Raw genomic sequence first — 54993 nt, forward strand, 5'->3', positions numbered from 1 at the left:
TCACGCCGCGGCCTTCGCGCAGTGCATCCAGTGCATGTTCAACACGTTCAATAGAAGTGCCAAAAGAGGAAAGTAGCGTCTGATTCATGGTAAAAAAACCTCATTAACATTATGGTTACCAGAATCAGGGCAGTCTTAGGAGCGCCGTATAAGCGGCAAAAAGATAACGTGAGCGGGCCAGGCCCGACTTGATCGTTACTCTCTCCCATCCGGACTCTAACCGTCGGCCCCGGAATTACACCGGATCTGCTGTCCTTTGAGTAGTGACCCAAAGCGCTCGCGGGCTTTCAGCGTTACGCTGATTTACCGCCGGTGGGGAATTTCGCCCCGCCCTGAGAATAAGCGAGATAACTATAACGCGATTGATTACCCTGGGCAATGCGCAGACATAAAATCTCCTTTATCCTGGGGCATGACGCGCTACAATGTTCATTAACACCGTCTTATCAAGGGAAGCCACAATGATTGACCCGAAGAAAATTGAGCAAATTGCGCGTCAGGTTCATGAGTCTATGCCAAAAGGTATTCGTGAGTTTGGGGATGACGTAGAGAAGAAAATCCGCCAGACGCTGCAGGCGCAGTTGGTTCGCCTTGATTTAGTCAGCCGCGAAGAGTTTGACGTGCAGACGCAGGTTCTGCTGCGTACCCGCGAGAAGCTGGCCCTGCTGGAGCAGCGTCTGAACGAGCTGGAAAACCGCAATACGCCAGCGGAAGTAAAACCGGCTCCGGCCATTCCACCGGTTGATGAAGCAGAATAACAGCCGCGTATAACGGGCTGTTTGCGAAGATACCCCCTCCTGCAAAGAGAGGGTGAAAAAAACGGGCCAGATGGCCCGTTTTTTATTTGCTGACTTTATTTGCTGTCTTTCTGGATCTTCTTGATGATGTTGGTGGTTGAGCACCCGTCCTCAAAGTTGAGCACCATCACTTCACCGCCATTAGCCCAGACCTCTTCGCTGCCCGCGATTTGATCCGGTTTGTAATCGCCGCCTTTCACCAGCAGATCCGGCAAAATACCGGCAATCAGGCGCTGCGGGGTATCTTCTTCAAACGACACCACCCAGTCCACCGCTTCCAGCGCACCCAGCACGATCATGCGCTGCTCCAGCGGGTTCACCGGACGCGTTTCACCTTTAAGACGTTTCGTCGACGCATCGCTGTTCACCGCCACAATCAGACGGTCGCCCAGCTTACGCGCATTGGCCAGATAAGAGACATGACCGGCATGCAGGATGTCGAACACGCCGTTGGTCATCACCACTTTTTCACCGCGTTTACGGGCGGCGGCAACGGCCACTTTCAGCTCATCTTCGCTCATCACGCCAAAACCGGTATCGGCACGACCACGCACCGCGTTTTCCAGTTCGATCGGCGAAACGGTGGAAGTCCCCAGCTTGCCGACGACCACGCCTGCCGCAGCATTAGCGAAGTAGCACGCTTCTTCCAGAGAGTTCCCTGCCGCCAGCGTCGCCGCCAGAACGCCAATGACCGTGTCGCCGGCACCGGTCACGTCATACACTTCCTGCGCCTGGGTCGGCATATGCAGCGGCGCTTTGCCAGGCTGCAGCAGCGTCATCCCCTGCTCGGAGCGGGTCACCAGCAGCGCGGAGAGTTCGAAGTCAGCAATGATCTTCATGCCGCGCTCAACGAGCTCTTCTTCCGTCTTACATTTGCCCGCCACCGCTTCAAACTCAGAGAGGTTTGGCGTCAGCAGCGTTGCGCCACGATAGCGCTCAAAGTCAGTACCTTTCGGGTCGATCAGCACGGGCACATTGGCTTTACGCGCGAGCTGGATCATCTGCTGTACGCTTGCCAGCGCACCTTTGGCGTAGTCGGACAGCACCAGCGCGCCGATAGTGCTCAGCGCCTGGTTAATGCGCTCGTGCAGCGGCTCAGGATCAACGCCCTCAAAGCCTTCCTCGAAGTCGAGGCGGATCAGCTGCTGGTTACGCGACAGAACGCGCAGTTTGGTGATCGTCGGGTGTGTCGGAACCGAAACGAAATCGCACTTCACGTTCACGTCCGCCAGCGACTTGCTCAGCGCACGCGCCGCATCGTCAATGCCGGTTAAGCCAACCAGACGCGACTGCGCGCCCAAAGAGGCAATGTTCATCGCCACGTTTGCCGCGCCGCCAGGACGCTCTTCAATGGTGTCGACCTTAACTACCGGTACCGGTGCTTCCGGAGAGATGCGGCTGGTCGGCCCGTACCAGTAGCGATCCAGCATGACATCCCCGACAACCATAACTCCAGCACGTTCAAACTCTGGCAGTGTTACTTTCATTCCTGACTCCAGAAAGATTCACAATTTGCGCGCGATAATATCACACTTGTTTTGTTACGCACGGTTCCACCAGCCACTTCTGCCAGCTGGCGGTGACCTGCGCGCGTTCAGTGGCGAAACAGTCCAGCGCGACGTGGCCAGGCTGCTCCTGTAAGGCCAGGTGGTGCAGCTCGTCGCGCAGCGTGGTATAGGCGCGCGTTAAGGCCTGCGCCTCCTGCTCATCCATAATGTCGTTTTGCGCCAGCAGCTCCAGAATACGCACATTATCAGACCAGCGGGTCAGCTTCGGTTTAGCGTGCGCATGGCGTAGCACCAGATATTGCGTAATAAATTCAATATCGGTAATGCCGCCCTCATCCGCTTTAATATCAAAGCGATCGCGATGCTTATTGCCCAGGTGCGCGCGCATTTTCTCGCGCATCTCACGCACCTCGGTCTGCAGCGTGCTGCCGTCACGCGGGGTTGTCATAATTTCCCGACGAATGGCATCAAACTGCGTTTTCAGCGACGGATCGCCGTACACCACGCGGGCACGCACCAGCGCCTGATGTTCCCACGTCCAGGCTTCATTCTTCTGGTACTCAGCGAAGGACTCCGTTGAGGTCACCAGCATGCCGGCCGCGCCGGAAGGACGCAGACGCGCATCCACTTCATATAAAATGCCGGATGACGTGCGGGTGCTGAACAGATGCATAATGCGCTGGGCCAGACGCAGGTAGAACTGACGCCCGTCGATTTCACGCTCGCCGTCGGTCATGACGTCTGCCGGGCAGTCATGCAGGAAGATTAAATCGAGATCCGAGCTGTACCCCAGTTCCCATCCGCCGAGCTTACCGTAACCCACAACGGCAAAACCGCGGCCTTCGCGGTCAGCAAGGTGTTTCGGCTGGCCGTAGCGCGCCACCATCTGAATCCATGCCTGATGCACCACCGCATCAATGATCGCTTCTGCAAGCCAGGTTAAGTGATCGCTCACTTTCATCACTGGCAGCGTTCCGGCGATATCTGCCGCCGCCACGCGCAGCATTTGCGCCTGCTTAAATTGACGCAGCGCCTCCAGCTGTTGCTCTTCGTCCTCTTCCGGTACGCGCAGCAGATACTGACGCAGCTCGTCACGGTAGGCGTCCGTTGCCGTCGGCTGGTAGAGCGTATTGGGATCGAGCAGCTCATCCAGCAGCAGCGGATACCGCGCCAGCTTGTTGGCCACCATCGGCGAGGCGGCGCAAAGCGTAATCAGATGCTTGAGCGCGCCCGGGAACTCGCTCAGCAACTCAAGATAGGTCGTACGGGTGATGATGCTGCTCAGCAGCGGCATCATGCGCGACAGCGGTACCGGCGCATCCGCACGCGAGCAGACGTTGCTCAGCAGGTGCGGCATCAGATGATCCAGCACCTGACGACCGCGCGGACCAATGGCCCGTTTATTCAGTTCGAGACGGAAATCAGCAATTAACGCCACCACACGATGGCGATCGTCGTCGCTCAGGTGCGCCAGCACCGGCGTGGTGTCATCTTCCTGCAGCGCGTCCTGCCACAATTCGCGCCAGTGTTCAGAGAGCGTATCGTCCTGCGATTCACTTTCATCGTCACCAATCAGCGCGTTAAAGACACGGCGCACGCCGGCCATATGCGCATCCAGTTGCCCGGTCAACGTTGACCAGTCGTCGACGTGCATTCCCCAGGCCAGCCGCGCCCGGTTCAGGTCATCGCCTGGCAAAGTCTGGGTCTGCTCGTCATTGATGCTTTGCAGCAGGTTTTCCAGGCGGCGCAGGAACAGATAGGCCTCACGCAGGATCTGCGCGTCGCCTTCCGGCAGCAGATGCAGTTGCTCTATGGCTGACAGCGTCGGCAGCAGCGAACGGGATTGCAGTGAAGGCTCACGTCCGCCGCGGATCAGCTGGAAGACCTGAACGATAAATTCGATTTCGCGAATGCCGCCCGCGCCGAGCTTGATGTTGTCCTTCAGGCCCCGACGGCGCACTTCACGGGCGATCATTCCTTTCATGTTGCGCAGCGACTGAATAACGCTGAAGTCGATATAGCGACGGAACACGAACGGGCGCAGCATGGCGCGCAGCTCGTTGGCGTAGGCATCGTCGCTGTCTCCCATGATCCGCGCTTTGACCATCGCGTAACGCTCCCAGTCGCGCCCCTGCTCCTGGTAATAATCTTCCAGTGCCGCAAAGCTCAGCACCAGCGGACCGCTGTCGCCAAACGGGCGCAGGCGCATATCCACGCGATAGACAAAACCATCCTGGGTAGGTTGATCCAGCGCTTTAATCAGACGTTGCCCGAGACGGGTAAAGAACTGCGCATTGTCCAGTTCACGGCGGCCCCCACGTGTGGAGCCGTTCTCCGGCCAGGCAAAAATCAGGTCGATATCCGAGGAGAAATTCAGTTCGCAGCCCCCGAGCTTGCCCATGCCCAGAATCAAGAGTGGCTGAGGAACCCCATCCTCATTGCACGGCGTGCCCCACTCTTTACAGCAGGCGGCATAGAGCCAGTCCCGTGCGGCAACAATCAGCGTCTGTGCCAGCTCGCTCAGCTGCTGCAGGGTACTTTCTTCGCTGACCAGTTCCAGCGCCTGAGCCCAGGCAATACGCACCATCACCCGGCGGCGGAACTGGCGCAGGACGCGCATCAGTGTCGCTTCATCCGCGACCTCTTCAAGTGCGGTTTGCAACCAGCCCGCATAATGCCGCCACTCGTCTGCCTGCGGCGGGGTGCGCTCAAGCGCCTCCAGCCAGCCCGGGTAAGCGGTGATACTTTCCTGCACAAAATCACTGAAGGTGAGCACGCTCCTGGCCTGCTCGCTTAACGATGACGCCGGTAATGACTCAGGCAGACGTTCGCAAACGGTCTGCCACTGCTGCTGTAACTGCGAAGAAAGCGGCATTATAGGGTTCCTTGCCAGAGTTAACGTTTTCCGCTGTGCAGCCAGAACGGCTCCTGCGAAATGGCTTCATTGCGGAAATGCTCAATCTCAATGTGCTGACGGGTTTCGATAGCATGTTTCAGCCCCTGCCAGTTCTCCAGCCAGGCCTGCGCTTTAGGGCCGTCATAGGCACCCGACAGCAGCAGCATGCTGTCGATATTGCGCGACAGGCGGATCAGCTGATCGCCATACTGGTCTCCCAGCGGATACGCAAAGGTGGTTTTAAGCTCCGCCGCGTGGCGTGAAAGATGGATATCCGCGAAACGTTTGAAGTTATCTTCAATTTTGGCCTGCGCTTTTGCATCCAGGAAGGCACGCCAGCTGCGCGTCACCAGAAACTCGGTCAGCGCCAGCCTGGCGGCGGCGTTTTGCGGGCTGTAGAGTGCCGTTTGTGCGGATACGTCAGAGAGCAGCAGCGCTTCGGTCTGGGTCAGCAGGTCACGTAAGTGAGCGCTCGCTTTACGAGGTACGATGCCGCCGAACAGCGCCAGGGTATGACGCACAAGGCTCATCGCCGCTAACACGTGCGCTTTTGCGTTTTTCACATTACGCACCCACAGCTCTTCATGATAAAGCCACTGTGAGAGCGCCAGCTCCAGTGCCGCCTCCATGCCCTGCTCAACGCTGGCTTTCGGTGGCACGTGCAAAATAGTCGTCTCTTTCAGCAGGCGCGGCGCATTCCCGGCGGCCAGATGATACCCCCGCGCCGCTTTGCTCAGGCTGCCCTGACGCAGGCCCGGCTGGCTTACCAGCTTACGCGCCAGCTTCAGTACGTCCTGGACTTCACCCTCCAGCAGTTCGAGCTCCAGCTCGCAAATCGGCTCCTGAAGCTCACCCGCTTTTACCTCACCCTGATCGAGGGCGATTTCAATGCGGCTTTTCCCTTCCGTTACCAGCCATTTTTCACGCCAGAAATCGGTGCTAAACAGCGGTTTCACCTCGGCGGATAAGGTTTCTGGCAGCACGCCGTCCGGCCAGACTTCTGCCGGGAAACGATCCAGCTCAAGTTCTGGCTGATTGATGTCGATATTGTATTCTGGGCGCTGATGCAAACCGCCGACCACGCGGCCAGCGATTTTCATCGTCATCTCGTAGCGCCCGTTCGCGCCACGGATGCGCAACCCCATATCATGGCGGCGCAGCCAGTTGTCTGGCGTTTCGTAATAGATATTAAGCAGTTGTACCGGTTCATGGTGTTCGCCGGAAAGGGTCTGCAGATGCTGACGGAGTGCGTCAACGCTGTCTTTTTCGACGATAAATTTTAATTCGATTTCTTGAGCCATAGCCTTGTACTTTTGCAGGCGTCACAGACGCGTCAATGAGGGCGAACTTCCTCGCCATTTGTTTGTCAGTACATAGTATTTTGCGCCAAATTGCCACGCAATGAGCAATTTGACGGGCGTAAATGTTTAGGGTCGTGACACAGATGATTCTGATTGCTGACGAATGCTTTGCGTAGAGACACTGTTGCCACTACTATCGTTCCACTATTTATGAAAATAACGACTAATGATGCTTAAATTACGCCTGATTGGACTTACTTTCCTCGCTTTTAGCGCCGCAACCGCCGTGCACGCTGAAGAGAAGCGTTACGTTTCTGACGAACTGAACACCTGGGTACGCAGTGGCCCTGGAGATAATTATCGCCTCGTGGGTACGGTCAATGCCGGCGAGGAAGTGACGCTGTTACAGACCAACGCGGAGACCAATTATGGTCAGGTTCGCGACAGTACCGGCCGCACGTCCTGGATCCCACTGAAAGAGCTGAGCGCGGTGCCAAGCCTGCGTACCCGCGTGCCGGATCTGGAAAATCAGGTGAAAACGCTGACCGACAAGCTGAACAATATCGACGGTACCTGGAACCAGCGTACCGCGGAAATGCAGCAGAAAGTGGCCCAGAGCGACAGCGTGATTAACGGTCTGAAAGACGAAAATCAGAAACTGAAAAACGAGCTGATTGTCGCGCAGAAGAAGGTGAACGCCGCCAATCTGCAACTTGATGACAAACAACGTACCATCATCATGCAGTGGTTTATGTACGGTGGCGGTGTGCTGGGCGTTGGCCTGGTGCTGGGTCTGGTGCTTCCTCACCTGATCCCAAGCCGTAAGCGTAAAGACCGCTGGATGAACTAATTCGTCTTCTCTGCCAGACTTACGTATTATCTTGCGAAAAGAGAAAACGGGAGTACAGGGCGTGAAGAGTTATCTGGTCGGTGGTGCGGTACGTGATGCGTTGTTAGGTCTGCCGGTCAAAGATAAAGACTGGGTGGTGGTGGGAGCCACACCTGAAGAGATGCTTAACGCGGGCTACCAGCAGGTAGGCCGCGATTTTCCCGTGTTTCTGCACCCGCAAAGCCGTGAGGAGTACGCCCTGGCGCGTACCGAACGGAAATCCGGTTCGGGTTATACCGGCTTCACCTGCTATGCCGCACCGGACGTCACGCTGGAGCAAGATCTCCTGCGTCGCGATCTCACCATCAACGCGCTGGCGCAGGACGAAGACGGCCAGATCATTGACGCGTATGGCGGTCAGGACGATCTGCGTAATCGACTGCTGCGTCACGTCTCCCCGGCGTTTTCTGAAGATCCGCTCCGCGTGCTGCGCGTGGCGCGCTTTGCGGCGCGTTACGCGCATCTGAGCTTCCGCATTGCCGATGAGACCCTGGCACTGATGACCGCCATGACCGAGGCGGGCGAACTGGCCCACCTCACGCCAGAGCGCGTCTGGAAAGAGACGGAAAACGCCCTTACTACCCGCAACCCGCAGGTCTTTTTCCAGGTGCTGCGTGACTGTGGCGCCCTGAAAGTGCTGTTCCCGGAAATTGACGCGCTGTTCGGCGTGCCCGCCCCGGCGAAATGGCACCCGGAAATCGATACCGGCGTGCATACCCTGATGACCCTGAGTATGGCTGCCATGCTCAGCCCCGAGGTGGATGTGCGTTTTTCAACGCTGTGCCACGATCTCGGCAAAGGATTAACGCCAAAAGCCATGTGGCCGCGCCACCATGGCCACGGTCCTGCCGGGGTGAAGCTGGTCGAAGGGCTTTGCCAGCGCCTGCGGGTACCCAACGAGATCCGCGATCTCGCCAGACTGGTGGCGGAATTTCACGACCTGATCCACACCTTCCCGATCCTCAAACCGGCCACCATCGTTAAGCTGTTTGATAACATCGACGCATGGCGCAAACCCCAGCGCGTCGAGCAGATCGCGTTGACCAGCGAAGCCGACGTACGTGGCCGCACCGGTTTTGAAGCCTGCGATTATCCGCAGGGGCGGCTGTTACGCGCAGCGTGGGACGTGGCAAAAGCGGTACCGACTAAAGCGGTTGTCGAGGCGGGCTTCAAGGGACCGGAAATCCGGGAAGAGCTGACGAAACGTCGAATTCAGGCGGTGACGGACTGGAAGGAAAAGCATTGCCCTCAGCCTAAAGACTGAGGGCCGTCGGTCAGAAGAAGACCACGTAAACCGCAGCCGCCACGATAAAGCGATAGATCGCGAACGGAATAAACGAGATACGCTTAATCAACTGCAGGAAGGTTTTGATGGCGATCAGCGCCACGATAAAGGCAGTGACAAAGCCCACGGCGAACATCGGAATGTCACCCGTGGTGAGGAAGCCAATGCTTTTATAGACGTCGAGTGCGGTCGCGCCCATCATCATCGGCACCGCCAGCAGGAACGAGAACTCCGACGCAGCATAACGGCTAACGCCCATCAGCATCCCGCCAGAGATGGTCGCGCCTGAGCGTGAAAAGCCCGGCCACAGCGCCAGACACTGGAAACAACCGATGATAAACGCCTGACGGTAGGTCATGTCATCCAGACCTTCCGCGCGTGGCGTTTTCGGCTTCAGCAGTTCTGCCGCGATCAGCAGGAAACCGCCGACAACCAGCGCATACATGACGTTAATCGGGTTAAACAGCGATTTAATGGTGTCGTGGAAAACCAGGCCCAGAACCACTGCCGGAACCATGCCAAGCAGAATATGGATAAGCGTCAGGCGACCTTTGCTTTCACCCTCACGCTGAGGAAGACGGCCAAAGTGGATACCGATAAGCCCGAACAGACGACGCCAGAACATTACAACGACCGCCAGAATAGACCCCAACTGAATGACAACTTCAAACGTCTTTGCGGTATCGCCTTCAAAGCCCAGCAGATGGCCAACGATAATCATATGGCCCGTACTGGAAACCGGCAAAAACTCCGTCAATCCTTCGACCACACCCAGTATTGCCGCCACCAGCAGCGAGTGCATATCGCTCATCTATAAACCCCTAAAAAGATATAAAAAAAACGGTGTCCCACGCGGACAACCGTGAAAGATACAGCTTTAAGACCGGTATAACCTAAAATGGTTTAGCTATTATGACGTTAAATCTTCCCTTTCAGATTTGTGCCACGCTCAATGATCACGCCGACGTTAGCGGCACGCGCCACGGCGCCCGGTTTGCTCAACTTGATGCGTACCCACGGTGCGTTGAACTTGCTCAGCAGCAGCTCAGCCACCTCTTCTGCCACACGCTCCACCAGCGCAAAACGTTGCCCTTCGACGTGGCCCACGACCGTTTCACTGATATCGGCGTAGCTCAGACAGTCATTCACGTCGTCGCTTTTTGCTGACTTGCGGTTATCCCAGCCCATTTCGATATCGAACACGAGTTTCTGTTCAATGGTCTGTTCCCAGTCGTAAACACCAATAGTGGTGATTACCGAAAGTTGCTCTATAAATACAATATCCATCACGACCTGCCTGCTTTTTGGCTAAACCGGATACCACTTCCGGCGAATTATGCGTATTATCCACAGATGCTGAGAATACAGATACATTTTCAAAACGGAACAGCGTTATGAGTGCAATCGCGCCTGGAATGATCCTCCTCGCCTACCTTTGCGGCTCAATCTCCAGCGCCATTCTGGTCTGCCGCATTGCCGGGTTACCTGACCCGCGCGAAAGTGGTTCCGGGAATCCGGGGGCGACCAATGTACTACGAATTGGCGGCAAGGGAGCAGCCGTAGCGGTATTGATTTTTGATGTTCTGAAAGGAATGTTACCCGTCTGGGGAGCGTATGCGCTGGGCGTAACGCCGTTCTGGCTGGGGCTCATTGCTATCGCCGCCTGTGTCGGCCATATCTGGCCTGTATTCTTTGGTTTTAAAGGCGGTAAAGGCGTCGCCACCGCCTTTGGTGCTATTGCCCCAATCGGCTGGGACTTAACCGGCGTGATGGCCGGCACCTGGCTACTGACCATTCTTCTGAGCGGTTACTCGTCACTGGGCGCCATCGTCAGCGCGCTGATTGCGCCATTCTATGTCTGGTGGTTCAAACCGCAGTTCACCTTCCCGGTGTCAATGCTCTCCTGCCTCATCCTGCTGCGTCATCACGATAATATTCAGCGCCTGTGGCGTCGCCAGGAGACCAAAATCTGGTCGAAGCTCAAGAGAAAGAAAAAAGACGCCCCGTAAGGGGTTAGTTATGCCTTATAACCAAATGTGATTTTGGTCACCCTCTGCCTGTGGTAACTGTTAATGACACAACACAACCACACAAAACGAAAATGGCAGACATTACAGACACAACTCCCCTTTCAACAGCAGGACATTCGCCTGATGGCGACATCAAGTGGGTACGTAACGCCTCTGACGTTTCACGTCTGGTCAACGACGGTTCTCAGGGTCGGGCCAACGCCCGCATCGTAGTCGGTATCGCGCTGGGCGGTATTTTCCTCGATGCGTACGACCTTGGTGCGCTGGCGTTCGGCATCAAAGACATCACCCGCGAATTTAATCTCACCCCTGCCGGTACCGGCATGGTGGCCTCGGCCATTACCTTTGGTGCGATTGTCGGGGCGCTACTGGGTGGCTATCTCACGGACAAGATCGGACGCTACCGCGTCTTTATGGCCGACATGCTGTTCTTCGTGGTAGCGGCCATCGCCTGTGCACTGGCACCGAACGAATATGCGCTGGCGGGCGCACGCTTTGTGATGGGCCTCGGCGTGGGGATCGATCTGCCGGTGGCGATGGCGTTTCTTAGCGAGTTCGCCAGGCTCAAAGGCCCCGGAAACAAGGCCTCCAGCGTCGCAATGTGGTGTCCAACCTGGTATGCCGCAATCAGCATCTCTTACCTGTTGGTGTTATTCTTCTACGCCGTACTGCCAGAAAGTCACAGCGACTGGCTGTGGCGCTTAATCCTGGGGTTTGGCGCGGTGCCTGCGCTGGTGATTATCGCCATTCGTAGCCGCTACATGAGCGAGTCCCCGGTCTGGGCGGCGAATCAGGGCAACCTGAAAGAGGCGGCCGCTATCTTGCGGCAATCGTATAACATCAACGCCCACGTGCCGCAGGATGCGCTTAACCAACCGGCACCGGTGGTCAACAAGGCGAAGTGGGCAAACTATCTGCACCTGTTCCGTGGCGTCTATCTGCGACGTACCACGCTCGCTACCCTGCTCTCGGTGGTATCGTCTTTCGCCTATAACGCCGTCGCATTTGGTCTGCCGGTCATTATCTCCAGCTTCTTTGTGCAGTCGATGCTGACCACTATTCTGATCTCACTGGTGCTAAACCTGCTGTTTGCCTTCGTCGGCGGATTGCTGGCAGTACGCTATGTTCCGCGCTTCGGCGCGTGGCGGATGTCGCTGGCGGGCTACGCCTGTCAGCTTGTTGCTCTGCTGGGGCTGGCGCTGATTGGTCGTCCGGAAGGCGTATCGGAAGGCGTTATCGCCGTCGCGATGCTGGCGCTGTTCCTGTTCGGTCAGGGATTTGGGCCCGGTGCCCATACCATGACGTTTGCGTCCCTGAGCTATCCCACCTCTCTGCGCGGCGTGGGTGTGGGCCTTAACCAGACGCTAATGCGCAGCAGTTCCACGCTCTCCCTGTTTCTGTTCCCGCTGCTGGTGGCCTCTCTTGATACCGCCGTGTTCTGGGTGATCGCCCTGGCACCGTTTATCGGGCTGGCTTCGCTGCTGGCGATCCGCTGGGAGCCGTCCGGCTATGATGTGGATGCAGAGGATTATCGATAACCTTCTCAACCGGCTCCTTGAGCCGGTTTTTTTATCCATAAGCGACTCATATGACAGCCTTCATTTCTGCCAGGGCATACTGAAACGTCTCCCGATGATGAGCAGATGGATGCAGCATGTTAGCAGCTCAGGTCACTGATAATTCTTACAAAGGCTGGCAGGCATCGCTTGCCCTGCAGTTTTGTTACACCCCTGAGAAAACCCTCCTGCACGCTGCTCATCACATCGGGCCCCTCACCGTACAGCGGCCTTTTTATCCCGAAGGCGACACCTGCCACCTGTATTTGCTGCACCCGCCAGGCGGGATAGTCGGCGGCGATACGCTGGATATTTCGGTGCATCTGGACGCGAAAAGCCATGCGCTGATCACCATGCCCGGCGCGAGCAAGTTCTATCGCAGCAGCGGCCCGCAGGCCTGTCTCAATCAGCACTTCTGGCTCGACGATGAGGCTACGCTGGAGTGGCTGCCGCAGGACACCATTATCTTTCCCGGTGCGAATGCCGCCCTGCGTTCCGTTTTTCATCTGAAGGCTTCCAGTACGCTGCTGGCGTGGGAATTGTACTGTCTGGGTCGCCCGGTGATCGGCGAAACCTTCAGCCACGGCACGCTGGAAAGCCGCCTTGAGATCTGGGTCGACGATGAGCCACGGCTGATTGAACGTCAGCACCTCAGCAATGGCGATCTCACGCCCGTTGCAGGTCTCCCGTGGGTCGGCACGCTGCTGTTCTTTCCGGCCAGGGAAGCGCACCTCGAAACGGTGCGCGAGCTGCTGACGCCGCTGAGCCACTTTGCCGGGGCAACGCTCACAGACGATCTGCTGTCGGTGCGTTTTCTCTCCCACGACAACCTGATTTGCCAGCGGGTGATGCGCGATATCTGGCAGTCGCTTCGCCCGCTTTTAACCCCCAAAACCGCCTGTTCGCCGCGTATCTGGCAGACATAAGAGAAACGTTATGGAACTGACCCCCAGAGAAAAAGACAAGCTGTTGCTGTTTACCGCTGCGCTGGTTGCCGAACGCCGCCTTGCGCGCGGGGTAAAACTGAATTACCCGGAATCAGTCGCGCTGATCAGCGCGTTTATTATGGAAGGCGCCCGCGATGGCGAAACCGTCGCCTCACTGATGGAAGCGGGCCGTCACGTCCTGACGCGCGACCAGGTGATGGAAGGCGTACCGGAGATGATCCCCGACATTCAGGTGGAAGCGACGTTCCCGGACGGATCAAAGCTCGTCACCGTCCATAACCCGATCGTATAAGGAGCGCGTGATGATCCCAGGCGAATACCAGATCCAATCCGGAAACATTGCGATCAACGTTGGGCGAGACACGCAAAACGTGATCGTCGAAAACCATGGCGACAGGCCAATCCAGGTGGGATCGCACTACCACTTTTATGAGATTAACCCGGCGCTGAAATTCGACCGGGAAGCCACCAAAGGCTATCGGCTGAATATTCCGGCAGGCACCGCCGTGCGTTTCGAACCCGGACAGAAGCGCGAGGTGACGCTGGTTCAGGTCAGCGGCGCGCAGCGTATTTTCGGCTTTCGCGGCGAGGTGATGGGAGAGGTGAAAAATGGCTGAAATTTCACGCCAGGCCTACGCCGATATGTTCGGCCCCACCACTGGCGATAAAGTGCGTCTGGCCGACAGCGAGCTGTGGGTTGAAGTGGAAAACGATCTCACGGTCTACGGCGAAGAGGTCAAATTCGGCGGCGGGAAGGTGATCCGCGACGGTATGGGCCAGGGGCAGATGACATCCGACGGCTGCGTGGATCTGGTGCTGACCAACGCGTTGATTATCGATCACTGGGGGATCGTTAAAGCCGATATTGGCGTAAAAAACGGCCGGATCTTTGCCGTGGGTAAAGCCGGTAACCCGGATATACAGCCCGGGGTCACGATCCCGATTGGCGCAGCGACAGAAGTGATCGCCGCCGAAGGGAAAATTGTCACCGCCGGCGGGATCGACACGCACATCCACTGGATCTGCCCGCAGCAGGCGGAAGAGGCGCTGGTCTCTGGCGTCACCACCATGATTGGCGGGGGTACGGGCCCTGCGGCAGGCACCAACGCCACGACCTGTACGCCGGGGCCCTGGTATATCGCGCGAATGTTGCAGGCGGCCGATACACTACCGGTGAATATCGGCCTGCTTGGCAAAGGTAACGGTTCCAACCCTGATGCCCTGCGCGAGCAGATCGCAGCGGGTGCCATCGGGCTGAAGATCCACGAAGACTGGGGCGCGACGCCGGCCGCCATCAACTGCTCACTGGCGGTGGCGGAGGAGATGGATATTCAGGTGGCGCTGCACAGCGACACGCTGAACGAATCCGGGTTTGTTGAGGACACGCTGGCGGCTATCGGCGGACGGACCATTCACACCTTCCATACGGAAGGGGCGGGCGGCGGACATGCACCGGATATTATTACTGCCTGCGCGCACCCGAATATTCTGCCCTCCTCCACTAACCCGACGCTGCCCTACACGGTGAATACCATCGACGAGCATCTCGACATGCTGATGGTGTGTCACCACCTCGACCCGGATATCGCCGAGGACGTGGCCTTTGCTGAATCACGCATTCGCCGGGAGACCATCGCCGCGGAAGATGTCCTTCACGATATCGGTGCCTTCTCGCTGACCTCGTCCGACTCCCAGGCAATGGGTCGCGTCGGCGAAGTGATTATTCGTACCTGGCAGGTGGCGCACCGTATGAAGGTTCAGCGCGGCGCACTGCCGGAAGAGACCGGGAACAACGATAACTACCGCGTGAAACGCTATATCGCCAAATACACCATTAACCCGGCGCTGACCCACGGGATTGCCCATGAAGTGGGCTCGATTGAGGCCGGGAAACTGGCGGATTTAGTGGTCTGGTCCCCCGCGTTCTTTGGCGTCAAACCCGCCACCATTGTGAAAGGCGGGATGATCGCCTGCGCGCCGATGGGGGATATCAACGCCTCTATCCCAACGCCGCAACCGGTCCATTACCGTCCGATGTTTGGCTCGCTGGGTGCCGCACGCCATGCAACACGGCTGACGTTTGTCTCCCAGGCTGCCGATGCGAAGGGCATTTCGCACCAGCTCAGCCTGCAGAGCGGCATAGCCGTCGTAAAAGGCTGCCGCACGGTGAAAAAGGCCGACATGATCCACAACAGCCTGCAGCCCAACATCACCGTTGACGCACAAACTTACGAGGTTCGCGTTGATGGCGAGCTCATTACCAGCGAGCCGGCAGACGTTCTGCCGATGGCCCAACGCTATTTCCTGTTTTAAGGAGTGACGATGATCTACCTGACCCAACGCCTTGACCATGCCCATCCGATAACCGCCAGCGTCACGCTGCCGATTGATGTCCGGGTGAAAAGCCGTGCCCGCGTGGCGCTGAATGACGGTCGCGAAGCCGGGCTGATGCTGCCGCGCGGCCTGCTGCTGCGCGGGGGGGATCTGCTGACCACTGACGACGGCAGCGAGGTGATCGAGGTGATCGCCGCGCCGGAATCGGTCTCCGTCGTGCGCTGCGACGATCCGTTCCTGCTCGCCCGCGCCTGCTACCACCTCGGCAACCGCCACGTGCCGTTGCAGATCATGCCCGGCGAGCTGCGCTACCACCACGATCATGTGCTCGATGACATGCTGCGCCAGTTCGGGCTCGAGGTGACATTTGCCACCCTCCCGTTTGAACCGGAAGCAGGGGCGTATACCAGCGATGCCCACAGCCATAGTCATAGCCATAGTCACTCTCACGCTCATTCACATTAAGGATTCATCATGCGTACGTTTTTACCTCTGTTACTGCTGGCCTTTTCTCTTCCTGTCCTGGCGCATCCCGGACACGGCACAGACAGCTTTCAGGCCGGTTTTTTCCATCCGCTGACGGGTCTTGATCATCTGCTGATGCTAACCGGTGCGGGCGTACTTTCGGCCCTGAGCGGGCGCAAGCTGCTGCTGCCTCTTGCCACTCTCGGCATGATGCTGGCCGGGGCCGTTGCAGGCAGCCAGCTTGGCGGCTTTAGCGGCATGGAAATGCTGATTATCGCCTCGCTGGCGGTCTGCGGCGCGATGATGTTTAAAACCGAAAATCGCCTGCTGTTGGCCGTGCCGGCGCTGGCAATGTTCCACGGCTGGGCGCACGGGGTAGAGATGTCTGGCCACAACTTCTGGCTCTTCACCAGCGGCTTTATGTTTGCCAGTGCCACGGTGCTGTGCGCCAGCTTCGCCGCCGGGTTACTGCTGCGCCGTCACGACGGGTTGCGTAAAACCTTTGGTGGCGGGCTGATTGTCTCTGCGCTGCTGGCGCTGATGGGCTGATGGAGCACGTCCGCCAGCGGCTGCGCCTGATGCAGCTCTCCAGCAGCAGCCTTCCGGTCGGGTCATTCACCTGGTCGCAGGGGCTGGAGTGGGCCGTAGAAGCAGGCTGGGTCCCCGATGCTGAGGCGTTCAAAAACTGGCAGATCCTGCAGATGGAGCAGAGCTTGTTCTGTGTCGATCTGCCGCTGTTTTCCCGACTTTATCAGGCGTGCGAGCAAAACGATTTGGCGACGGCAACACGCTGGACGGCCTACCTTCTCGCCTGCCGGGAAACGCGTGAACTGCGTGAAGAGGAACGCAACCGCGGGGCGGCCTTTACGCGCCTGCTCAAAAGCTGGGAGCCGGACTGTCCGGCAGAGTGGCAGACGCTGTTTATGCAAAGCCAGCTCAGCGGCATGGCGTGGCTCGGAGTACGCTGGGGCATTAGCGCCCATGAGCTGGCCCTGAGCCTGGGCTACAGCTGGATTGAGAGCGCGGTCATGGCGGGCGTCAAGCTGGTGCCGTTCGGGCAACAGGCGGCGCAGCAGCTGATTATCGACCTGAGCGACCACTTTGCCGCTGGGCTTGAACCGGCTTTTTTGCGTGGCGACGACGCGCTGGGTGCGGCAACGCCGCTGTCGGCCATCGCCTCTGCGCGCCACGAAACACAATATTCACGATTATTCCGTTCCTGAGGAGACAACATGGCTGATTACAAACATCCCCTGCGCGTGGGCGTGGGCGGCCCGGTGGGGTCGGGTAAAACCGCGTTACTGGAAGCACTCTGCAAAGCAATGCGCGACACCTATCACCTGGCAGTGGTGACTAACGATATCTACACCAAAGAGGACCAGCGCATTCTCACCGAAGCGGGTGCCCTTGAGCCAGAGCGCATCGTGGGCGTGGAGACGGGCGGTTGCCCGCATACCGCAATCCGCGAAGATGCCTCAATGAACCTGGCGGCAGTGGAAGCGTTAAGCGAAAAGTTCGGCAATCTGGACCTGATCTTCGTTGAAAGCGGCGGTGACAACCTGAGCGCCACCTTCAGCCCGGAGCTGGCTGACCTGACGATCTATGTGATTGATGTCGCTGAAGGGGAGAAGATCCCGCGTAAGGGCGGCCCAGGGATTACCAAATCCGATTTTCTGGTGATCAACAAAACCGACCTGGCACCCTATGTGGGGGCCTCACTGGAAGTGATGGAGCGTGACACCAACCGCATGCGCGGCGAGCGCCCGTGGACCTTCACCAATCTGAAGGCGGGCGACGGACTGGCGACGATCGTGACATTTCTGGAAGAGAAAGGGATGTTGCGGGTGTAACCGTATAAATCCCCTCTCCCTGGCGGGAGAGGGCCAGGCATTACGCCTCCGGCAACTCCGCCAGCGGCCAGCGTGGACGTACAGAGACGCTCAGATCGGCGGTCGCGCCAGCGTTCAGACGCACCATGCCCGCGTAGGCGATCATCGCCCCGTTATCGGTACAGAATTCCGGACGGGCATAAAATACTTCCCCACCACGCTTTTGCATCATCTGGGCGAGTTTTGCACGCAGCGTGCGGTTGGCGCTGACGCCCCCGGCCATCACCAGACGCTTAAAGCCGGTCTTTTCCAGGGCGCGTTTGCATTTGATCATCAGGGTATCGACCACCGCGTCTTCGAACGCACGGGCGATATCAGCACGGGTCTGCTCACTATCGTCGTTATTGCGAATGGTATTGGCCGCGAAGGTTTTCAGACCGGAAAAGCTGAAATCCAGCCCTGGACGGTCAGTCATCGGACGCGGGAAGACGAAACGCCCTTCCGTGCCCTGCGAGGCCATTTTCGAGAGCATCGGACCGCCAGGATAATCCAGACCCAGCAGTTTGGCCGTTTTGTCGAAGGCCTCACCGGCTGCGTCGTCAATGGACTCGCCGAGCAGCTCATACTTGCCAATCCCCGTTACGCTAATCAGCTGGGTATGGCCACCTGAAACCAGCAGCGCCACAAAAGGAAACGCAGGCGGATTATCTTCCAGCATCGGCGCCAGAAGATGCCCTTCCATATGGTGAACCGGAATGGCCGGCACATCCCACGCGAATGCCAGCGAACGGCCCACCGTTGCGCCGACCAGCAGCGCACCCACCAGGCCCGGGCCTGCGGTATACGCTACAGCATCAATATCAGTAGAGCTCAACCCGGCTTCTTTCAGCGCCGCCTGAATCAGGGGAACCGTTTTACGCACGTGGTCACGAGAAGCCAGTTCAGGCACGACGCCGCCGTAGTCAGCGTGTAATTTCACCTGACTATACAGTTGGTTGGCAAGAAGCCCTTTTTCGTCGTCGTAAATGGCGATGCCGGTCTCATCGCAGGATGTTTCAATACCCAGTACACGCATGACTTGTTTTACCTCGTTTCAATACCGCGCAGTGTAGGGCCAATGCGGATTGATGTAAAACTTTGTTCGCCCCAGGAAGAAGCCTCGTGTATACTCCTCACCCTTATTAAAGTCCCTTTCAAAAACGCGTCGGTGCTTTACAAAGCAGCAGCATTTGCAGTAAAATTCCGCACCATTTTGAAATAAGCTGGCGTTGATGCCAGCGGCAAACCGAATTTATCAAAGGTGAGAGTTACATGCCGGTAATTAAAGTACGTGAAAACGAGCCGTTCGACGTTGCACTGCGTCGCTTCAAACGTTCATGCGAGAAAGCAGGTGTTCTGGCTGAAGTTCGTCGTCGTGAGTTCTATGAAAAACCAACGACCGAACGTAAGCGCGCTAAAGCTTCTGCTGTGAAACGTCACGCGAAGAAACTGGCTCGCGAAAACGCACGCCGTACTCGTCTGTACTAATCAATTGAGGGCCTCAGCCCTCAATGACAGACAGAGTTGTAGTCGTAAGGCCGTGCTTCCGGAAGGAATGCGCGGCTTGTTTTCGTTTATGAGTTACTAAAATTTTTGGGGCATATGGCCGGACGAATCCCACGCGTATTCATCAATGACCTGCTAGCCAGAACCGACATCGTCGATCTCATCGACGCGCGGGTAAAGCTGAAAAAGCAGGGCAAGAACTACCATGCGTGCTGTCCTTTCCATAACGAAAAAACCCCCTCCTTCACCGTAAACGGTGAAAAGCAGTTTTACCATTGCTTCGGCTGTGGTGCTCACGGTAATGCTGTCGATTTTTTAATGAACTACGACAAGCTCGAGTTCGTTGAAACCGTCGAAGAGCTGGCGGCGATGCACAACCTTGAAGTGCCGTATGAAGCAGGCAGTGGGCCAAGCCAGATCGAGCGCCATCAACGGCAAACGCTGTACCAACTGATGGATGGTCTGAACTCGTTTTATCAACAGTCTCTTAAGCACGCTGCTGCTGAGCCTGCGCGTCAGTACCTGACAGCGCGCGGACTGAGTGACGATGTGATTGCGCGTTTCGCTATTGGTTACGCCCCGCCCGGCTGGGACAACGTGTTAAAGCGTTTTGGCGGCAATAGCGAAGATCGTAAGTCTCTTATCGATGCCGGCATGCTGGTCACCAATGACCAGGGACGAAGCTACGACCGCTTCCGCGAACGGGTGATGTTCCCGATCCGCGACAAGCGTGGCCGGGTGATTGGTTTTGGTGGTCGCGTGCTGGGTGATGCCCTGCCGAAGTACCTCAACTCCCCGGAGACCGATATTTTTCATAAAGGCCGCCAGCTTTACGGTCTTTATGAGGCGCTGAAGGATAACGCGGAACCTCCGCGCCTTCTGGTCGTCGAAGGCTATATGGATGTCGTTGCGCTGGCGCAGTACGACATCAACTATGCGGTTGCATCTCTGGGCACCTCGACCACAGCCGATCACATTCAGCTGCTGTACAGGGTGACTAACAATGTCATCTGCTGTTACGACGGTGACCGTGCAGGGCGCGACGCCGCCTGGCGTGCGCTGGAAACCGCACTGCCTTATATGACCGACGGGCGTCAGTTACGCTTTATGTTCCTGCCCGACGGTGAAGACCCGGATACGCTGGTGCGTAAAGAGGGCAAAGCGGCGTTTGAAGCGCGGATGGAGCAGGCTCAGCCGCTCTCCACGTTTTTGTTTAACAGCCTGATGCCGCAGGTCGATTTGAGTACCCCTGACGGGCGCGCGCAGCTCAGCACGCTGGCGCTGCCGTTAATCAGTCAGGTGCCCGGCGAAACGCTGCGCATCTATCTGCGTCAGGAGCTAGGCAACAAGCTCGGCATTCTGGATGACAGTCAGCTTGAACGTTTAATGCCTAAACAGTCTGAAAACGGTGCGGTTCGTCCCGCGCCTCAGCTAAAACGCACAACCATGCGTATACTGATAGGGTTACTGGTTCAAAACCCCGAACTTGCTCCGCAAGTGCCATCACTGGCGGGTTTGAACCACGAAAAATTGCCCGGGCTTGGCTTATTTTCAGAATTGGTCAACACTTGTTTGTCTCAGCCAGGTCTGACCACCGGACAACTTTTAGAACATTATCGCGGCACAAAAGAGGCTGCTACCCTTGAAAAACTGTCGATGTGGGACGATATAGCAGATAAGGACATTGCAGAAAAAACGTTCACCGACTCACTCAACCATATGTTTGATTCGATGCTTGAGCTGCGCCAGGAAGAGTTGATAGCTCGCGAGCGCACACACGGCTTAAGCAGCGAAGAACGCCGGGAACTCTGGATGCTGAACCAGGAGCTGGCAAAAAAATGAATTCAACGGCTTAAGTGCCGAATATCGATCGGGAAGCCCCCGGCAGCCGCACTGAGAGGCAGCGGCACAAATATAAGTACGCCCTCGCTTTAAAGGTTGGCAGCCCCATCGCCGACACCAATCAAACGAATTAAGTGTGGATACCGTCTTATGGAGCAAAACCCGCAGTCACAGCTGAAACTTCTTGTCCAACGCGGTAAGGAGCAAGGCTATCTGACCTATGCCGAGGTCAATGACCATCTGCCGGAAGATATCGTCGATTCAGATCAAATCGAAGACATCATCCAAATGATCAATGACATGGGTATTCAGGTGATGGAAGAAGCACCTGATGCCGATGATCTGTTGCTGGCTGAAACCTCCAACAACACTGACGAAGATGCGGAAGAAGCTGCTGCACAGGTCCTGTCCAGCGTGGAATCTGAAATCGGGCGTACCACTGACCCGGTCCGCATGTACATGCGCGAAATGGGTACCGTTGAACTGTTGACCCGCGAAGGCGAAATTGACATCGCGAAACGCATCGAAGACGGTATCAACCAGGTTCAGTGCTCTGTTGCCGAATACCCGGAAGCGATCACCTATCTGCTGGAGCAGTACGATCGTGTTGAAGCGGAAGAAGCGCGCCTGTCTGACCTGATCACCGGTTTTGTCGACCCGAACGCTGAAGAAGATATGGCACCGACCGCCACTCACGTGGGTTCTGAACTGTCTCAGGAAGAGATGGATGATGACGAAGACGAAGATGAGGAAGATGCCGACGACGACACCGCCGATGATGACAACAGCATCGACCCGGAACTGGCGCGCGAGAAGTTTGCCGAGCTGCGTACCCAGTACGAAGTCACGCGTGATACCATCAAAGCAAAAGGTCGCAGCCACGCAGCCGCACAGGAAGAGATCCTGAAACTGTCTGAAGTCTTCAAACAGTTCCGTCTGGTGCCTAAACAGTTCGACTACCTGGTTAACAGCATGCGCGTGATGATGGATCGCGTACGTACCCAGGAACGCATCATCATGAAACTGTGCGTTGAGCAGTGCAAAATGCCGAAGAAGAACTTCATCACCCTCTTCACCGGCAACGAAACCAGCGAAACCTGGTTCAACGCGGCTATCGCGATGAACAAGCCGTGGTCTGAAAAACTGCATGACGTTAAAGAAGACGTGTTCCGCGGCCTGCAGAAACTGCATCAGATTGAAGAAGAGACCGGCCTGACCATTGAGCAGGTTAAAGACATCAACCGTCGTATGTCCATCGGTGAAGCGAAAGCCCGCCGTGCGAAGAAAGAGATGGTTGAAGCGAACCTGCGTCTGGTTATCTCTATCGCCAAGAAGTACACCAACCGTGGCCTGCAGTTCCTGGATCTGATTCAGGAAGGCAACATCGGTCTGATGAAAGCGGTTGATAAGTTTGAATACCGTCGTGGTTATAAGTTCTCCACCTATGCTACCTGGTGGATCCGTCAGGCTATCACCCGCTCTATCGCGGATCAGGCGCGCACCATCCGTATTCCGGTGCATATGATTGAGACCATCAACAAGCTCAACCGTATCTCCCGCCAGATGCTGCAAGAGATGGGCCGCGAGCCAACGCCGGAAGAGCTGGCTGAGCGCATGCTGATGCCGGAAGACAAGATCCGTAAAGTGCTGAAGATCGCCAAAGAGCCAATCTCCATGGAAACACCAATCGGTGATGATGAAGATTCGCATCTGGGTGATTTCATCGAGGATACCACCCTCGAGCTGCCGCTGGACTCTGCAACGACCGAGAGCCTGCGTGCTGCAACGCACGACGTTCTGGCTGGCCTGACCGCCCGTGAAGCAAAAGTGCTGCGTATGCGTTTCGGTATCGATATGAACACCGACCACACGCTGGAAGAAGTGGGTAAACAGTTCGACGTTACCCGCGAACGTATCCGTCAGATCGAAGCGAAGGCGCTGCGTAAACTGCGCCATCCAAGCCGCTCTGAAGTACTGCGTAGCTTCCTGGACGATTAATCGATCCTGTCAGTGAAAAAGCTCCCCAAAGGGAGCTTTTTTTTTGCATTTTCTCCGCCCCTCAGGAACAAGGAAACACCGCCCTACAGCCCACGCACAACCAGGGCCTCATCCAGCTCCCGATACGCCTCCACCAGCTTATCCAGCGTTGCCCTGTTAAGCCCGCTCGGGTTTGGCAGCACCCACACCTGCGTGACGCCAATGGTGATGGCCTGTTTGCCCCACTGCGCACCGCGCTGACTGAACGCCTGTTCGTAAGCCTGCTTACCCAGGATTGCCAGCGCTGCCGGCTGATAATCTTCAATCTTCTTAATCAGCTCCCGCCCACCGCTGCGCAGTTCATGCAGGTTCACCTCACTCGCCTGTACCGTGGGCCGCTCAACCAGCATGGTAATCCCGCAGCGCGTATCCAGCAGGTGCTGCTCCTCTTCAGGCTTCAGTAGCCTGTCGGTAAACCCGGCCTGATAGATAACCTTCCAGAAGCGATTCCCCGGATGGGCAAAGTGAAAACCGGTGTGCGCCGAGGACTTCCCCGGGTTAATCCCGCAAAACACCACCCGCAAGCCCGGGGCCAGAATATCGTTGATCATCTCTACTCCCATTGATACATCCTTATGGAAGTATAAAGGATTGATTATGCATTGTTTATAAAAACAGCAGGCAGGTGTGAATGGCTGGATTGCTGAAGGGAGTTCCTCTATAATTCACCGCCACGGCCCCTTAGCTCAGTGGTTAGAGCAGGCGACTCATAATCGCTTGGTCGCTGGTTCAAGTCCAGCAGGGGCCACCAAATTTAGCTGTAGAATCAAATGATTAAGCCACTCGATTGAGTGGCTTTTTTATTGGTTTTTTTTGAGCCGGTGGCGCAGTCGCTAACCGTGGGTCTGCGAAGCCGTTCGGATACGTTCAGCGGCGCCAGGTGTCGCAATCAGACGCTCCACGGACTCCATCGTCACGAACGTACAGCTGCAGTCCACATTGGTGCACTGGTGATAGCGCTCTTTGGTATTTTCACTTAAATAGCGACTGGTACGCGCATGCGCGGAATGCTTGCACTTAGGACAATGAAACATGTACCCCTCCACGTAATTCACAATTTGTGAATTGATAATACCCAAAAAGAACGAAATAGCAAATATATTACTCACTTTTGATAGAAAATTTTTCATCCGCGACGTTCAGCTCAAGCTTAAGTTGCGTGGTAAATCCACTCTCGCTGAGAGTATGAACCACCTCGTTGATAATCCACGCCTGCTCGTCAATGACCCGTTTAAAGCCGTTGACCAGCACCGGCGTTTCGGGATACAGATCGGCACGTCCCAGCGCCAGCTGGATAGAAAAATTCACGGTACCCCGCTGAAGCGCGCGCCACTTCGCCTCCGCAGCCCTGAGCGCCTGCTCTTCAGAGGCATAAACCGTGGTGAGCTCAAAAACGTTTTCCGCCGACCCCACCAGCCTCTCTTGCGGCTTCTCTGCCTTGCCTCCTGCTCCCGCTACCGGTGTAGCGGCATCCGGGTGCTGTAGTCCTTCTGTCGGCTGCCCCCCGGGCTGACGAGCAATACTCAATTGAGCATTTTGTTGTTTTGGGTCACGCGTTTGCAGCCATTTGGCCGTCACGCCGGAATAATTTTCACGGTCAGCGACGGAAAAAAGGTGCCGATCGCCATCCCCACGTTCAATCATCATTAAGGGAAGCGGTGTGCCACTGGCCGTCACGGCATGGCCCGCTTTCATAAAAATAACCTTCCCGGCTTTGATTGAAACAAATGCACCATTACGTTCGGCCAGGCGGGAGAGAAACGCCGCGTCAGTCTCCTGTGACTGATCGATATGAGAAATGGCGATGGATGCAAGTCCCGCCCCGACGCTGGCGGTAAACTGGTTACGCTGAGCAATGGTGTTGACTATCGCGCCGATCGTCGTGTCATGCCACGACTGTTCGCGCCGCACGTTGAGCTTCCCACGAAAATCTGCGCTGCATCCCCGGATGGTCAGCGTGTCCGGCGTGCCCCGGAATTCAATCGCATCTATCGTAAACTCCCCTTTAGGCTGGAGCGGTGTTCCCTCCCATCCCAGCCATAAGGACAGTCTTGCCCCCCGGGCAGGCAGGTCTAACACCCCGTCGGAATCATCCAGTAGAATATCCAGCTGATCGGCTTCCAGCCCACGTTTGTCGGTCATGGTCAAACTGATCAGACGATGGCTGAAATTTTGCGTGATATCGCGCTCGTCAAGCTTAAGCATGAAATCAGGGGCGATTTTCCCACCCGCCCGGATATTCATTTCGGTGATCATCCCACCAGCCCTCCAATGCTATTACGTGCGCTTTCCACCAGCTCTGAGGCCTGCGTTCTCAGGTCGCCAAACGTCGTCATCAGCGATTCGTCCACGCGTTTCAGTACCAGGGTAAAATCAATTTTCCGGGCAGTGCCATCGCTGTAAAAATCCGAATGCGTATGCGTGACTTTCTCAATGATAAACATGCCGTGAATGATGCCGGTACCGTCTATCAACGGCCATGCCCGCCCTTCATTCGCCATCAGCTCAACTGCCTTGAGAGAAAGCCGCCCTCCCGTGAGCTCCGGGTAAAGTAATCCGGAAAGGTTAAAGGATGTCTCACCTTCGCCAAGGTACTGCCAGGCTTTGGGTTTCCCGATGCGTTCATTGGATGCCCAGCGGTAGTCTTTTGTAAATACCATTGACTGATACGGTAAGGTTCGTCGTTCAAAGACAAACAGACCCAGCACCATTAACATTTTCTCTCTCCTTAACCATACATAAAGCTGGATTGCTGCCGTCTCGCTTTTTCCTGCTCACTGCTCTCTATAGCCTCCCGGATTTGACGAGTCAGATCCGTTCCGGAGGCTGCGCTCCCCTGCAGCGTGAAGTTGTATTCACTTTTACTCTGATCGATGTAAGAACGTCCTCCCGCTGCTGCCATCGGCTGGTATCCCATGAAGCCGCTGTAAACAGGTGACGCCGGGTCCCAGGCACTGCCGGCGTCAGCAGAGGAGGTGCCTTCTTTCGGTACAGCCGAGTCGATATTGCCCGACTCTTTTTTTATGACGCCGAGTTTCTCCAGCAGCCAGCTGGCCTTGCCGCGCAGGCTGTTAAAGAGATTTAGCGGCGCCATTAGCGCATCTCCCAGCGCCTGACCGAACGCCACGCCGACATTTTTGCAGCTGTCGAGCGTTTCCTGCGTCGCCTTAATCGGCGCAATCAGATCGATGAACCACTGCCAGATCCCGCCCAGTTTTTCTGAAATGAAACCAAAGGCCTGTAACAGCGGAGAGAACAGCTCGCCCAGCGGCGCGAAGGCCGCAGAAAGCCCCTCAATCACCCCACCAAAGAAGGCGCTAATGGGCTCCCAGTATTTAAGAATCAGTAAAGCGCCGGCGGCAATTGCCGCTCCGAGAGCAATAACGGGCCAGCTCAGGGTGCCCAGCACCGTCATGATGCTCCCCCCCACTACGCTGAATACCGTGCCCAGCATCCCGGCAGCGGTTATCACCAGATTCAGGCCTGACACAATGGGGGAGACCACCATACCTAGCGTGCCCAGGACACCGGCAAAGGCTTGTGCGCCCATAACCACGCTGACCAGGGCTTGCGTCAGTGCAGGGTTAGCGTTGACCCAGAGAGAGAGCGTACTAAGCCATCCGGTCGCGGTTGAGATCAGCGTGCGCAGGGCACCATCGGCCTTATCAAAGACATCAATCTTCAGGCCGTTTAATGCAGCCTGGAACTTGCTGATATCACCCTCGAGGTTATCGCCCTGAACCGAGGCTGTCAGCGCGGTGCTCCCCCTCGCGCCCTGGAGTGTCTGGCGCTTGTTATCCAGTGTTCCATTCCCAGCCGCTGAAACCAGTACGCCTGCGCCTTGCATCGCATCCGCACCGAAAATGGCCTTCAGGTATTCAGTTTGTTGAGCCGCACCGATTTTGCTGTTTTCGAATGAGGCAGAGATCGCCTTGAGGATATTCTCGGTCGGCAGTGGATTACCCTCACCATCCCGTGTTTGCACCTTCAGTTCATTCAGCGCTGCAGAACGCTGCCCATCCGGCGTCTGCAGGCGGCTCAACATGGCGCTAACCTCTGCGCCGGCATCTGCCCCTTTCATTCCCTTTTCCATCAGAATACCAAGCAGCGCGGTGGTCTCCTCAAGGCTGGCGCCGGCTTCTCCGGCGGCAGGTGCGGCGGATGCAACGGCGGTACTCAGTTCGGTGAGACTGGTATTTGACGCAGTGAAACCGCGGGTAAGGACATCTGCAACGCGTTCAACATCCGTATTCGCCAGGTTGAACGAGGCCTGCGTGCTGCGGATGATGTCGACCGCTTTGGCGGCATCAATATTCCCAGCGAGGCTGAGGTTGACCGTCGGCACTGTGGCGGCCACCACCCCGTCGGCGTCATAGCCTGACCGGGCCAGCTCGCCCTGCGCCCGGGTAACAACATCTGTAGAGGTTCCTGTACTGACGCTGACATGCCGTGCCTGCTGGCGAATGGCCTCCAGCCTGGTATCCCCCTTCTGCAGACCCAGGCTTGCCTGTATGGCAGACATCTGCTTTTCAAAACGGATGCCTGGGGCAATAAAGCGGGACGTCTGATTAAAGCCCGCCTTTGCCATTCCTGCGCTCGCATTAGCAAACTGCTGCACACCCGCGGCAACACGTTTGCCAGACTCGTAGCGGTTCTGGACGGTATTAAGCCGCTCCTGTTGCTGATTGACCCTGGCAAGCGCCTCTTTATGTCGATTTAGTTGTAGGTTTTTTTCGCTGATACCCTGTCTTAAACGACGCTCATCTGACGACAGCGTGCGCGTATTAATCCCTGCCTGCGCCAACTCACCGCGCTGGCGCTGCACTGACTGGCGTAAACTGTTGTACTCAAGCTTAAGCGCGGCGGCTGATTGGCGAGCTGCCGCCAGCGCATCCGCCTGGTCACGGGTTGGGTTCTGGGTGTTTTTGAGCTGGAGCGCCAGCTCCGCGGTCTGCTGTTTCGCCCGGGCAAGAGATTGCCCCGTCACGGCGAGCTGTTCGTTGGCTTTTCTGAAGCCGTTAATGCGGCCCGCCTGTTCATCAAGCGCGCGCAACGCCGCCTCAGAATCGCGGATACTGGCCGCGAGAGAGAGACTGGCGTTCTGGATAGCGTTAAGCGGTCGGCTTGCCCGGTCGACTGCCTTAAGCAACTCCTGAAGTCTGACATTATTACTCATGGTAGTTTCCGCTTCGCTGCAGCGCCTTTTCGCGCCATATAAGGAGTTCGGTCATGCTCAGCGAGTACAGCTCTGACGGCGGCCAGTGAAAGATCACCGCGATATCCGCCATCAGATCATCGACCGACAGGTTTTCGGGAAATGTTAGCGAGCCGAAGCCGGTGACAAAAAACCGATCACCTTGCCCGCAAAAGAGAGCAGATCGGAAGCATCCAGACGCGCAATCTCATGCTCGGTCAGGGCCGGCGAGGTCATTCGCGGCAGCACTTTAATCAGCGCATCGACGTCAGATTGTGCCAGCGACGCCAGCGATACCCCACGCAGGGTCCCCGCGTTGGGTTTTGCGACGGTCACCTTTTCGATTTTTTGCTCGCCGCGCAGAACGGGGGTGTCGAGCGTAATGGTGTTCGGGTTTTCGCTTTCGTTAATGACGGTCTCGTTGATATTTTCCATTTCGTTACTCTTCAGAAAGTTAACTTACCGGCCGGCAGTCCCGGCCGGTTAAAGGTTTACAGGCCAATCGCCTTACGGTGTTCCGCCAGACGATCGACGCCGTCGACTTTCAGCACCATGTTGATGATGTCAATTTCGATGATCTCTTTGCCATCGATGGTCAGCTGGTAGTAAGCGCACTCGGTGGACATCTTGGTGGTGCCGCTCTCGCCCTGCTTGTTTTCACCACCATCAAACTCTTTATGACGGCCTCGCATGACGATTTCGACGGCGGAGATTTCGCCCGTGTCGTCACGCTGGAAGGAGCCGGTAAAACGCAGGGGCACGCTGTCCGCGCCCGGAGAGGCATACTGTGCCCACAGCGCGACGTCCGGCAGACCGCCAATGGTCCACTCAAGCGCCAGGGCATCATCGTCCAAACCGAGGTCGACAGAGACCGAGCCCGGCATACCGCCGCCGCGATACTTCTCCAGTTTGCGGGTGAGCTTCGGTAAGGTGACAGACTCAACAACGCCCATATAACTCAGGCCATCGTTGAACATGTTCAGATATTTAAGTTTGCGTGGTAACGCCATGCTTCAGCTCCTTAGCTGTTAACCGAATCGGACAGGTCTGCCAGATAGGTATCGGTGATGCGCTGGCGCAGGGTCAGGTTCTCCAGCGGCGGGACAGGGGTGTAGTCGTAATCGATGTACAATTTCCCCGCTTTCAGGGTCGATGCATCATTTGATTCCGGGTCATACCAGCAAGTGCCATCAACGATATAGCCGTTGGTTTTCAGCTCACGGAATTTGGCATTGATACCGGAAACGATGTCGCGGATGAGCGTTGGCGTAATGGGTTTATCCATTGCCCATGCGTGTGCTTCGGCCATGGTATCGGCCAACACCTGCGCGGTACGGGTGTAGTTTTCAAAGACGAAGAGCGGATCGTCTGAACAGGTACGGTTGCCCCAGAATTTGAAGCCGTCGTTACGAATAAGCGTGGTGACGCCGGCCTGGTTAAGCAGGTTCGCATCGGTCGCTTGTTCCTGAAGATCCCAGGACACGGAGGCGCTTACACCTGTGACACCGTTAACGCCGATGTTGGACAGGGTTTTGTGCCAGCCAATCGACTGGTCGATTTTGGCGCGCAGGCCGAGAGCACGTGCAGTAGCCCAGGCGTGGGTCGTCGTGTTGGTGGTGGTATCCCACGCCAGAAAATCAGGGTGAATCACCATCAACTCGCGCTGACTGAAGTTTTTGCGGTAATCGATAGCGGCTGAAATGGTTTTACAACCCCATGCACTGACATAGCCAAACGCGCGCAGGCTCTGGCACATGGCGGCCAGCGCGGTCGCCACTTCCTGAGAATCCAGCCCCGGAACACCGAGAATACGTGGCTTAACGCCAGTGACCGTTTTCGCGGTAAGGAGCGCTTTCAGACCGGTATATTTACCGTTTTCATCGGTTGTACCGATGATGTTAGAGATAGTCTCTTTCTGCGCTTCCTCAGCGGTATCAGCGGTGCCTTCAGCGACACGCACGACAACAACAACCGGTTTACACTGATCGGCAATCGCCTGCAGGGAAGCGGACAACGTCCCCATTTTCCCGGCTTTCGCAATCGCGGTTTGCACGTTGGTAATGAGCACAGGCTCGTTTAAAGGAAATGTCTTGTCGTCCGCATCGCTGGCCGTACAGACCATGCCGATGATTGCCGTCGAGACGGTGGAAATGGTGCGGGTGCCATCGTTGATTTCGATGACTTCCACGCCGTGATGATAGTCGCCCATCCGTTTAACTCCGTGGTGTAGTGGAGTCATCATTTTGTGGTGAGTTCGAAATATTAGAAATGAAATGCCGTTGGTGAAGTTACAGCACAACGCATAATGGCAGGACGTAGGTTTGCCAGAGAAAAAATATTGACGGTAGCGTTTAAAAAAAGGCGAAATTATTACTCAAAGCAATCATGAAGGTTTTTTATCTTATCTCGCGAAAAATGTAGATATGACAATGCCGGTTACTGTCGGGGAAGGATAGAGTGTAATGATGGGTTAGTATTTAGAAGAAAGAAAAAATGAAGCCCGCGATATACGCAGGCTTTGTGTTAATTGTTAGACGGAGCGTCAGGCCAGATAATATCCGGTGCGTTGTTGGTATCAACACGATTAAGCAATACCCGGTATTTCTTCCACTGCTGTAAAGAGAGAATTTCCGCTTCAGTCGCCATAGATAAATCAACGGCATCCTGAAGAGGTGAGATAGCTTGTGTCGCCAGAGACAATAACCTCGACTTCATTGACTGGGCATTATAAATATACTCTTCATGTGATGGAGGGGCAATTTCAACCCATTCCATGCAACTTTTATTAACATTGTAATGAGGGGTCATTCTGTCAGGTGATACCATGAAAGATTCGTATTCCTGTTCTGAGATCTCCTTCAAATCTGGAGGAACAGCAATACCTTGAGCTTCGTAAACCTGAATAGTGTCTTCAAGATAAAAGCTGCTATCTGAGTTACTAAAATATTTTTTCATCTCAATAGCCTGCCACAATTAATGAAAATGTACCGTTACAGTTATGCGTTTCTATTTTGACCTGATTTTTCCCAACAGGTGTGCAAAGATAAAATGAATCGGAATTATTACCACCGCTTCCAAAATAACTGACACCAGTACCTAAAATACCATTAGGGAATGACGTTGGCAGGGTGACAGTCACAGCTGTGTTATTGCCGACTGCAATACTTCTAACTGCCTGCATAAAAACAGTGCCATTGCCGTGGGTGTAATAAGCGCTATTGTTACCCGTCGTGGTTCTTCCCGTTCCATAACGAGCATCCGATTCAGCTTTGGTATAAGCCTGGCCAGCAGGTGTGTAGCTGCCTTTCGCCTGAAAACGTCCATCACTTTCGGTTTTAGTATACGCACTGGTTTTAGGCATATAACCGGCATCTGACTGCGCTTTCGTGTAATAGCGGGCGTCAAAATTCGTCCAGTTAGACGGGATTATTTGCCCATTGACCTGCATTGCAATAGAACCATCTTTATTACGTTGGGAGTAAAAATGGTAACCAGTACTATCCTTAAACTCTAAAACAGTTGGCCGGTCAACATTTCCCCAAAGCAAAATTCCCCCAGCTAAACTCGAGCTATTTGAAGAGCTAACGTCCAGTGTCCTTTCATTACCGACTCTTACGGCCCCTTTTATAAGAGTACTACCGGTAATAGTCCCTCCCGTCAGTGAGAGTGCGCCAACATCAGCCGCCGTGGGTTTATTTGCGGTGTCATATTGCTTGGTCCAGGCTGACCATACTCCGCCGTAGAGCGTACGAATATATGTGCGAGAACTATTATAAACTCTGTATATCTGCGTCTGTCCCGCATGCTTATAGACCTCAAGCGAACCAGCAGCAGCCTCAGGATAGTTTTTACCGGTTTGCGCCTGAGCATTCGCAGGCTGGTAATAAAGCCCTGGTGTGGTATATGCATTGAGGTCAATAGCATTGCCAATCGCTACAGCCTGGCCGTTGAAAATATCTTGCGCAGTAATATTAATATCCTCCGTCAGCGCCCGACCATTTACTCTGCGACCTGACGGCACACGGCCATTAGCATTATCATTTACGGCCTTTACCGCTTTCGGCGAGGCAGCTAGTGTTTCGGATACACTGTCAATGGCGCTACTAAGCTGAACGATACCCTTTTGTGTCGTAGTAGCATCCAGAGCGGTGTATTTTCCTTTAGCAAGATCATAAGCTGTCTTCACCGCTTTCGGCGTCGCGGCCAGTGTCTCAGATACATTGTCAATGGCGCTGCTGAGCTGGACGATACCTTTTTGTGCCGTGCTGGCATCCTGAGCCGTATATTTCCCTTTGGCCAGGTCATAGGTGGCCTTTACCGCTTTAGGTGTTGCGGCCAGCACCTCAGATACGCTGTCGATCGCACTACTGAGCTGGACGATACCCTTTTGTGCCGTGCTGGCATCCTGAGCTGTATATTTCCCCTTAGCCAGGTCATACGCGACCTTCACCGCTTTTGGCGTCGCGGCAACGACTTCAGAAACACTGTCGATCGCACTACTGAGCTGAGTAAAACCTTTTGCCGTCAGAGAGGCATCAGGATGGCGTCGGGACTGCTCGTGCTCGGCAAGTTTGTCGTCGACGTAATCCTGCGTCGCCATCACCGTTGAGGTATCAATCGTCAACTCAACCGAAGCGATATCACTCACCATGATGACCATACGCACAGTCTGCGCACGTCCAGATCCTTCAGCGAGTGCAGGTTTGTAACTTTCAGCCATATTGCCGACAGCAATCAGCGTCCCGGTATCATCATAGAGCCCCATTTCACGCATCCAGAACCCGCCGATCTCTGGAGGGATCAGCAGCTCCGCCACGACATAATTTTTATTCTTTTTGTCCTGGCTGATTTTGTTCAGCGCATGACGCCAGACCTCATTGATGAGTTTCGTCTGGCTGGCATTTGGCGTCGGGAGTTGCCCGCCGCCATCACCCACCGCCATCGCCGTAAAATTCACTTTCTTCCCGTTCGGGACGGTTGCGGCAGCCAGTTTTTCGGCGCCGGCTTTGGTGATAACCGTTTTATACTTCACTGTCATTGTGCTCTCACTTATCCGGGGTAAACCGTGATGATGTCGCCGTCATAGCTCAGGGCACCGGTATAGAGATAGCCCGGAACGTCCTGAATGATATTGAGGCCGATAAGATGTCGGCTGGCAGGCTTTGCATCAGCAATAAGCCGCTCCATTTCGTAATACATTTCTTCGGTGATGCCGGTTTCCAGCACGCCAATGTCCAGGCGAAACGTGCCTGCCGGGTCGTTGGTTTGCCACCACTCCGTCACGTTGATCAGATAGCCAAGTGGCTCCACCACGCGGCGTACTGCGCCGATCGTTCCTTTGTGTGCATGGATAAACCATGCATTGCGGATAACATCGCGCTTGGTGGCCTCCGGCCAGTTTTCATCCCAGCGGTCAACCGAAAACGCCCACGCCAGCCAGGGCAACAGATTTGCCGGGCAGGTGTCGGCATTCCAGAGGTGACGAAGCGGGACGGGGGTATTCTCAATGTCGGCACAGGCGCGCGCCGCCGCGACCTCAAGCGGCGACGACCCCACCGGTAACAATCGGGTATTACTCATCGTTTCCCCCAACGGTTACGCTGTACTGGCTGCACCATGAGGCCTGGGTTTCATCAAGCACAATATCGGCCGCAGGCGCGGTCAGTTCGACGCGTTGTACACCCTCAACATGCAGTGCAGCGTAAATGGCGGACTTACGAATATCCCGCCCGAGCCGGTGCTGTGCCGTTATATAGGCCTGCAGCCGGCCCCTTGCCGCGTTGAGCACTGGCTCGCTTTCGGGACCTGGGAAGAGGAAAAGAGAAGCCGCAATGCGGTAGTCGACAATGCTGGCGGACTGAACGGTCACACGATCGGCAACGGGCCTGACGTCCTCATCGTTCAGCGCGTTGCGCACAATGGCCAGCAGCTCTTCAGACGCCACGCCGTTATTCTCCCGAGACAGCACGGAGACGGTAACGTTCGCAGGCTGAGGACTGATGACAGAGATATCCGCCACCCGGCCATCCGCGCTGCGACCATGGAACTGATAAGCCCCCGTCGATCCCGCCACGCTCAGCCCTTCCGGGGCTTGCTGGATGCGCAAACGAAAGTCGGTGTCAGACTCCATCACAGCCGGCGTGGGCGGAAACGTCGTGTCGTCGGCAGGCGTTATCACCAGACGCGCAAGGTTAGCGTTAGCACCAAGCTGGTCGAGATCGCTACCGGTGGCGTAGGCCAGCATGACCGCACGTGCGGCTTCGTTAACACGCTGGCGCCAGATAACTTCCCGATACGCATTTTCCTGCAGCAGTTTCACAATCGGTTCCGACTCAAGCGTCAGCGTTCGTGCAATTGCCTCCTGCTCTTCTTCAGGATAGAGCGAGACAAAAGTGGCCTTTCGTTCTGCCAGCAGCGTTTCGTAATCCACCTCCTCCACGACATCCGGCGCGGCGAGCTGGCTCAGATCAACAATAGCCATAGCGTTTAACTCAATGAAATAGTGATTGAAAAGGAATGTCCGGAGGTCTGGCGGGTGCCGGTGAGATCGACATACAGCGTCCCGTCATTCTCCGAACGTTCGAAAGTGATGGCCGTCAGGCTGATCCGCGGCTCCCATTTCTGGATAGCGGAGTAACATGCGGCCATGATTTGCAGGCGCAGCGCCGGACTCTGCGGCCTGTCGATCATTGCCGCCAGCAGTGAACCGTACTCGCGGCGCATCACCCGCGAGCCAATCGGCGTGACCAGAATGTCCCGCACGCTTTGTCTGATATGTTCAGCCTCTGAAATGCTGAGCCCGGTCTGACTGTTCATTCCCCTGTAGCGCACCGTCATTGCGTCCCCTTAGTCCAGCTTCCGCCGCTTTGCACACTGCCGTGAGCATGGTTGTCCACCTGCACCCCATTGGAGGTGAATTTACCGCCGGAATGCTCAATATTGCCGGCCATTACCCCGCCCTTCTGCACTTCAAGAGAGGCGGTAATTAGCTTGTTGGTACACACCACCTCAGGTGTATCCAGGGTGATGCGCGTCTCAGACTTCACCAGGACCACCGGTACGGTGGCGGTGAGTGATTCAGAGGCTGTAATGTCAGCCGTTTTAATGCCTGCGGCCATGAGTGCTCCGCTCCCGGGCTCGTACTCGATAACCGCCCCATCAGGGAACGAGACGTGGAGTGCGTCAGGGGAACCTGACGGCGCCGGGTGGTCATCGGAAAAGATACCTGGCAGCACGAAGGCGGTATCAAGCTCACCGCCGATGGCCAGCAGCAGCACTTGTTCTCCCTCGGACGGTGCCCACCACACGCGCGAACGGCCGGCGCGACAGGTCAGCCAGTTCAGCCAGGTGGTTTTCATCCCTCCGGACTGGACGCGGCAGAGCCCTCTGTTGAGGTCAACATCGGTGACAACACCGATACGAATCAGGTTACGGATCGCGCGAGCGATACCGTGCATGGAAGTGAGTGTATTCATGAGAAGAGAATGCCCTTCAGGGGGATCGGCAGCAACGAGACGGGGTTTTATGCGGGATGAAACAACAATCGTTCACGCTGATGGCTGGACAGCCATCAGCGTGGTGAACTTACGCTTTCCACTGGCTGACCAGTTCACCGTTGATGTACAGCTCCAGCGGACGTGTGACGGGCTCTGGTAACGGCGGCTCCGGGGAATAGGTGGCATGCAACGTTCCCTGCTCCTGCGAAACAAGAATGCGCTCGGTGAGCTGCAGGCTAAAGCTGATATTCGCCGTACCATCGTCGTTGATGGTGACGCCAAAGAGAAACCCGTTTTTTCGCCCGTCATCGAGGGTAAAAATATCTGGCTGGTTATCACGCAGCCAGGCCAGTACCGGGACGAAGACCCCCTCGCTGTCGCCGGCGAAGCTACTGATATTCGCTTTCAGTTCATACTTTTTTTCAAAGGAGAGCGAGGACGCGAGGCGGGCGTCAATATTTCCGCTCCCCACCGACATCTGCAAATGATCAGGGTGAGCGTTCAGTTGAGGAACGGCGTCAATTAATGCCTGACGCAGGCTGTTGAGTTTGTGCATCGAGTTTATCCTGACAGTCTTTTATGGTTTCGACCTGCAGCGCGCAGGCGATAAGGGCATGCTCAAGCCGACGAATATCAGCACTGAGATCGCCGTTGGTGATGGGCTCACTTCCCGGCATCGGACAGGCGCTCACCTTCGGGCAGGCGTTGTAAACAATGTGCTGCGGAGGCGCAGGCGGCGCGGGTGTGCAACCTGCGCACAGCATCAGGCAGCTGAGCGTTATACCAGCGGCGTAACTCTTCATTTTCATTTACCCATTTCCCGATAGCCGCTTCGCGTCGTGCCATCTCCTCGCCGACGGCAGCAAGATCCTCGCGGAGCCTGACCTGCGCATCTTCGTTCGACCTGGCAATCCGCTGTGCTTCGGATAACTGCTGAAGCAGCGTGTTGATTGTGTTTTTTTGATCGCGGGCGATCTGGTTGGCTTTAGCAAGAGAGCGGGACAGGTTCACGTTGTCATGACGAAACCACAGCGTGATGGCCAGCAGAACGGCCAGTACCAGCAGGAGAGGTTTCATGGCATCCCCTTCAGGCACCAGGCCTTCTCACGAGCTCGACGGTTTTCCAGTCCGGCATTTTTGACCCCATTGACGTACACCCAGCGGGTAAGCTGATTGCACGCCTGCGGCCACTGTTTACGCTTAATGAATGACACCAGCGTGGAACGGCAGGCAGCCCCTGTTCCAACGTTAAAGGCAAAACTCACCAGCGCATCATAGACACGGGGCGGCATCTCCACCGGTGCGCATACCGCCAGCCGTCTTTCAACGTTCATCACGTCGACAACAAGGTTCGCTGCCGCCTCACGCTCTGTAATTTCCCGTCCCGGCACGACGCCTGACGTATGGCCAATGCCTGATGTCCATACGCCCGCACTGCAACGATAAGGCGACAGGCGACACCCTTCGAGATCAGCAATGAGCGCCAACCCCTCCGGTGAGGTGTTCAGTAACCGGAAGTCAGGCATCAGCACCGCCAGGGCCAGTACGCCCGCGGCGCTGCAACGCTTAATGATTGAGTTCACGAATACTCTTCTTATCGAGTCCAAGAGAGGTCAGATAGCGATAGGTTTTCCGCTTAAACCAGTAATTCGTCAGCGCGGTAAAAATGGCGCAGAGGCTTCCCACGTATAGCGCGACTTTTTCAGGAGACATCGCCCCGAACCAGGCCAGCGCTACGGCCAGCCAGTAGGCGATAAACGTGGTGATTTTCTCAAGACTCAGTCCCATAGGTTCACTGATTCTTTAGTCGGTGCGCTATCAACCTCTGGCATGTCTATCGGCGTGCCATGAGGTAAGATGACCCCCAACTCCGCGAGGCCAGAATTGGCGTTCAGAACGGTTTCAACCACCCCTGCCGTGCGCCCATAATAACGGGCACAGATGGCATCAAGCGTGTCCCCCTGCATTGCATAGATTTTCATCAGACGCTCCCAACATCCGGATTTCCAGGTACCGTTGAGTTTCCAGCGCTGGCGCCCTTTTTGCTATCGCTGCAGGATGGACAATCGCGGACACAACAGACTGCCCGCGAGATGGCAGAGGACCTAGCGCCAGCTCTCGTCTTCCCAGACTTCCCGGAGGATATTGTCCAGCGCTTCGCGATCGGCCTCTCTTTCAATCCCCTGCAACTCCACGCCGGTCATGGATCCTTTTTTGACGGTAACCAGCGTTGACGGAAACACGGATCTTATCCTGCGGGTTAATTCGTCCTGAAACGCCTCCACGACGGACGGACCAATAAGCTGATCCTTATCCAGGGTAATGTTCACCCGCACGCTGGCCTCTTTTTTGATTCTGTCCGGAACGGGTGATGCCGAGAAAACCACGGTAAACGCGTTGTTCCTGATTAAATTTCCTCTCGCAATCTCAGCGATCAAATTCAGGGCAATTTCACGATCTCTTTCCTGACACGTTCCTTCTGTCGTCAGCCGCGCAATCATCTCGACGCGTTCAATCATGACTTGCTCGTTCAACTCTCTGTCCACACAACCTCCACCACGAGATACTGTATAAACATACAGTAGCATGTATTCATAAAAAGAGTGAAGCAAAAAATCAGAACCATGCGAGGTATGTACATGATATCGATGAAGATTAGCGAATCCCTTTGCTTATCAGATGCGTTAAATACCTTATACGTTCAAGGATTTTCCGGGCCTTTTGCTGATAAGACGGTGCCGCAGGAAATAGCGATCCGTCTGCAGATCCCCGGCACCATTTGTCGTTAAAACGGCTAATGCCCCCCGCCATAAGATGCAGGGCTTCCCCCCGGCTGATCGATATTCCGGTGGCGAGCCGTATCTCATCAATCACTCTCTCTGCCACTCCGTTCTGCGGATCCTTTTCATAGACAAAGGGAGTCTTTGCAACCGGTCTGGGGAGGGTTATGCGTGCGGCTAACGCGCGTCTCGCACGCCGGCTGAGGGGTTGAGAGACGTCGCTCACCGTACAGTTATTGACAGAACTCCAAGAACGCGCAGCGGTGCCGTTAAGGTCAACGGCCAAATCAACGGCACGCTTCGGCACAATTTTCCACTGCGTGAGGCGGGTCAAAATCGGCGAGCCCGGGCCGAGTGCGGCGTCGTAGACGCCGCGAATACAGACACGTTCTTCGCCGTACTGATTGTATTCGGCACGGGGCTCATACAGCGTGCGCACCTGCAACGCGTCCCGACGGACAAACGGTCCTCCCTGTGCATTGACGTATCCTGCCCAGTCTCCGGCGTCCGCGGCGTCACGCGCTGCCGCAAATTCTACGCTCAGACCGTGCGCGGCCTGCGTATCAGTCAAACGGCGCAGCTCACGGTAGACGGTCACCGGTGCACCACCGATAAACTGAAACTGACGGATATGCCAGCGCGCCGCCCAGGCCGAAACAGCAGATGCGGTCACTTTAAGCAACTCGCCGCTTTCGTTATCAGTCTCGCCATCAAGGGCATAGCCGTCGATATTCTTGGAGATGTATTTAGCGATATAACCGGTGGCGCTGCCCTTTTGCGGATCTATAGCTTCAGCGTGAAAGCGAGCTTTTCTGGCGTTATCGCTTTGCAGTTCAAAAGCGTCTTCCTCCTGTGTGTATTCCTCCATAATGCGGCGAACGCGCTCAACGTTTTCGGGCAGCATGAACATCAGCATGTGCCAGTGAGGCGTACCGTCATGGTGGGGTTCAGCAACGCGGATGCCAAACAGACGAATCGCCAGCCGGTGCAGTTTTGCCCGGATCCGCGCCCACAGTTTTGTCAGGTAGCTTTGTGTATCCGCAGGGCTCGCCCCGTTCCATTTGCCGTTACGATAGCCGGTGTTCAGGGTGGCGTGATATTTCGACGGCGCGGTTAAGGTATAGAACTCGCCCACGTAGCCAAGCTCATGGCAGATATTTTCAAACCCGCGGATGCGGGTCATCAGTTCGCAGCGACGTATCGCGGGATTGGCCACCGAGCCATCGTGCCTGGCAATCAGGCTTATACGGTTGCCCTCTTCATCCTCCAGTTCCAGACCTTTAAGAAATTCACGCGTGCGCCGCTTCTGTTCACGCCAGTCAGTGATGCAGCGTTTACTCGCATAGGCAGACTTCTTTTTGCTGACGTTTCCAAGTGCAATCTGCACATGCTCACGCCAGGCGGCCGCCATGCGACGCAGTCGTCCACGCCACCAGTCTTCGGAAAACATGCGGATCACCGCTGGCGCAATGTCCTCTTTGTTAAAGAGTATCTTCGACACGCGCTCCCAGTGAGGAGGCAGTACATTGAACTGGCGGGTGATTAATCCAGCGCGCTGATACCAGACATGAAGGGTTTGAAATTCGCCGAGGCCAGCGTCATTGATATTCGCCAGCTCGGAACGAATAAAGCCAGCGATGTCAGCGGCCAGCAAATCAATATCGGCGCGGGACATATCCGGGAGACGGTTGAAGCGGGCAATCAGCGTAACCATCCGCGATGCAAGATATTGCGAAAGCGGCGTGTCGAAGTGCCCACCAAAAACGGCGGTGGAGACGTTACGGTCAACACCTGAACAGGCATACCGTGCAGAGACCTGCTGCAGACGTGGTAATACCCTGTTGCAGAACCGAATCAAAAAGGCATTGGCTCGCAGGCTGCCCTGATGGAGTTCAAGAGCATCAACCGTGCGCCAGACGTCAAAACGCACGCAGTCAGGCTGCAGAGCGAGCGCTTTTCTGGCTTGCCGCAGCGCCGCGAACAGACGGTCGCGACGCTGTAATTGGGGGTGAGTCAGGTAGGGGCTGGCAATAGCCGATCGGGGTTCATTCCACGGATAAGCAAATGACATCACCAACTTATCCTCCCCGGAAATGTTTGTTTTTCAGCTCCGTTATCTCCTGGCAGGTGACGCATAAGGCCACTCCAGGTAACGCCTTTCGCCGCGCCTCGGGGATGGGGATGTCGCACTCCTCGCAGGTAAAACGCGAGGGCGATGCGCATCGCTGGCGGGCGCTATTAATATGACGTTCGCGATCTTCAAGCTCACGCTCCTGCGCCTGATCGATAAAATCGGCCATCAGTGCAGCTCCTGGGATTCGCGTTCGTAACGGGCAGCCTCGTGACACAGCAGTTCCGCTGCGTCTTCGCCACACATTCCGGTCTTATAGATGTGACTGGCTAATGCCTCAAGACGCAGGGAGACGGCGAGTGCGCGCGCCCTGCGCTCCTCCATCTTCGCCTGCACCAGCAGGCGCTGGAGTTCCTCGCGCCCGTTCAGAAAAGTGCGGTTTTCGCTATTTCGCATCACTCATTCTCCTTAATTCAGGCAATAAAATGCCCGGCGGGTTTACGCCATTACGTTTTGGGGTGGATTAAAGCGGCATGGTCAGCCGTTCAGGAAATAAACTCACGACTGCACGGAAATGATTCATGGCTCCGATAAGTGCTCTTTTCTCTTCAGTCGTCAGCTCATTGATACCGCATTCGTGACGGGCGGCGGGTAATTTAGCCAGGAAAAAGATGGCGGCCAGCGCCCTGTTATTCTCTTCAAAACAGGGATCGCGCTTATCACGCATCTCGGCCAAAAACCGCGCCAGCGCTTTCTCGTTATCGCCCCAGTGCCTGGCACGCAGTTCGGCCACGTGATTAAGCCCGGAAAGACGTGCCCCCACCTTGAGTGGGACCGTTGCACGTGTCGCTTCTATTGCCATAACGACCCTCGCGTTGATTCACACTGTGTGAATTACTCACCCGTAACGGGCTGAAAACGGGATTGGCCTACGCGTTACGCCGCTTTCCAGCGCAGCGAACTGCGCCAGCCTAACGACAGGGCTGGCACTTTGATGATTGCGATTTCAGAAGCCATGTTGCATGATTCCCATTTTGATAATGTCTGCAATCATTAGCCTCTGTTTGCCAACGTCTGCCGCTGATTGCCCGAATTCGCATTGATACTAATACCCAATTGGGTATTAGTAAATACCCAAAGGAATATATTTTGATTTTAGATTCTCAAGTGAATAATGAAGAGTTACTCGATAGAATCTGTCAGGTATATGGTTTTACCCAAAAAATCCAGCTGGCCCGGCACTTCAATATTGCCGCCAGTTCCCTTCAGAACCGCTACGCGCGCGGCACCATCTCCTACGACTTCGCGGTACAATGTGCACTGGACACAGGGGCCAGCCTGCGCTGGTTGATGACCGGACAGGGTGCCCAGTTTGAAGGTAACCCTGCGCCTGGCGATCCCGTTGCTGTGGTCACATTCACTCTCAGTGATGGCCAGCTGGAAGAAAATTCCACTTTGAGTATCGATTCACATCTCTTTAGCAAACCGCTCACTCGCGGTATCGCAGTCCGGTCTGAGGCAAAGCTCCACTTTGTTGAAAAAGGGGCGTCATTAACCGACGGGCTATGGCTGGTTGAGATTGAAGGCACTATCAGTCTTCGTGATTTAACCCTGCTGCCGGGGAAAAAACTCCACGTCGCGGGCGGCAAAGTTCCCTTTGAATGCGGTATCGATGAGATAAAAACACTGGGCCGTGTGGTGGGCATCTACAGCGAGGTGAACTGATGACGGTACATATGGTTCGTATGGCATCATTCGATTTCGCTATGCAGGGCATTCAGCCTTAGGTATTCCTTCAGGAATGGCAGAACAAGAACCGGGGCCAACGCTCCCCCGCCAGCCTTTCGGCTTCCTGTTCGTGCCACTCTTCTTCACAAACCCTAAAAACTAAAGAAATCCCCCATCGCGCCGATCATCATCCGTGTGTATTATTTCCTGTAGCGTTTACAACAATTAACCTTAACTCAAATACTTAAGCGCCAAAGCGAAAGGCATCATGAGCACACCGATCAAACGGCTAGAAATCATAAAAAATGCGATTGAACTGGAAGACGACGACATCATCCAGAGCCAGCTGACACGGCTGAAAAATGAAGCGTTTGACGATGAGCTACAGGCAATCGTCGCGGCGCTTGAGCAGAAAAACTATACCGTTGCCATGGCGGCGATCGCTGACTGGCTACAGGGCCAGCGCGCCATGACGCAATGGCGTGACCCGCAGGTGGCGGCCAGCAAGATGGAGCTAAAAGCGCTGGAAGAGCGCCTCAGGGATTTGATTGACCGTCGCAATGCCCGCGTGCAACAGCTCGATGAATTCAACGATCTCTATTTCTCACGCCTCGGACCGCTGATGCAGCAGATCCTCGCCCTGCGTAAAACGCTGGCGGAGCTGAACCTGCGACGTCAGCAGGCGGAGGCGCGTCGACGTGAGGAAGACTACCGTCGCTGCCAGCGCTATATGGCGCAGGCGGTGGAGGTGCTGGCGATGCTGACCCAGCGCTGGCGCGATCTGCCTGCGGATTCCGTACAGGCCGCCGAGGCGCGTAAGCAACTGCAGCAGCAAAGCAATCTGATTGCTAACCTGCTGGCCGAAGCGCTGGAGCTGGAGAGTGGCTTAACGCGCGAAGAAGAGCCTGCACGTCAGGCGCGCGACGAAGCCAATGAAGAGTACGAGAAATACCGCGAGCAGCATCACGATGCCGAAATGCGTCTGCGTAAAGGCAAGAACCTCTCCGAGGAAGATCAGAACGAACTGAAGCGTCTCTGGCGTCAGGCGAGCAAGCTCTGCCATCCGGACCTGGTCGCTGACGATCTGAAAGAAGAAGCCAACGCGATGATGGTGCAACTCAACCAGGCCAAACAGCGTGGTGACGTTAAAGCCATTCGTTCGCTGGTGGCACGTCTGCAGCAGGGCTTTGAGCCGCTGATGGCCAGCGACAGGCTGAACGATCTGGAACGTATCCGCAAAAAAATGGCGCAGGTTCGCGAGCAGATTGACACGTTAGTGAACGAGCTGGCGGAGCTGGAGAAAGAGGAGTCCTGGCTGCTGGTCTCGTCGCTGAGCAATATGGAAGCCTACTTTGCCCAGCAGGAGAAGGCGCTGCACGACGTTCGCGCCTCGCTCGAACATCAGGTGAGCGAAGCGCAGCTGGAGTCCGCAGCCTGATTATTTAGCGTGCCAGTATGCACTGGCACGCACCAGCTGCTGGTCGATTGCGTCGGTTTCAAACTGACGGCTCAGGTTTTTCACTACCTTCCCTTCCCCGGTCAGCCAGATAAAATAATCTTCCGCAGGCACCGTCAACGCCGCCAGACGCTCGGCCACCGCCTGTTCGCTGTGGCCGACAACCCAGGTGATGTTGAACGCGCTCAGATGGGCCAGATAGTCCTGATACGACGCATCACCGACCGTCACCACCGCATGAATGTCCGGGCGAACCGGCAGTGTTGCGATGCTTTCCAGGCGACGGCGCAGCGCGGGCATGCCGGATTCATCGCACACGTACAGTTGCCAGGCATAATCTTCCGGCACAACCAGCGAACCGCGCGGGCCACCAATCGTGAGCGTGTCACCCACTTTTGCCTCTGTCGCCCAGTGACTTGCAACGCCGCCATCGTGTATGAAGAAATCGAGCACCAGCTCATGCCGTTCGGCATCGTACAGGGGTGTATAGTCTCGCGCCTGCGGACGCACACCGTCGCCCCAGTCGATACCTTCATCGGTAACAACCGGTGGTACAAAGGTCGCCCCCGGGGCCGGGAAAAACACTTTTGTGTGGTCGTCGAAGCCGCGAGAGCTAAAGCCCTCCAGCGCCTCGCCGCCTAAAACAATGCGCTGGAAACCTGTGCTGACACGCTCAACGCGAAGCACGTCCAGCTTGCGAAAACGGAGATCATTACGAACACGTTGTGGGTAACGGGTGGATGTCATGGTGAGACCCTTCTCAGGTGAATACGATATATCTAAATCAATTTTAAATGATAATGATTGCTAATCAGCAAGAATGCAAGATCTTTTAGATTGCATCTGAATATATCTAAGATATAGTTTAGATATATCAATTTGAAGGGGATGAGTATGCGAAACGAACACGACGGCGGCGGACGCCGACCACGCTTTTTTGGTCACGGCGATCTGCGTCTGGTGATACTGGATATCCTGACCCACAACGCGAGCCATGGCTACGAGTTGATCAAGGCGATCGAGAACATGACGCAGGGGAATTACACCCCAAGCCCTGGCGTTATCTACCCGACCCTCGATTACCTTCAGGATCAGACCTATATCACCATCACCGAAGAAGAGAATGGCCGCAAGAGAATTGCGATTACCGTGGCCGGCCAGCAGTGGCTGGATGAAAATCAGGAGCAGCTGGCGCAAATTCAGGCGCGTATCAAAGCGCGCTCCGTCGGCTTCCAGCTGAGAAAAAACCCGCAAATGAAGCGGGCTCTGGATAACTTCAAAGCGGTGCTAGACCTAAAGGTGAACCAGGGCGAACTCAGCGATGCGCAGCTTAAGCAGATCATCGGCGTGATCGACCGCGCAGCGCTGGAGATCTCCCAGCTGGATTAAGCCAGTACGCGATCGCTCACGCGGAAGACGCGGACAAGGTCTTTCAGGTGCATCGCCTGTTCGTTCAGGGACGCTGCTGCCGCGACAGACTCCTCCACCAGGGCGGAGTTCTGCTGCGTGGTGGCATCAATCAGACCAATCGCGCTGTTAATCTGCGAGATCCCTTCCGTCTGCTCATGGCTGGCCTGGCGGATCTCACGCAGAATGACGTCCATCTCTTCCACGTTGCCGACCATACCGTTAATCAACTCGCTCGCTTTCTCGACCAGGTTCATCCCGTCCTGCGTCTGGCTGGTAGAACTTTCGATCAGCTGACGAATTTCACTGGCAGATGACGCACTCTTCTGCGCAAGCTGACGCACTTCGCCCGCCACCACCGCAAAACCACGACCGTGCTCGCCCGCACGTGCCGCTTCCACCGCCGCGTTCAGCGCCAGAATGTTGGTCTGGAAAGCGATGGCATCGATCAGGTCGATGATGTCGGACATCCGGTTAGAAGTCTCGTTAATCAGGCGCATTTTGCTGGTGACCTGCTTCATCATCTCGCCGTTGTTTTTGACCACCATGGCAGCGTCCGCCGAGAGGTGAGTTGCTTCTCCGGTGTGTGAGGCGGTGTTTTTTACCGTCGCCGTGATCTGCTCCATCGAGGCAGCGGTCTGTTCAACAGAGCTGGCCTGCTCTTCGGTGCGCGCGGCAAGATCCTGGTTCCCCGCGACAATCTGCGCGGCGGCACTCGAGATATTCTCCGAACCGGTCTGGACCTGCTGCACAATGTCCAGCAGACGCGTTTTCATCTCCATCAGCGCATGCAGCAGCAGGCCGGTTTCGTCTTTACCGTGCGGCGTGATGCTGCCGGTCAGATCGCCTTCAGCAATGGCTTTTGCAAAATCCACCGCCTGGCCCAGCGGACGCGTGATTGAGCGCACGATAAACCAGCCAATCAGGCTGCCGGTCGCGACGCTAAAGAGCGTGATCAGGATCAGCAGCAGGCGATTCGATTTGAAATCGCCCTCGACCTGCACTCCTGCGCTTTGCATTTCCTGGTTCTGAATCGCGATCAACGCCTGCACGTTGGCTTTATAGGCCTGCTGTAGCTTCAGGGTGTTGGTCATCATCTCCTGAATAGCGCCCGCCCGATCGTTATTCTGCACCGCCTGCAAAATGCGATAACGCGAGTCCAGATACTGCTGACGCACGCCGCGTATCTCAGCAAGAACCCGCTGTGATTCAGGATCCTGCAGCGCAGTATTCAGCTCGCCGAGGATCACCGTAATCTGTTCGCTGATCGCTTTAAGACGCTGCTGTGACTGCGCTGTATACGTTCCCTGTTCATCCAGTAACATCAGCTGCTGAGTGCCAATAAATTCCTGGAAGTTGTCGATTAACTGGTTCGCTTTTACCGTGGTCGGATAATCACGGGTAATGATGGATTGCATTCCGTTGTTCGCCCGGTTCAGGCTTAGCAAGGATAAACTCGCACTGACCACCATCAGGACAATAAAGAATCCAAACGCCAGAAATAATTTCGTGCCGATCTTTACGTCATGTAAGAACATATTTTCTCCATCGATGTGATTATTTCTCAGACGATCACCGTTATCGGTAACGAGACCGCTAACTTTATGACTTTGATCGTTTTTTTATTTCACAACCACGACAATGGATAGGTGCAGGCTATTAATATCCGTAAATCGATCGTTACGTCACCCTCTGATGAGGCATTTTCAAAATAGCATCGGGGAAAACGGACTTAGGCTGGGGTAAATATCTGATGTGCTTTCTTTAGTTACTTAATATAAAGTTAACAATAAAAGACATTAATAATTACATTCAGAAAAAATAAAGCCGCTTATTCCTGATGAAATAAACGGCTTTCTGGAACCTTACTGGCTCAATGGAGCACGGTTACCGCATCCTTAAGACGCCCGGCGCGATGCTTCACCATTGCGGATATGTGGGCACTTTCCTCAACCAGATCGGCATTTTTCTGCGTGATGCTGTCCAGCTCGGCCACCGCACGGGTGAGCTCTGACAAGCCGGTAGCCTGTTCAGAAGTCGAATGGCTGATCTGCGCGATAAGCTGCGTCACGTTTTTCACCTGCTCGACGATATCATCCATTGTACGACCGGCGGCATGAACCTGATCAGAGCCGGACTGCACCTTGCTGGCGCTGGCATCAATCAGCTTGCGAATATCGTTGGCTGCACTGGCGCTACGGCTGGCGAGATGGCGCACTTCGCCGGCGACAACCGCAAAGCCTTTCCCCTGCTCACCGGCTCTTGCTGCCTCCACCGCCGCATTCAGCGCCAGAATATTGGTCTGAAACGCGATGTCGTTAATAAGGGAGGTAATCGAGCCAATCCGCTGCGTGCTATCCGCGATGTCATCCATGGTTTTCACCACCGTCTGCATCGCGTTTCCGCCTTTGGTCGCCGCGCTGCTGGCGGCCACTGACAGCTTGTCCACTTCGGCGGCGGTTTCTGAATTACTCTGCACGGAGGCGGCCATCTGGTTCATTGTCGCCACGGTCTGCTGCACATTGGCCACGGTCTGACGCGTCCGATCATTCAGATCTTCATTCCCCTTTGCCAGCCTGTCGCTGCCATCACGCACGCTCACCACCTGGCTTGACACATCGTTAATCAACCAGCGGCACATCAGCCCCAGCTGCCCGACCGCACGCAGGGTCAACCCCAGCTCGTCACTGCGGTTCAGGTGCTGCACGCTATTGCGCTCGCCGGTGGCGACTTTCAGCGCCTGACGCGCCACGTTTTCGATCGGACGAACAATCTGCTGCTCGAACAGCAGCGTGCCCAGCAACATGACTACCGCGGCGGCAGCCAGCGGGTACGCACCCGCTGAGGTGGCCACCAGCGTGGCAGCCAGCACCGCAAACAGCCCCGCCATCACGCTGCGCACGCGCCAGCGCAGCGGCATTGCCGGAAGTTTCCCCAGCCAGCCTTTCCTTACCACTAGTCCTTTATGAATACGTTTCTTGCAGCGCCCGTCATTCAGAGCCCGATAGAGCGGCTCCACGCCAGCAATCTCTTCTGCCGTGGCTTTGGTGCGAATCGACATATAGCCCGTCACCTGCCCGTGACGCACCATCGGCACCGCATTGGCGCGCACCCAGTAGTGGTCGCCATTTTTACGTCGGTTTTTGACAATGCCGCTCCACGGCTCGCCCTTTTGCAGGGTGTACCACATATCGGCAAACGCCGCTTTTGGCATATCGGGGTGGCGCACCAGATTGTGCGGCTGGCCCATCAGCTCATCAAGCTGATAGCCACTCACCTGCACAAAGGTGTCGTTGGCGTGGGTCAGGTAACTGTGGATATCGGTGGTCGACATTAAGGTGGTGTCATCGTCCAGAGGATATTCATTCTGGGTGACAAAGGTTGGAGCGGACATCGTGAGCATCCCTTGCAGGTTATTTGAATGTTAATTTTGTGGATTAATGTTTTTTCGGCGGTAAAGAATTTATCTTTAGTTGTTAAAGTTGATAGAGATCGCAGATTTCACTTAAACCGCACTTTTTGTGAGATTTTATAATTCATTGATTTCAAATACTTTCGTAGAGAAATTACCTGCAGAGTATGACGCGTTAACGCCCACTTAAGTCGCAGCGTCTGCACTCTATAAGTGCAATGGCCTCTTGTTCGCACCTCCCCAGGCCTTTTCCGCCGTACCGCTAAATCCCGTATCGGTTATATCGGCATGATTAAATTTTGCGCAACATAATGTTAACCTGGTGTTTATCCTGATTTTCGTTAAGGCATCTGAAGTGGCGTAATCCCTGCAATACTTAATCCAGTATCATGTGATACGCGATCCCCGGGAGCACATTTTGAACAGGTTACCTTCCAGCGCCTCGGCTCTTGCCTGTACCGCGCACGCACTGAATCTCATTGAGAAGCGAACGCTTGATCATGAGGAGATGAAACAACTTAACCGAGAGGTCATCGATTACTTTAAAGAGCATGTCAATCCAGGGTTTTTGGAGTATCGCAAATCTGTTACCGCCGGCGGGGATTACGGAGCCGTAGAGTGGCAAGCGGGAAGTCTTAATACGCTTGTCGACACCCAGGGACAGGAGTTTATAGATTGCCTGGGTGGTTTTGGAATTTTCAACGTGGGGCACCGTAATCCAGTTGTGGTTTCCGCCGTACAGAATCAACTTGCGAAACAACCTCTCCATAGCCAGGAACTGCTCGATCCACTTCGCGCTATGCTCGCGAAAACGCTCGCGGCCTTAACGCCCGGCAAACTGAAGTACAGCTTCTTTAGCAACAGCGGCACGGAATCGGTCGAAGCGGCGATTAAACTCGCCAAAGCGTACCAGTCGCCGCGCGGCAAATTCACGTTTATCGCCACCAGCGGCGCGTTCCACGGAAAATCCCTGGGCGCACTGTCAGCTACCGCCAAATCCACCTTCCGCAAACCGTTTATGCCGCTGCTGCCGGGCTTCCGCCACGTGCCGTTTGGTGACATTAGCGCTATGCGCACCATGCTGAGCGAATGCCGTAAAACCGGCGACGACGTGGCAGCGGTGATCCTGGAGCCTATTCAGGGTGAGGGCGGCGTGATCCTGCCCCCGCAGGGCTATCTGCCTGCCGTGCGTCAGTTGTGCGATGAATTTGGCGCACTGCTGATCCTCGACGAAGTCCAAACCGGGATGGGGCGTACGGGCAAGATGTTTGCCTGCGAGCATGAGAACGTCCAGCCGGACATTCTCTGTCTGGCAAAAGCGCTGGGCGGCGGCGTGATGCCGATTGGCGCGACGGTGGCGACCGAAGAGGTCTTCTCGGTGCTGTTCGACAACCCGTTCCTGCACACCACTACGTTTGGCGGTAACCCGCTGGCCTGCGCGGCCGCGCTGGCGACCATCAACGTGCTGCTGGATCAAAACCTGCCTGCACAGGCGGAACAGAAAGGCGATATGCTGCTGGACGGTTTCCGCCAGCTGGGCCGGGAATATCCGGATCTGGTGCAGGATGCGCGGGGTAAAGGGTTGCTGATGGCCATTGAGTTTGTCGACAACGAAATCGGCTACAGCTTCGCGAGCGAGATGTTCCGCCAGCGTGTCCTGGTTGCCGGAACGCTCAACAACTCGAAGACCATTCGCATTGAACCGCCGCTGACGCTAACGGTTGAACAGTGTGAGCAGGTGCTGAAAGCGGCGCGTAAAGCGCTGGCAGCCCTGCGGGTAAGTGTGGAAGAAGCGTGATATCCACTCCCCCTCCTGACGGAGGGGGTATTTTTAGCGGTGAAACTCCGCCACCGTCATGGTAAACCGCAACACATTTTCGCCCTCATTCGCGTAGCCGTGTGCCGCTTCCGTTTTCGCCACCGCCGAAGCGCCTGCCGCCACCTGCGTCACCGTCTCTTCCACCGTCAGGGTCAATCCTCCCTCAGTGACATGCAGCAGCTCAAACGTTCCCGCCGGGTGCCCCGGCGAGGTGAAACGCTCCCCCGGATGCATCACCCACTGCCAGAGTTCAATCATATCCGGGCCAGACGTGCCCGCGAGCAGCCGGGCATATCCGCCCTGTGGGCCCTGCCACAGAACCGGGATCGCCGCTGCTTCTATGACGTGCACCCGCGGCTCGCTGGAGACGTTAACGATATCCGCCACCGAAACGCCCAGCGCGGCAGCCAGCTTGCAGAGAATGGCAATGCTGGGATTCGCCGCCCCTTTTTCAATCTCCACCAGCATGCCTTTGCTAACGCTGGCGCGGCGTGAAAGCTCATCCAGCGACAGTTTTTTCTCTTTGCGCCAGTTGCGAATGCGGGTGGCGACGGCCAGGCTTACCTGGGCGATATCGGCACCCGAATCGGTCATTATATTGACTTTATCAGTCATTGGTCACTACCATAGTATAAAACAGTCAATACAGGATTATTTATGTCTCTCGTTACGCCGTCAATAGACCCGCGTCTTACCGGGATTGCCCCCGGCTTTCGGGCGCTGAGCATTCTGGTTGAAGCCGCCCCGATAACCCAGCCGGACGTGGCCTCTGCCGCGCTGGCACAGGCCTGCCAGCAGGTCCTCACTAATGATGTCACCTGGGCGGAAGCGCACCTCAGCGCCTGGGATGACGTGTTCAGGGCATTTGGTGCGAAACCGAAACGCACACCCTGCTCGGCATCGGCCCTGCGTAAGCGAGTGCTGAAAGAGGGCGCACTGCCCCCGCTCGATCCAGTGGTCGATATTTACAATGCCATCAGCATTCGTTACGCCATTCCCGTCGGGGGTGAGAACCTTGCCGCTTATGCAGGCGCACCGCGTCTGACGCTTGCCGAAGGTAATGAACCGTTTGATACCCTGAAAGAAGGCCAGCCGGTTATCGAATACCCGGATGCGGGCGAAGTTATCTGGCGCGATGATATTGGCGTCACCTGCCGTCGCTGGAACTGGCGCCAGGGCGTGCGTACACGTCTCGATAGCCAGGCGCAACACATGTGGTTTATTCTCGAAAGTCTGCCGTCGATGCCGTTATCGGCGTTGCAGGAGGCTGGCGATGAGTTAGTCAGCAACCTGCAGCGGCTGATGCCGGGCTCCACTGCTCACCTTCAACTGATTGAACTCTAAAAGGATAAGCGGATGTTTCACGGGTTAAGCGCATTCCCTCTGACGCCATTGCGAGAGGGGAAATTTGATGAGCAGGCGTTTGTGCAGTTGCTGCGCCCGCTGGTGGATGCTGGTGTCGATTCGCTGGGGATCCTCGGTTCGACGGGCAGTTACGCGTATCTGACGCCTGAAGAGCGCACGCATATCACCCGCTGTGCCGTGGCGCATGCCGACAACATTCCGGTGAGCGTAAGTATTGGCGCGCTTCGCCTCGACGATATTCTCCGTCTGGCGGATGAGGCGCAAAGCGCCGGCGCCCGCGGGGTGTTACTGGCCCCCGTGTCGTACCAGCGCCTGACGGCAGAGGAAGTGTTTACCTTGTATGAGACGGTGACCCACCGGATCTCTGTTCCGCTGTGCATTTACGACAACCCGGCCACCACCGGGTTCGAGTTTAACGACGATTTGCTGTATGCCGTGGCGGCGCTACCGAACGTCAAATCCGTCAAGCTCGGGCGCACACCGGACAATATCGCCCACATGCGTGCCCGTCTTCCTGAAAACGTCACCCTGGGCATCAGTGGCGACTGGCGGGCGGCGTCAGCCCTGCAGGCCGGGTTCGATGTCTGGTATTCGGTTATCGCAGGGCTCTATCCGCAGACGGCACTGGCGATTGCACGAGCCAAAGACACCGCAGCCTCTGACCGGCTGGCACCGCTGTGGGCGCTGTTCCGCCAGTACGGCAGTTTGCGGGTGATGGCCGCAGCAGCAGAAATGTCAGGGAAAGTGGCCGCGCCTGCACTGCCGTTCCCGCTTGCGTCACTGAGCGGGAAACCGCGCGAAACGCTGGCGGCGATCCTGGCGGAACTGGCCCTCGCCTGAGCATCGCCGGGCTAGCGTAAGCGCTACCCGGCGGTCTGTTACGCCGGCAACAACCCGACAAAACTGCGTTTTTTGCGCGGCTCTGACATCAGGTCCTCAAGCTTATCCACGCAGGCCAGATAGTGCGGGGTTTTCTTGTGCGCCAGCACCGCCTCTTCATCCTTGTAGGCTTCGTAGATAAAGAACCGGGTTTTCACGCGCGGATCCTGTAAAACATCAAAGCGCAGATTGCCCGGCTCCTGAATCGCCCCTTCGTGGTTAGCGCGAAACACCTCCAGAAACTCATCGACCCGCTCGGGTTTGATGTTGATTTCCACTAATGTCACGTTCATTTTGCTTCTCCCTGTTTCTCTTCCTGCCAGAACTGGAACGCGTCCCGCGCGCTCATGTTCTCATGTACCACTTTTTTCACCGCTTTCAGCATGGCCAGCGGGGCGCTGGACTGGAAGATATTGCGGCCCATGTCCACGCCGGACGCTCCCTGGTCAATCGCCCGCCAGCACATCTCCAGCGCGTCGTGCTCCGGCAGCTTTTTGCCTCCGGCAATCACGATCGGCACCGGGCAGCTGGCGGTTACTTTTTCAAACCCTTCGTCGACATAATAGGTTTTGACGAACTGCGCCCCCATCTCGGCCGCGATACGGCTGGCAAGCGAGAAATACCGCGCGTCGCGCGCCATCTCTTTGCCAACGCCCGTTACCGCCAGGGTCGGCATGCCATAGCGCGCACCGGCATCCACCAGTTTGATGATGTTGTTGATCGACTGATGTTCAAACTCACTGCCGATGTACACCTGCGCCGCCACCGCGCAGACGTTCAGGCGCAGCGCATCTTCCATCGCCACCGCCACGCACTCGTTGGAAAGTTCCCCTAAAATCGAATTGCCGCCGGAGGCGCGCAACACGACGGGTTTATTGGTGGCGACAGGCACCTGGCTGCGCAAAATACCGCGGGTGCACATCAGCACGTCGGTTTCCCCAAACAGCGGGGCGATAGAGAGATCGATACGCTCAAGGCCGGTCGTCGGTCCCTGGAAATAGCCGTGATCAAAGGCCAGCATCACCGTGCGGTTGCTTTTTGGGTTGAAGATGCGCGCCAGCCTGGACTGCATTCCCCAGTCCAGCGAGCCGCATCCCTTCAGGGTAAACGGCACGTTCTGCTGCGGTGTGCCGATGCCAAAATCTTTGCCGTCTTTGATGTCGTCTAAATCAGCCATTTGCTCCCCCGTCAGAAATCGTATTTGTTGATGTTCTCTTTGGTAAACACCACCCGCTCCGGCAGCAGCACAATGCCGTTGCCCTTCGCTTCATACTGGTAGCCCTGCACGCTGTTCGGCTCGACCTTCAGCGTACCGATATCTTTCACCTCCACGCTGTCGCCAACGTTAAGATCGCCTTTTTTCAACAACCGATCGGCGACATTGACCGCAATTTTGCCCTGTTGCACCACATCCCACAGGCCGAAGGCTTTCACCGTGCCGCGCTCTACGTACGGGCGCATCACGTTAGGCGTGCTGAAGCCGACAATCGCCACCCCTTCTCGCTTCAGGTTTTCCGCCGCCTGCGCCGCCGCCGGCAGGGCGTTGGCATCCGGGGCGATGATCGCATCCAGATCCGGATACGCTTTTAAGATCCCCTCGGCGGTTTGTAGCGATTTTGTGGCATCGTTATAGCCAAACTGCGTGGTCACGACCTGCCACTGCGGATGATCTTTCTCGATTTTGGCCTTCGCCTCTTTCACCCACTGGTTCTGGTCGGTAACGGTCGGGCTGGAGTAAAAGAACGCCACTTTGGCATTCGGTTTGGTGACCTGTTTACCGGCCATGTCGACCAGCAGGCCGCCGAGCTGCGCCGGGGTGCCCTGGTTGATGTAGATGCTGCGGCATTCCGGTTTGGTGTCGGAGTCCCAGGTCAGTACTTTGACGCCACGCTGCATCGCGCGCTTCAGCGCCGGGCAGAGGCCATCCGGCGACACCGCCGAAACGATAATGGCGTTATAGCCCTGGTTAACGAAGTTATTGATAAGCTGCACCTGGCCTGAGACGCTGGGCTCGGTCGGGCCGTCGTAGGTGACGTCCACGCCGAGATCTTTACCCGCCTCTTTCGCGCCATTGCCGCCGCTGGTAAAGAAGCCAACGCCCACCAGCTTGGGGATAAAGGCGATG

General features: G+C 56.0%; 62 protein-coding genes, 1 tRNA gene and 1 riboswitch (2 of these 64 running past the window's edge). Of the genes, 23 read left to right on the forward strand and 40 right to left on the reverse strand.

The features are described 5' to 3' along the window. A protein-coding gene (gene ribB / locus L462_RS08165) for a 3,4-dihydroxy-2-butanone-4-phosphate synthase (protein ID WP_014171649.1) crosses the window boundary here: on the reverse strand, positions 1–88 show its 5' end (the start). 566 nt of this gene lie to the left of the window's left edge; the window shows 88 of its 654 coding nt (coding positions 1–88); the start codon lies at positions 86–88; its stop codon lies off the left edge, out of view. Positions 89–193: 105 nt separating this feature from the next. After that, a riboswitch (FMN riboswitch) is annotated at positions 194–344 on the reverse strand. Between the two features lie 117 nt (positions 345–461). Here ribB and ubiK point away from each other — a divergent pair. After that, positions 462–758, forward strand: coding sequence for a ubiquinone biosynthesis accessory factor UbiK (ubiK, locus tag L462_RS08160; RefSeq protein WP_020883634.1), 297 nt, complete (start codon positions 462–464; stop codon positions 756–758). A gap of 95 nt (positions 759–853) precedes the next feature. Here the strand turns inward: ubiK and hldE are convergent, their stop codons facing one another. The 3 genes from hldE to L462_RS08145 are packed head-to-tail and all read right to left on the reverse strand — an operon-like array spanning position 854 to position 6502. Beyond that, on the reverse strand, positions 854–2284 hold the full coding sequence (hldE, locus tag L462_RS08155; RefSeq protein WP_020883633.1) for a bifunctional D-glycero-beta-D-manno-heptose-7-phosphate kinase/D-glycero-beta-D-manno-heptose 1-phosphate adenylyltransferase HldE: 1431 nt from the start codon (positions 2282–2284) through the stop codon (positions 854–856). A 40-nt stretch (positions 2285–2324) separates the two neighbouring features. Beyond that, positions 2325–5183 carry a bifunctional [glutamate--ammonia ligase]-adenylyl-L-tyrosine phosphorylase/[glutamate--ammonia-ligase] adenylyltransferase gene (glnE, locus tag L462_RS08150; protein WP_155964437.1) on the reverse strand — a complete coding sequence of 953 codons (2859 nt, stop codon included), beginning with the start codon at positions 5181–5183 and terminating at the stop codon, positions 2325–2327. Positions 5184–5200: 17 nt separating this feature from the next. Then, complete coding sequence (locus L462_RS08145) at positions 5201–6502, reverse strand: CYTH domain-containing protein (RefSeq protein WP_032678982.1); 1302 nt, start codon at positions 6500–6502, stop codon at positions 5201–5203. 229 nt (positions 6503–6731) lie between these two features. Between L462_RS08145 and L462_RS08140 the strand changes: the two genes are divergently transcribed. Both L462_RS08140 and L462_RS08135 read left to right on the forward strand, forming a co-directional pair. Then, complete coding sequence (locus L462_RS08140) at positions 6732–7352, forward strand: TIGR04211 family SH3 domain-containing protein (RefSeq protein ID WP_025203004.1); 621 nt, start codon at positions 6732–6734, stop codon at positions 7350–7352. A 61-nt stretch (positions 7353–7413) separates the two neighbouring features. Next, positions 7414–8655: a multifunctional CCA addition/repair protein gene (locus L462_RS08135; RefSeq protein WP_032678983.1), complete on the forward strand. Its 1242-nt coding sequence runs from the start codon at positions 7414–7416 to the stop codon at positions 8653–8655. 10 nt (positions 8656–8665) lie between these two features. On the opposite strand, the gene bacA is transcribed toward L462_RS08135, so the two are convergent. Together bacA and folB are read right to left on the reverse strand one after the other, a co-directional pair. After that, the gene (bacA, locus tag L462_RS08130; RefSeq protein WP_014171656.1) at positions 8666–9487 is read right to left on the reverse strand and encodes an undecaprenyl-diphosphate phosphatase; all 822 of its coding nucleotides are present in this window, start codon (positions 9485–9487) and stop codon (positions 8666–8668) included. A gap of 107 nt (positions 9488–9594) precedes the next feature. Beyond that, positions 9595–9963, reverse strand: coding sequence for a bifunctional dihydroneopterin aldolase/7,8-dihydroneopterin epimerase (folB, locus tag L462_RS08125; RefSeq protein ID WP_020883629.1), 369 nt, complete (start codon positions 9961–9963; stop codon positions 9595–9597). Between the two features lie 107 nt (positions 9964–10070). Here folB and plsY point away from each other — a divergent pair, with 107 nt between their 5' ends. The 10 genes from plsY (at position 10071) to ureG (ending at position 17858) form a co-directional block, all read left to right on the forward strand. Further along, positions 10071–10685: a glycerol-3-phosphate 1-O-acyltransferase PlsY gene (gene plsY / locus L462_RS08120; RefSeq protein WP_020883628.1), complete on the forward strand. Its 615-nt coding sequence runs from the start codon at positions 10071–10073 to the stop codon at positions 10683–10685. Positions 10686–10777: 92 nt separating this feature from the next. Continuing rightward, the gene (locus tag L462_RS08115) at positions 10778–12244 is read left to right on the forward strand and encodes an MFS transporter (protein WP_032678984.1); all 1467 of its coding nucleotides are present in this window, start codon (positions 10778–10780) and stop codon (positions 12242–12244) included. A gap of 116 nt (positions 12245–12360) precedes the next feature. Then, positions 12361–13188 (forward strand): urease accessory protein UreD, encoded by an 828-nt coding sequence (locus L462_RS08110; RefSeq protein WP_014171660.1) that lies wholly within the window; start codon positions 12361–12363, stop codon positions 13186–13188. 10 nt (positions 13189–13198) lie between these two features. After that, on the forward strand, positions 13199–13501 hold the full coding sequence (locus L462_RS08105; protein ID WP_003862556.1) for an urease subunit gamma: 303 nt from the start codon (positions 13199–13201) through the stop codon (positions 13499–13501). Positions 13502–13511: 10 nt separating this feature from the next. Next, positions 13512–13826 carry an urease subunit beta gene (locus L462_RS08100; protein WP_020883624.1) on the forward strand — a complete coding sequence of 105 codons (315 nt, stop codon included), beginning with the start codon at positions 13512–13514 and terminating at the stop codon, positions 13824–13826. Beyond that, a complete protein-coding gene (gene ureC, locus L462_RS08095; protein WP_032678985.1) occupies positions 13819–15522 on the forward strand; it encodes an urease subunit alpha in 1704 nt (567 codons plus the stop codon). Before L462_RS08100 ends, ureC begins: the two co-directional genes overlap by 8 nt. Positions 15523–15531: 9 nt before the next feature. After that, positions 15532–16008 (forward strand): urease accessory protein UreE, encoded by a 477-nt coding sequence (gene ureE, locus L462_RS08090; protein ID WP_032678986.1) that lies wholly within the window; start codon positions 15532–15534, stop codon positions 16006–16008. Between the two features lie 9 nt (positions 16009–16017). Further along, the gene (locus tag L462_RS08085; protein ID WP_032678987.1) at positions 16018–16557 is read left to right on the forward strand and encodes a HupE/UreJ family protein; all 540 of its coding nucleotides are present in this window, start codon (positions 16018–16020) and stop codon (positions 16555–16557) included. Beyond that, the gene (locus L462_RS08080) at positions 16557–17231 is read left to right on the forward strand and encodes an urease accessory protein UreF (RefSeq protein ID WP_032678989.1); all 675 of its coding nucleotides are present in this window, start codon (positions 16557–16559) and stop codon (positions 17229–17231) included. The genes L462_RS08085 and L462_RS08080 overlap by 1 nt, the downstream gene beginning before the upstream one ends. Before the next feature lie 9 nt (positions 17232–17240). Next, entirely contained in the window at positions 17241–17858 is a 618-nt protein-coding gene (gene ureG, locus L462_RS08075; RefSeq protein ID WP_014171666.1) for an urease accessory protein UreG, read from the forward strand. Positions 17859–17898: 40 nt separating this feature from the next. On the opposite strand, the gene tsaD is transcribed toward ureG, so the two are convergent. Beyond that, complete coding sequence (tsaD, locus tag L462_RS08070) at positions 17899–18912, reverse strand: tRNA (adenosine(37)-N6)-threonylcarbamoyltransferase complex transferase subunit TsaD (protein ID WP_020883618.1); 1014 nt, start codon at positions 18910–18912, stop codon at positions 17899–17901. Positions 18913–19148: 236 nt separating this feature from the next. Here tsaD and rpsU point away from each other — a divergent pair, with 236 nt between their 5' ends. From rpsU to rpoD, 3 genes are all read left to right on the forward strand, one after another. Further along, positions 19149–19364, forward strand: a complete 216-nt coding sequence (rpsU, locus tag L462_RS08065; protein ID WP_001144069.1) for a 30S ribosomal protein S21 — start codon at positions 19149–19151, stop codon at positions 19362–19364. 114 nt (positions 19365–19478) lie between these two features. Then, positions 19479–21224, forward strand: a complete 1746-nt coding sequence (dnaG, locus tag L462_RS08060; RefSeq protein ID WP_025202985.1) for a DNA primase — start codon at positions 19479–19481, stop codon at positions 21222–21224. Positions 21225–21374: 150 nt separating this feature from the next. Next, entirely contained in the window at positions 21375–23222 is a 1848-nt protein-coding gene (gene rpoD / locus L462_RS08055; RefSeq protein WP_020883616.1) for an RNA polymerase sigma factor RpoD, read from the forward strand. An 83-nt stretch (positions 23223–23305) separates the two neighbouring features. On the opposite strand, the gene mug is transcribed toward rpoD, so the two are convergent. Further along, positions 23306–23812, reverse strand: coding sequence for a G/U mismatch-specific DNA glycosylase (gene mug / locus L462_RS08050; protein ID WP_025202984.1), 507 nt, complete (start codon positions 23810–23812; stop codon positions 23306–23308). A gap of 124 nt (positions 23813–23936) precedes the next feature. Here mug and L462_RS08045 point away from each other — a divergent pair. Then, a tRNA-Ile gene (locus tag L462_RS08045) sits at positions 23937–24012 on the forward strand. Between the two features lie 82 nt (positions 24013–24094). On the opposite strand, the gene L462_RS0123665 is transcribed toward L462_RS08045, so the two are convergent. The 25 genes from L462_RS0123665 to L462_RS07940 all read right to left on the reverse strand — a co-directional run bounded on the left by L462_RS0123665 (position 24095) and on the right by L462_RS07940 (position 41664). After that, positions 24095–24295 (reverse strand): ogr/Delta-like zinc finger family protein, encoded by a 201-nt coding sequence (locus tag L462_RS0123665; protein WP_032678990.1) that lies wholly within the window; start codon positions 24293–24295, stop codon positions 24095–24097. A 67-nt stretch (positions 24296–24362) separates the two neighbouring features. Further along, positions 24363–25517, reverse strand: coding sequence for a phage late control D family protein (locus L462_RS08040; protein WP_032678991.1), 1155 nt, complete (start codon positions 25515–25517; stop codon positions 24363–24365). Beyond that, positions 25514–25978 carry a phage tail protein gene (locus L462_RS08035; protein WP_014171677.1) on the reverse strand — a complete coding sequence of 155 codons (465 nt, stop codon included), beginning with the start codon at positions 25976–25978 and terminating at the stop codon, positions 25514–25516. Before L462_RS08035 ends, L462_RS08040 begins: the two co-directional genes overlap by 4 nt. A gap of 11 nt (positions 25979–25989) precedes the next feature. Beyond that, the gene (locus tag L462_RS08030) at positions 25990–28437 is read right to left on the reverse strand and encodes a phage tail tape measure protein (protein WP_032678992.1); all 2448 of its coding nucleotides are present in this window, start codon (positions 28435–28437) and stop codon (positions 25990–25992) included. Continuing rightward, positions 28430–28549 carry a GpE family phage tail protein gene (locus L462_RS0123670; protein ID WP_014171679.1) on the reverse strand — a complete coding sequence of 40 codons (120 nt, stop codon included), beginning with the start codon at positions 28547–28549 and terminating at the stop codon, positions 28430–28432. The genes L462_RS08030 and L462_RS0123670 overlap by 8 nt, the downstream gene beginning before the upstream one ends. Positions 28550–28581: 32 nt before the next feature. After that, positions 28582–28890 (reverse strand): phage tail assembly protein, encoded by a 309-nt coding sequence (locus L462_RS08025; protein ID WP_014171680.1) that lies wholly within the window; start codon positions 28888–28890, stop codon positions 28582–28584. Between the two features lie 56 nt (positions 28891–28946). After that, positions 28947–29465: a phage major tail tube protein gene (locus L462_RS08020; RefSeq protein ID WP_014171681.1), complete on the reverse strand. Its 519-nt coding sequence runs from the start codon at positions 29463–29465 to the stop codon at positions 28947–28949. A gap of 11 nt (positions 29466–29476) precedes the next feature. Then, a complete protein-coding gene (locus tag L462_RS08015; RefSeq protein WP_032678994.1) occupies positions 29477–30664 on the reverse strand; it encodes a phage tail sheath protein in 1188 nt (395 codons plus the stop codon). Positions 30665–30978: 314 nt separating this feature from the next. Continuing rightward, entirely contained in the window at positions 30979–31410 is a 432-nt protein-coding gene (locus L462_RS08010) for a tail fiber assembly protein (RefSeq protein WP_025202977.1), read from the reverse strand. A gap of 1 nt (position 31411) precedes the next feature. Continuing rightward, the gene (locus tag L462_RS24915) at positions 31412–33493 is read right to left on the reverse strand and encodes a tail fiber protein (protein ID WP_050595753.1); all 2082 of its coding nucleotides are present in this window, start codon (positions 33491–33493) and stop codon (positions 31412–31414) included. Between the two features lie 11 nt (positions 33494–33504). Then, a complete protein-coding gene (locus L462_RS08005) occupies positions 33505–34035 on the reverse strand; it encodes a phage tail protein I (protein ID WP_032678995.1) in 531 nt (176 codons plus the stop codon). Next, positions 34028–34936 carry a baseplate assembly protein gene (locus tag L462_RS08000; RefSeq protein WP_014171686.1) on the reverse strand — a complete coding sequence of 303 codons (909 nt, stop codon included), beginning with the start codon at positions 34934–34936 and terminating at the stop codon, positions 34028–34030. Before L462_RS08000 ends, L462_RS08005 begins: the two co-directional genes overlap by 8 nt. A gap of 5 nt (positions 34937–34941) precedes the next feature. Continuing rightward, positions 34942–35292: a GPW/gp25 family protein gene (locus tag L462_RS07995; RefSeq protein ID WP_014171687.1), complete on the reverse strand. Its 351-nt coding sequence runs from the start codon at positions 35290–35292 to the stop codon at positions 34942–34944. Further along, a complete protein-coding gene (locus L462_RS07990; RefSeq protein ID WP_032678996.1) occupies positions 35289–35930 on the reverse strand; it encodes a phage baseplate assembly protein V in 642 nt (213 codons plus the stop codon). Before L462_RS07990 ends, L462_RS07995 begins: the two co-directional genes overlap by 4 nt. 109 nt (positions 35931–36039) lie before the next feature. Beyond that, positions 36040–36507 carry a phage tail protein gene (locus L462_RS07985; RefSeq protein WP_032678998.1) on the reverse strand — a complete coding sequence of 156 codons (468 nt, stop codon included), beginning with the start codon at positions 36505–36507 and terminating at the stop codon, positions 36040–36042. After that, positions 36470–36715 carry an Rz1-like lysis system protein LysC gene (lysC, locus tag L462_RS25340; protein ID WP_072126476.1) on the reverse strand — a complete coding sequence of 82 codons (246 nt, stop codon included), beginning with the start codon at positions 36713–36715 and terminating at the stop codon, positions 36470–36472. Before lysC ends, L462_RS07985 begins: the two co-directional genes overlap by 38 nt. Then, positions 36615–37028, reverse strand: coding sequence for an Rz-like lysis system protein LysB (gene lysB / locus L462_RS25595; protein ID WP_032670153.1), 414 nt, complete (start codon positions 37026–37028; stop codon positions 36615–36617). Before lysB ends, lysC begins: the two co-directional genes overlap by 101 nt. Then, positions 37025–37534 carry a lysozyme gene (locus tag L462_RS07975; RefSeq protein ID WP_032678999.1) on the reverse strand — a complete coding sequence of 170 codons (510 nt, stop codon included), beginning with the start codon at positions 37532–37534 and terminating at the stop codon, positions 37025–37027. The genes lysB and L462_RS07975 overlap by 4 nt, the downstream gene beginning before the upstream one ends. Continuing rightward, complete coding sequence (locus tag L462_RS07970; protein WP_014171693.1) at positions 37518–37739, reverse strand: phage holin family protein; 222 nt, start codon at positions 37737–37739, stop codon at positions 37518–37520. The genes L462_RS07975 and L462_RS07970 overlap by 17 nt, the downstream gene beginning before the upstream one ends. Further along, positions 37730–37933, reverse strand: coding sequence for a tail protein X (locus tag L462_RS07965; protein WP_020883600.1), 204 nt, complete (start codon positions 37931–37933; stop codon positions 37730–37732). Before L462_RS07965 ends, L462_RS07970 begins: the two co-directional genes overlap by 10 nt. Positions 37934–38056: 123 nt before the next feature. Then, positions 38057–38497 (reverse strand): DinI-like family protein, encoded by a 441-nt coding sequence (locus L462_RS07960; RefSeq protein ID WP_020883599.1) that lies wholly within the window; start codon positions 38495–38497, stop codon positions 38057–38059. 109 nt (positions 38498–38606) lie between these two features. Continuing rightward, complete coding sequence (locus L462_RS07955; protein WP_032679000.1) at positions 38607–40802, reverse strand: replication endonuclease; 2196 nt, start codon at positions 40800–40802, stop codon at positions 38607–38609. 7 nt (positions 40803–40809) lie between these two features. Continuing rightward, a complete protein-coding gene (locus L462_RS07950) occupies positions 40810–41031 on the reverse strand; it encodes a TraR/DksA family transcriptional regulator (RefSeq protein ID WP_032679001.1) in 222 nt (73 codons plus the stop codon). Then, positions 41031–41258, reverse strand: a complete 228-nt coding sequence (locus tag L462_RS07945; protein WP_020883596.1) for a DUF2732 family protein — start codon at positions 41256–41258, stop codon at positions 41031–41033. Before L462_RS07945 ends, L462_RS07950 begins: the two co-directional genes overlap by 1 nt. 67 nt (positions 41259–41325) lie before the next feature. Beyond that, entirely contained in the window at positions 41326–41664 is a 339-nt protein-coding gene (locus L462_RS07940; protein ID WP_032679002.1) for a DUF5347 domain-containing protein, read from the reverse strand. Positions 41665–41951: 287 nt separating this feature from the next. Between L462_RS07940 and L462_RS07935 the strand changes: the two genes are divergently transcribed. After that, positions 41952–42527 carry a phage repressor protein CI gene (locus tag L462_RS07935; RefSeq protein WP_025202968.1) on the forward strand — a complete coding sequence of 192 codons (576 nt, stop codon included), beginning with the start codon at positions 41952–41954 and terminating at the stop codon, positions 42525–42527. A 271-nt stretch (positions 42528–42798) separates the two neighbouring features. After that, positions 42799–43968, forward strand: coding sequence for a coiled-coil domain-containing protein (locus L462_RS07930; RefSeq protein WP_032679003.1), 1170 nt, complete (start codon positions 42799–42801; stop codon positions 43966–43968). On the opposite strand, the gene L462_RS07925 is transcribed toward L462_RS07930, so the two are convergent. After that, the gene (locus tag L462_RS07925; RefSeq protein WP_032679004.1) at positions 43969–44733 is read right to left on the reverse strand and encodes a siderophore-interacting protein; all 765 of its coding nucleotides are present in this window, start codon (positions 44731–44733) and stop codon (positions 43969–43971) included. Between the two features lie 147 nt (positions 44734–44880). Here L462_RS07925 and L462_RS07920 point away from each other — a divergent pair, with 147 nt between their 5' ends. Next, positions 44881–45375: a PadR family transcriptional regulator gene (locus L462_RS07920; RefSeq protein WP_032679005.1), complete on the forward strand. Its 495-nt coding sequence runs from the start codon at positions 44881–44883 to the stop codon at positions 45373–45375. Here the strand turns inward: L462_RS07920 and L462_RS07915 are convergent. Together L462_RS07915 and L462_RS07910 are read right to left on the reverse strand one after the other, a co-directional pair. Further along, the gene (locus tag L462_RS07915) at positions 45372–46931 is read right to left on the reverse strand and encodes a methyl-accepting chemotaxis protein (RefSeq protein ID WP_032679007.1); all 1560 of its coding nucleotides are present in this window, start codon (positions 46929–46931) and stop codon (positions 45372–45374) included. The genes L462_RS07920 and L462_RS07915 overlap by 4 nt on opposite strands. A 335-nt stretch (positions 46932–47266) precedes the next feature. Next, on the reverse strand, positions 47267–48787 hold the full coding sequence (locus L462_RS07910; protein ID WP_025202964.1) for a methyl-accepting chemotaxis protein: 1521 nt from the start codon (positions 48785–48787) through the stop codon (positions 47267–47269). A 436-nt stretch (positions 48788–49223) separates the two neighbouring features. On the opposite strand from L462_RS07910, the gene ygjG reads away from it, so the two are divergent. Beyond that, positions 49224–50603, forward strand: coding sequence for a putrescine aminotransferase (gene ygjG / locus L462_RS07905; RefSeq protein ID WP_020883590.1), 1380 nt, complete (start codon positions 49224–49226; stop codon positions 50601–50603). Positions 50604–50636: 33 nt separating this feature from the next. Here the strand turns inward: ygjG and L462_RS07900 are convergent, their stop codons facing one another. Beyond that, positions 50637–51239 carry a helix-turn-helix domain-containing protein gene (locus tag L462_RS07900; protein ID WP_032679008.1) on the reverse strand — a complete coding sequence of 201 codons (603 nt, stop codon included), beginning with the start codon at positions 51237–51239 and terminating at the stop codon, positions 50637–50639. A gap of 42 nt (positions 51240–51281) precedes the next feature. Between L462_RS07900 and L462_RS07895 the strand changes: the two genes are divergently transcribed. Both L462_RS07895 and L462_RS07890 read left to right on the forward strand, forming a co-directional pair. Continuing rightward, positions 51282–51968, forward strand: coding sequence for a B3/B4 domain-containing protein (locus L462_RS07895; RefSeq protein WP_032679009.1), 687 nt, complete (start codon positions 51282–51284; stop codon positions 51966–51968). 12 nt (positions 51969–51980) lie between these two features. After that, positions 51981–52829: a dihydrodipicolinate synthase family protein gene (locus tag L462_RS07890; protein ID WP_032679010.1), complete on the forward strand. Its 849-nt coding sequence runs from the start codon at positions 51981–51983 to the stop codon at positions 52827–52829. A 38-nt stretch (positions 52830–52867) separates the two neighbouring features. Here the strand turns inward: L462_RS07890 and lsrG are convergent, their stop codons facing one another. The 3 genes in view from lsrG to lsrB are tightly spaced (at most 11 nt apart) and all read right to left on the reverse strand, a layout consistent with a single transcriptional unit that may run on beyond the window. Then, entirely contained in the window at positions 52868–53161 is a 294-nt protein-coding gene (gene lsrG, locus L462_RS07885) for a (4S)-4-hydroxy-5-phosphonooxypentane-2,3-dione isomerase (protein WP_020883586.1), read from the reverse strand. Next, positions 53158–54045, reverse strand: coding sequence for a 3-hydroxy-5-phosphonooxypentane-2,4-dione thiolase (lsrF, locus tag L462_RS07880; protein ID WP_014171710.1), 888 nt, complete (start codon positions 54043–54045; stop codon positions 53158–53160). The genes lsrG and lsrF overlap by 4 nt, the downstream gene beginning before the upstream one ends. A gap of 11 nt (positions 54046–54056) precedes the next feature. Beyond that, positions 54057–54993 carry the 3' portion of an autoinducer 2 ABC transporter substrate-binding protein LsrB gene (gene lsrB, locus L462_RS07875; protein ID WP_032679011.1) on the reverse strand. It continues 65 nt past the right edge of the window, so 937 of the gene's 1002 nt are visible here — the last part of the coding sequence; the start codon falls outside the window, past its right edge — the gene reads right to left on this strand; its stop codon occupies positions 54057–54059.

Origin of the sequence: Enterobacter sp. BIDMC 26 (assembly GCF_000534435.1) — a bacterium.
Lineage (GTDB): Bacteria > Pseudomonadota > Gammaproteobacteria > Enterobacterales > Enterobacteriaceae > Enterobacter > Enterobacter ludwigii.

What these genes read in the sequence shown, in the direction of transcription:
- L462_RS08140 (WP_025203004.1), top strand. Translation starts at nt 6,732, where the DNA reads ATGCTTAAATTACGCCTGATTGGACTTACTTTCCTCGCTTTTAGCGCC.
- folB (WP_020883629.1), bottom strand. Translation starts at nt 9,963, where the DNA reads ATGGATATTGTATTTATAGAGCAACTTTCGGTAATCACCACTATTGGT.
- L462_RS08020 (WP_014171681.1), bottom strand. Translation starts at nt 29,465, where the DNA reads ATGGCGTTACCACGCAAACTTAAATATCTGAACATGTTCAACGATGGC.
- ureE (WP_032678986.1), top strand. Translation starts at nt 15,532, where the DNA reads ATGATCTACCTGACCCAACGCCTTGACCATGCCCATCCGATAACCGCC.
- plsY (WP_020883628.1), top strand. Translation starts at nt 10,071, where the DNA reads ATGAGTGCAATCGCGCCTGGAATGATCCTCCTCGCCTACCTTTGCGGC.
- L462_RS07990 (WP_032678996.1), bottom strand. Translation starts at nt 35,930, where the DNA reads ATGAATACACTCACTTCCATGCACGGTATCGCTCGCGCGATCCGTAAC.
- L462_RS07915 (WP_032679007.1), bottom strand. Translation starts at nt 46,931, where the DNA reads ATGTTCTTACATGACGTAAAGATCGGCACGAAATTATTTCTGGCGTTT.
- L462_RS07955 (WP_032679000.1), bottom strand. Translation starts at nt 40,802, where the DNA reads ATGTCATTTGCTTATCCGTGGAATGAACCCCGATCGGCTATTGCCAGC.
- L462_RS07940 (WP_032679002.1), bottom strand. Translation starts at nt 41,664, where the DNA reads ATGGCAATAGAAGCGACACGTGCAACGGTCCCACTCAAGGTGGGGGCA.
- dnaG (WP_025202985.1), top strand. Translation starts at nt 19,479, where the DNA reads ATGGCCGGACGAATCCCACGCGTATTCATCAATGACCTGCTAGCCAGA.
- L462_RS08100 (WP_020883624.1), top strand. Translation starts at nt 13,512, where the DNA reads ATGATCCCAGGCGAATACCAGATCCAATCCGGAAACATTGCGATCAAC.
- L462_RS08145 (WP_032678982.1), bottom strand. Translation starts at nt 6,502, where the DNA reads ATGGCTCAAGAAATCGAATTAAAATTTATCGTCGAAAAAGACAGCGTT.
- L462_RS07920 (WP_032679005.1), top strand. Translation starts at nt 44,881, where the DNA reads ATGCGAAACGAACACGACGGCGGCGGACGCCGACCACGCTTTTTTGGT.
- L462_RS08005 (WP_032678995.1), bottom strand. Translation starts at nt 34,035, where the DNA reads ATGAGTAATACCCGATTGTTACCGGTGGGGTCGTCGCCGCTTGAGGTC.
- L462_RS08115 (WP_032678984.1), top strand. Translation starts at nt 10,778, where the DNA reads ATGGCAGACATTACAGACACAACTCCCCTTTCAACAGCAGGACATTCG.
- L462_RS0123665 (WP_032678990.1), bottom strand. Translation starts at nt 24,295, where the DNA reads ATGTTTCATTGTCCTAAGTGCAAGCATTCCGCGCATGCGCGTACCAGT.
- L462_RS07970 (WP_014171693.1), bottom strand. Translation starts at nt 37,739, where the DNA reads ATGGGACTGAGTCTTGAGAAAATCACCACGTTTATCGCCTACTGGCTG.
- ubiK (WP_020883634.1), top strand. Translation starts at nt 462, where the DNA reads ATGATTGACCCGAAGAAAATTGAGCAAATTGCGCGTCAGGTTCATGAG.
- L462_RS0123670 (WP_014171679.1), bottom strand. Translation starts at nt 28,549, where the DNA reads ATGGCGGATATCGCGGTGATCTTTCACTGGCCGCCGTCAGAGCTGTAC.
- L462_RS24915 (WP_050595753.1), bottom strand. Translation starts at nt 33,493, where the DNA reads ATGACAGTGAAGTATAAAACGGTTATCACCAAAGCCGGCGCCGAAAAA.
- L462_RS08040 (WP_032678991.1), bottom strand. Translation starts at nt 25,517, where the DNA reads ATGATCACCGAAATGAATATCCGGGCGGGTGGGAAAATCGCCCCTGAT.
- ureG (WP_014171666.1), top strand. Translation starts at nt 17,241, where the DNA reads ATGGCTGATTACAAACATCCCCTGCGCGTGGGCGTGGGCGGCCCGGTG.
- L462_RS08105 (WP_003862556.1), top strand. Translation starts at nt 13,199, where the DNA reads ATGGAACTGACCCCCAGAGAAAAAGACAAGCTGTTGCTGTTTACCGCT.
- lysC (WP_072126476.1), bottom strand. Translation starts at nt 36,715, where the DNA reads ATGCTGTGCGCAGGTTGCACACCCGCGCCGCCTGCGCCTCCGCAGCAC.
- L462_RS08035 (WP_014171677.1), bottom strand. Translation starts at nt 25,978, where the DNA reads ATGTTAATGGTGCTGGGTCTGTTTGTCTTTGAACGACGAACCTTACCG.
- L462_RS07945 (WP_020883596.1), bottom strand. Translation starts at nt 41,258, where the DNA reads ATGCGAAATAGCGAAAACCGCACTTTTCTGAACGGGCGCGAGGAACTC.
- rpoD (WP_020883616.1), top strand. Translation starts at nt 21,375, where the DNA reads ATGGAGCAAAACCCGCAGTCACAGCTGAAACTTCTTGTCCAACGCGGT.
- lsrG (WP_020883586.1), bottom strand. Translation starts at nt 53,161, where the DNA reads ATGAACGTGACATTAGTGGAAATCAACATCAAACCCGAGCGGGTCGAT.
- L462_RS07925 (WP_032679004.1), bottom strand. Translation starts at nt 44,733, where the DNA reads ATGACATCCACCCGTTACCCACAACGTGTTCGTAATGATCTCCGTTTT.
- lsrF (WP_014171710.1), bottom strand. Translation starts at nt 54,045, where the DNA reads ATGGCTGATTTAGACGACATCAAAGACGGCAAAGATTTTGGCATCGGC.
- L462_RS07910 (WP_025202964.1), bottom strand. Translation starts at nt 48,787, where the DNA reads ATGTCCGCTCCAACCTTTGTCACCCAGAATGAATATCCTCTGGACGAT.
- L462_RS08110 (WP_014171660.1), top strand. Translation starts at nt 12,361, where the DNA reads ATGTTAGCAGCTCAGGTCACTGATAATTCTTACAAAGGCTGGCAGGCA.
- L462_RS07950 (WP_032679001.1), bottom strand. Translation starts at nt 41,031, where the DNA reads ATGGCCGATTTTATCGATCAGGCGCAGGAGCGTGAGCTTGAAGATCGC.
- L462_RS07985 (WP_032678998.1), bottom strand. Translation starts at nt 36,507, where the DNA reads ATGCACAAACTCAACAGCCTGCGTCAGGCATTAATTGACGCCGTTCCT.
- L462_RS08030 (WP_032678992.1), bottom strand. Translation starts at nt 28,437, where the DNA reads ATGAGTAATAATGTCAGACTTCAGGAGTTGCTTAAGGCAGTCGACCGG.
- tsaD (WP_020883618.1), bottom strand. Translation starts at nt 18,912, where the DNA reads ATGCGTGTACTGGGTATTGAAACATCCTGCGATGAGACCGGCATCGCC.
- L462_RS08015 (WP_032678994.1), bottom strand. Translation starts at nt 30,664, where the DNA reads ATGGGCGACTATCATCACGGCGTGGAAGTCATCGAAATCAACGATGGC.
- L462_RS07900 (WP_032679008.1), bottom strand. Translation starts at nt 51,239, where the DNA reads ATGACTGATAAAGTCAATATAATGACCGATTCGGGTGCCGATATCGCC.
- L462_RS07895 (WP_032679009.1), top strand. Translation starts at nt 51,282, where the DNA reads ATGTCTCTCGTTACGCCGTCAATAGACCCGCGTCTTACCGGGATTGCC.
- L462_RS07890 (WP_032679010.1), top strand. Translation starts at nt 51,981, where the DNA reads ATGTTTCACGGGTTAAGCGCATTCCCTCTGACGCCATTGCGAGAGGGG.
- L462_RS08080 (WP_032678989.1), top strand. Translation starts at nt 16,557, where the DNA reads ATGGAGCACGTCCGCCAGCGGCTGCGCCTGATGCAGCTCTCCAGCAGC.
- L462_RS08010 (WP_025202977.1), bottom strand. Translation starts at nt 31,410, where the DNA reads ATGAAAAAATATTTTAGTAACTCAGATAGCAGCTTTTATCTTGAAGAC.
- L462_RS07930 (WP_032679003.1), top strand. Translation starts at nt 42,799, where the DNA reads ATGAGCACACCGATCAAACGGCTAGAAATCATAAAAAATGCGATTGAA.
- hldE (WP_020883633.1), bottom strand. Translation starts at nt 2,284, where the DNA reads ATGAAAGTAACACTGCCAGAGTTTGAACGTGCTGGAGTTATGGTTGTC.
- ureC (WP_032678985.1), top strand. Translation starts at nt 13,819, where the DNA reads ATGGCTGAAATTTCACGCCAGGCCTACGCCGATATGTTCGGCCCCACC.
- L462_RS08025 (WP_014171680.1), bottom strand. Translation starts at nt 28,890, where the DNA reads ATGGAAAATATCAACGAGACCGTCATTAACGAAAGCGAAAACCCGAAC.
- L462_RS07965 (WP_020883600.1), bottom strand. Translation starts at nt 37,933, where the DNA reads ATGAAAATCTATGCAATGCAGGGGGACACGCTTGATGCCATCTGTGCC.
- rpsU (WP_001144069.1), top strand. Translation starts at nt 19,149, where the DNA reads ATGCCGGTAATTAAAGTACGTGAAAACGAGCCGTTCGACGTTGCACTG.
- mug (WP_025202984.1), bottom strand. Translation starts at nt 23,812, where the DNA reads ATGATCAACGATATTCTGGCCCCGGGCTTGCGGGTGGTGTTTTGCGGG.
- bacA (WP_014171656.1), bottom strand. Translation starts at nt 9,487, where the DNA reads ATGAGCGATATGCACTCGCTGCTGGTGGCGGCAATACTGGGTGTGGTC.
- lysB (WP_032670153.1), bottom strand. Translation starts at nt 37,028, where the DNA reads ATGAAACCTCTCCTGCTGGTACTGGCCGTTCTGCTGGCCATCACGCTG.
- L462_RS07995 (WP_014171687.1), bottom strand. Translation starts at nt 35,292, where the DNA reads ATGACGGTGCGCTACAGGGGAATGAACAGTCAGACCGGGCTCAGCATT.
- L462_RS08000 (WP_014171686.1), bottom strand. Translation starts at nt 34,936, where the DNA reads ATGGCTATTGTTGATCTGAGCCAGCTCGCCGCGCCGGATGTCGTGGAG.
- L462_RS08085 (WP_032678987.1), top strand. Translation starts at nt 16,018, where the DNA reads ATGCGTACGTTTTTACCTCTGTTACTGCTGGCCTTTTCTCTTCCTGTC.